Here is a 57,671-nt window from a genome sequence, read left to right on the forward strand (position 1 = left end):
AGACGAATGACTGGCGTCCATAACGCACTCCTCATATGTTTTACGATACGCCGCGGAGCGCGGCCCCCAAAGGACTTATGGCCCATTCCGGCGATTTGTTAACATCGTTAACCGGAAAGGTGAATCCGAATTCGGGGCCACTCTGCACCAGTTTCCGCGACATTTCTATGGCGACCCGTCGTTTTTTCCCGTAGCACCGGTCGGCCAGCCTTCCGGCGACACCTTGTGCGCCAGGTCTTTCGGCAGACGGCGCGGCCGGTTGTCCAGATTGATGCAGACGACTTCGACCATCGCTTCGGCCAGCAGGTGTCCGCCGCATTCCGCGCGCTGGGTCAGCGAGAAGGAGGCCGCCCGGACGGTCGCCGGTTGAGTGACGATGCGGATCAGGTCGTCGATGCGCGCCGGCCGGTGAAAGCGGACATCGACCCGGGCGATGGCGAAGGCCAGTGGCTCCGGCAACACCGCCAGTTCGGTATGGCTTATCCCCGCCATGCGCAGGAAGTCCGAACGCCCTCGCTCGAAATAGCGCAGGTAGTTGGCGTGGTAGACGACCCCCGAAAAATCCGTGTCTTCGTAATAGACGCGGACCCAGCTTTCATGGCCGTCGTCGGCGAACCGGCCGGACAGGGCCGGCGAGACGGCCGAAGGCGAAGCGATTTCACTCATGTCCGTGTCATAGCGGAGCGACACGCCCGACGCAAATCAGGGCGTGTCGCGCAGTTCGCAGACACGCAGGCGCATGGCCGCCTTGGCGACGGCGCCCTCGCGGGTGAATTCGATATAGTTGCCTTCGCGGCCATAGGCCGGCCAGTCCGGCACGCCACGGCCGTTCGGATGGCCGTCCCATGCGAAATTGGCCCAGTAGTCGAGCAACGGCGGCCATTCGGCGGCGGTCTTGCCGCGCGGACGCCCGTTGAAGACGAAGGCCAGTTCCGAGCCATGGTGAACGGTATTGCCCGTGGCGTCGACGTCGAGCTGATAGAGCCAGGCCGACTGCCTGGCTGCATTGACGTGCCACGCCGTCCAGTCCGACGGACAGCGCATCATGAGGTCGGTCGACATCTGCATGGCGACATCGCCCATGACCGGATCGTCCTTGGCCGTCTTCTTGACATCGAGGCCATAGACGCCAAGCGCCCGCAGGAATTTCGAACCGAAGGCCTTCTGCGCCGTCGGATAGACAGCGGCCTTGCCCCCATACAGGCCCAGCTCCTGCGCCGACACGCCGATGATCAGCGGCACCGGCGCCTGGTCGAGGCTGCGGAACACCTCATAGGGTGAACGGGGCAGGACGTGGCCGTCGACCACGGCTTGCAGCCAGATGAAGCTGGCGTCGTCGACGGGCACTTTCAGGCGGTCTGCCGCGGCCTGAAGTTCGGCGGCCGGTGCGCGGCGCAGGTCGGCCAGGGCCCTGGCGCTGTCCGGAGCGGACTTGCTGTACTGGCCGGCCAGATCGACGCCCATGGCTTCGTTTTCGGCAAGCGTGCGCGGCGGCAGGCCGAACTGTGGCGGGCCGCTTTCCTCGATCGCCTTGTGGAACAGGCCGCGCGCCAGCGGCGAGCTCATCAGCAGACCGACATCCTGTGCGCCGGCGCTGTGGCCGAAGAGGGTGACATTGTCGGGATCGCCGCCGAATTTGGCGATATTGTCGCGCACCCATTGCAAGGCAGCAATCTGGTCCATCAGGGCATAGTTGCCCGAAGCATGGTCCGGGCTTTCGGCCGTCAGCGCGGGATGCGACAGGAAGCCGAAGACGCCCAGGCGGTACTGGATCGACACCAGTACGACGTCGCGGGTCACCAGGGCCGACGAAATCGTCCCTGCCCCGCCGCCGGCCCGATTGGCGCCGCCGTGGATGAAAACCATGACGGGCATCTTCGCCGCCGGATCGAGCACGCTGGACCGGATTTCGAGATAGAGACAGTCCTCGGAACTCGACTGCGCCAGGTCGGCATTCCAACCGTAGGAGACCTGAAGGCAGGCCGAAGCGCTTTCGGTCGCATAGCGCACGCCCTTCCACGGCTCCGGTGGCTGCGGCGGCGTCCAGCGCAAGGCGCCGACCGGCGGACGGGCAAACGGGATGCCCTTGAAAGCGTAGGTGTCGTCGTCAAGCGACGTTCCGCCGACCATCCCCCCGGTGACCGCGATGGTCACGTCGGGCTTCGGGCCCGTTGACGGCGGTGGAGGCGTAGGCGGCGGCGTTTGATCCGATGCCGGATAGTCTTCGGCGCGCCAGCTTTTGGGCTTCGACGCAGACAGGGCCGGCTCAACGGGCGCAGGCGCTGCGACAGGTTGCGGCCGTGGGCCATGTCCGGGGAAGGTGCCGTGCACGCGCGTCTGGGCATGGCTCCCCGAGGCGGCCAGCAGCAGAATCAGCGCGGTCAGGAACGGCGTCTTCGTCATGGTGCGCACCATGTCACACGGCGCGCCTTCCATCAATCAGCGGCCCTGCTGCCAGAGCTGGGCCGCGCCGCGTACGCCTGACGAGTCGCCCCACTTGGCCGGGACCAGCGCCGCCTCCCAGGAATCGCTGAAGACGTACGGCTTGATCTTGCCCGGCAGGCGCTCATAGAGCTCGGGCACATTCGACAGGCCGCCGCCGAAGACGAAGGCGTCGGGATCGATCATGTTGACGGCGACGGCCATGCCGCGGCCCAGACGATCGATCAGACGGTCGAAGGCGGCTTCGGCCTCGGCGTCGCCCTTGCGCATCGCTTCGATAATCTCTTCGCCGCGCAGAGGGCGGCCGGTGACCTGTTTGAAATCGCGCGCAAAGCCCGAACCCGACACCCAGGTCTCAAGGCAGCTCTTCTGGCCGCACCAGCAGGTGGGACCGGGATATTCTTCAGGACGCGGCCAAGGCAGCGGAATATGCCCCCACTCGCCGGTGACGCCGTTGGCGCCTTCAACCAGGTGGCCATCGACCACCAGGCCGCCGCCGCAGCCCGTACCGACGATGATGGCGAAGACCGACTTCAGGCCCTTGGCCGCGCCGTCGATGGCTTCGCTCAAGGCGAGACAGTTGGCGTCGTTGGCCAGGCGCACCGGACGTTGCAGGGCGGTTTCGAGGTCTTCGCGGAAGGTCTTGCCGTTCAGCCAGGTCGAGTTGGCGTTGCGCATCACACCGGTGCGCGGGCTGACCGAACCGGGGGCGCCGACACCGATCGTGCCGACGCGGTGAACGAGATTGGGATCCTTGATGCGGGCTTCCGCCTCGACACGGGCGATCAGGTCGCAGACGACCCTGACGGCGTCCTCATAGTTTCCGGGGTTCGGCTCGCGCTGCCGCGACAGGAATTCCCCGTCGTACGACAAGGCCGCTGCCTCGATCTTGGTACCCCCGAAATCAACGCCGACATAAAGCATAGGTTCTGTCCGTCCCGAAAAGTTTGTTACATTCCTCCCGCCACTCCGGGCGGGTTGGTACGCATATAAATTCCCCCGGGGCCGCGTTGCGGCGAACCCCGGGGGATGATGGAAGTCACCGGTTAGTGGCCGGCGGAAACGCCTTCTTCGATGGCATGGGTCGGGGCCTTCTTGGCGGCCTGGGCGAACCACAGGACGTAGAGGTAGCAGACCAGCGGCACACAGAAGGCGAGCGAACGGGCGCCGACCGGGAAGTGGGCCAGGAACTGGTCGACCGCGAAGCCGTAGGCGACCGAGATGAAACCGCCGCCGCAGATGGCCATGCACATCAGGCCCGAGGTGGCCGATGCCGGAGCCGACGAACGTTCCAGCGTCAGCGTGAAGATGGTCGGGAACATGATCGAGTTGAACAGGCCGATCAGGATGGCGGCAAAGCCCGGGATGAAGCCCGTCGTCAGCGGCGCGTTATAGGTGCCGGGGAAGGTCGGGATCGGGAAGGTGCCGTTCAGCGGGTTCGCGTCCATGTGGTAAGTGGCGATGACGATGATGCAGAGGATGGTCGCACCCAGGGCCACGACGGTCAGCATGGTCGTCGCCTTAATGAAGGTCATCAGCCACGAGCCGATGAAGCGGCCGAACATGGCGAACAGCATGAAGACGGGGCCGACAAAGCCGGCGACCTGCGACGGGATGTTCAGGATCTGCTTTTGCTCAAGGAAGAAGATCATGCCCGAGATCACGCAGACTTCGGCGCCGACATACAGGAAGATGCCCAGCGAGCCGAGGTTGGCCCACTTCGACTTGAAGGCCGAGAACGGCGATTCGGCGTGCTCGGCCATCTTCGGCGAGTTGGCCGTGACCGTGTTGCGGACCATGAAGACGGCCAGGGTGAAGACGGCCAGGATGGCGGCGATCGTCAGGTAGACATTGGTCACGAAGCCGAGGCCGGTGGCCTTCATGGCTTCGGTGATGATGACGTCCTTTTCGAACAGCGGGCCGCTGAGCAGGAACTTCGAACCGAACATGCCGCCGAGGAAGGCGCCCATCGAGTTGAAGGCTTGCGACAGGTTCAGGCGGAAGTGCGCGCCCTTCGGGTTACCCATCGAGGCGATCAGCGGGTTGGCCGCGACCTGCAGGAGGGTGATGCCCGAGGCCGCCACGAACAGGCCGAGCAGAACGGTGATGAAGTTATGCGAGAAGGTGGTCGACCAGGCGATCAGGCAGCCGGCGACGATGCCGATGAGGCCGAGGATGATCGACTTGGCGTAGCCGTTCTTGGCCAGGTAGGCGGCCGACGGGATCGACATGATGCCGTAGGCGATGAAGAAGGCGAACTGGTTGAGCTGGGCTTCGGCGTCCGTCAGCGTGTAGATGACCTTCATGCTCTTGACGAGCGGGTCGATCAGATTGGTGACGAAGGCCCAGATGAAAAAGAGGGCGGTGACGTAGACGACGGCCAGTAAGAGGCCACCGCCTCCGGTTTTGGGCGTTGCTGCGGAGTTGGACATGTACCTACCTGTTAACGTTTCTGACGAAGGAGGAAGCCACCTAGCCTTCGACAATTAAATAAATCAAATTGCAGAAAGCCGGGTTTTTACCGGGTTGGCAAGCGAAAAAGTGCGACCCTCCCCACCTGCGAGGCCTCTTTCTACTTGAATTGCCTGACAATTGCCAAGCCCTGCCCCTCATACGGGAGAAGTTCTGTCCAGGGTTCGCCGGACTCGAAAAATGTTAACGCCGTTGCGTTTTTTGCAACGCCATTCGGGTCGCCGTTCTTTTCCGGTTGTCTTATTATTTACGATAAATGTTTATGCTAGGAGCAGCCCGAGCCGTTTGGCAAGAAGATTGTCAGCGCTGTCATTTGTTGCGACGCTTTGGGAAAACGAGTCAGTTTTCTCTTGACCCGACGGCACATGTAGGCTTTGTCCGACGCGAAAAACGCCCCCTATTACGAGAGTTGCGCCCTTGAAAATCCTCCGCCGCCGCAAGACCAAGATCGTCGCCACCCTGGGGCCTGCCAGCTCGAACGCCGAAATGATGGCGCAACTGCTGCATGCCGGGGCCGATGTCTTCCGCCTCAACTTCTCGCACGGCAGCCATGAGGACCATGGCCGCAATATCGAGCTGATCCGCGAACTGGAAGCCAAGACCAAGCATCCGATCGGGATTCTCGCCGACGTCCAGGGGCCGAAACTGCGTGTCGGCCGCTTCATGGGCGGCGCGGTCATCCTCAATCCAGGCCAGACCTTCCGCCTCGATCTCAACCCGACGCCGGGCGATTCGCGCCGCGCCACCCTGCCCCACCCCGAAATCATCGCCGCCGCCCAGATCGGTTCGCATCTGCTGCTCGACGACGGCAAGCTGAAGCTGCGCGTCACCCATGTGCGTGAAGACCACCTGGAAACGATCGTGGTCATCGGCGGCCGCCTGTCGGACCGCAAGGGCGTCAACGTCCCCGACGTCGTCCTGCCGATCCCGGCCCTGACGGAAAAAGACCGCTCGGACATGGAGTTCGCCCTGCAGCGCGGCGTCGAATATATCGGCCTCAGCTTCGTGCAGCGTCCCGAGGACGTGCTGGAAGCCCGCGACCTGATCAAGGGCCGCGCCTGGGTGCTGTCCAAGCTGGAAAAGCCGCAAGCGCTCGACAATCTCGATGAGATCATGCGCCTGTCCGACGCCGTCATGGTCGCCCGCGGCGACCTGGGCGTTGAGCTTCCGCCGGAAGAAGTGCCGCTGGCGCAAAAGCGCATCGTCATGACCGCCCGCCAGATGGGCAAGCCGGTCATCGTCGCGACGCAAATGCTGGAATCGATGATTTCGGCCCCCACCCCGACTCGCGCCGAAGCCTCGGACGTGGCGACCGCCGTGTTCGACGGCGCCGACGCCGTCATGCTGTCGGCCGAAACCGCCGCCGGCCAGTACCCGGTCGAAGCCGTCACCATCATGGACCGCATCGTCGCCCGGGTCGAAAAGGACGACGGCTGGCGCGGCCTGACCGACCGCCGCCGCCCGGATCCGGAAAAGTCGACGTCCGGCGCCATCGCCGCCGCCGCCCGTCAGGTCGCGCAGACGATCGACGCCGTCGCCATCGCCGCGCTGACCAATTCGGCCAGCACGGCGCTGCGCGTCGCGCGCGAACGGCCTACTTCGCCCATCCTCGGCCTGACGCCGAATGTCGAAACCGCGCGCCGCCTGGCACTGACCTGGGGTCTGCACCCGGTCGTCGCGCCGGTCACCCACTCGATGACCGAAACCGTCGCCGTCGCCACCAAGATCGCGCGCAGCGAAGGCATCGCCGAACCGGGCCAGGACATCGTCATCGTCGCCGGCATGCCCTTCGGCAAGTCGGGCTCGACCAATGCCCTGCGCGTCGCCCGCGTCTCGCGCACCAATGCCGAGGAAGTCGAGTTCGTCGAAGATCCGAAATAGGCCGGAAACAGGTCAGGCAATTGACCCGATACAAGAAAGGCTCCGGAGCGATCCGGAGCCTTTCCTTTTTTGCCGTTTGGCGCAAGCTACTCGATATAGTCCGGCGCCACGATGCGCTTGCCGATCAGCATGGCGTCGGCGACGATACGCAGCGGCGAGAAGTCCGCGTCCGAGGTCTTACCGCGCACCAGGTCGTAGAAGTGCGCGTAAAGCCCGGGGTATTCGGCTTCCTTTTCCTTCAGCACCGTCTTGCCGTCGACCTCCATCTCGGTGCCGCCGAGGTGCAGGTTCATCGTCTCACCCGACTCGGCCTCGACATAAATGCTCCAGGTCTGGATGCCGGTCTGCAGGAAGTCGTATTCGGCGCGCACGGGAACGCTGCCGCTGATCATGTCCATTTCGACCTGAATCGGCGCGTCGCAATTGCCCGGAAAGTGCAGGTCGGCCTTCTTGACGAAGACGGCTTCGGGCAGGATGCGCGTCACGATCGACAGCGAATTGATGCCCGGGTCGAACACGCCCATGCCCCCGGCCTCGAAAATCCACTTCTGACCGGGGTGCCACTGGCGCACGTTTTCCTTCCACACGACCTTGACGCTCTTCAGCTTGCGCGCCGCGATCCACTTGCGAGCGGCCTCGACCGCCGGCGCGAAACGCGAGTGCCAGCTGGCCAGCACAGTCACGCCCCTGGCGGCGGCCAGGCGCTTGATTTCATCGGCCTCGCCCAGCGTCCCCGCGGGCGGCTTTTCAAGGAAGACGTGACGGCCGCCGTCGATCACCTGTTTGGCGATGCCGAAGCGGATTTGCGGCGGGGTACAGATGGCGACGGCTTCGATATCGGGATGGCGTTGAAGCATCTCGTCGAGCGTCGGATAAGCGACGATACCCTCTGGGCGGCCGTTCGGCGAAGCGCCGGCCACCAGCTTCAGGTTCTTGTTGGCATTGATCGACGGGATATGCTGATCGACGGCAATCTTGCCCAGGCCAACGAGACCGATCTTGAGGGGTTTACTGAACATCGAGAACATACCTTGTTTTTTCCTCGCCTGTATAATTGTCCGACCATTAATGCGCAAAGCGGCGCATGTGAAGGGGCTTCGGAGCGTATTCAGGCTGTAGCACAGGATTTTATGCCGGCAAATGTATTATAATTTCACGCGAATTAATCCACGACGGTCAAATCCATCCACACCATGTCGGTCGCCCCGGCCTTCAGGCACTTCAGGCCGGAATTGGGCTGGTTGAACGGGTCCGGCATATGGTCGACCGGTTCGGCGCAGAAATAGCTCTGGTCGTGGATGGGCGCGAAGATGTGCAGCCAGTGGCAGTTGGGCGAGGCGCGCAGGATATGCGTCAGCCGGTCGCCTTCGAAAAACTCCGCCTTGCCCTTGAAGCCCGTATAGCAGTTGTCGATGGTCACATCGTGACTGACCACGTCGCCCTCGGTCCAGTGCTTCTTCAGGGCGCCAGCATGCCAGTTGCGCGGCAGGACCTCGTCGTCCGACAGCCAGACGCCGTCCACCGTCGCCTTCAGGCGCGTCTGCGGCGTGCGGTTGAAATAGGGATGGAAACCCAGGCCCGCCGGCATGATGGCCTGCGACAGGTTCTTGACCGAAAGGTAACAGCGCAGGCCGTCGGGGCGCAGTTCATAAACCAGCGTTGCCTCATAGCTCCAAGGCCATTCGTCGGGCTGGTGCGTATAGCTGAGCGCCGCACGCGACGAAGATGACTCCACCACGCGCCAGGGCACCATCCAGCCGTGGCCGTGCAGCGGGTGCGGCGTATCCATGAAATTCGGCGGCAGCTTGACCTTGTGCCCTTCGAAGACGAAGGCGCCGTCGCGCAGGCGGTTGCACCATGGCACGAGCGGAAAGTTGGCGGTCTCCAGCGGATCGGTCTCGCCGTCTTTCGCCGCGCGCATGACCTCACGGCTGCCCTTGGCGTAGCGGCGGATGGCCGCACCGTTGTCGGGGTCGATCTCGAGAACGCTGTCCTGGACGGTGAGACGCAGCATGATCTAAGGCCTTATCGTTTTTAGTCGTTGCGACGTCTGCGCGTCGCTACTTTTTGCAATCTTCCTGCCGTGAGGCTTGCGCATCGGCCGGCAGACATAAAAACGGCGGGGTCTTTAAGAACCCCGCCGTTTCCTGTGTCAAAACACGGATTAGTGCTTCTTCCAGAGGCTTTCGATGGCCTCCAGGGTGCGGCCCTTGGTTTCGGGCACGAACTTCCAGACGAACAGCGCCGCCAGGATCGAGAAGCCGCCGTACATGTAGTAGGCGAAGCCGTGGTTGAACATGGCGTTCAGGTGCGTGTCGCCGTCGATGACGAGGAACGACCAGGTGACGACGAAGTTCGAAATCCACTGCGCGGCGACGGCGATCGACATGGCCGGACCCTTGATCGAGTTCGGGAACAGTTCCGACAGCATGACCCACACGACCGGGCCCCACGACAGGGCGAAGCCGGCGACGTAGAGCATGGCGGCGCCGAGCAGGGCCGTGCCTTCCATCTTGGTCTGGAACATGAAGCCCATGGCGATCATGGCCGCGGCCATGATGAAGCCGCCGAGGATCAGCAGCGGCTTGCGGCCCCAGCTGTCGACGGTAAAGGTCGCGACGAGCGTGAAGACCACGTTGGTCGCCATGATGATGACGGTTTGCAGGAAGGCCGCGTCACGACCCAGGCCGATGTTCTTGAACATCAGGTTCGAGTAGTAGAGCACCGCGTTGATGCCGACGAACTGCTGGAAGACCGACAGCAGGATGCCGACCAGGATGACGCCGACGCCGAACGAGAACAGCTTGCCCGAATGCTGGGTCATCGAACCCTTGATTTCGGCGATCGTCACTTCGGTCGTTTCAACGTCGTTGAGCTTGAGCAGCAGCTCGCGCGCCTTGTCTTCCTTCCCCTTGATCACGTACCAGCGCGGGGTGTCCGGCATCATCAGCGCAGCCAGGAAGAACAGGCCGGCGGGGATACCGCACGAGGCCAGCATGTAGCGCCAGCCGACGCTGTCGACCCAGGTGTCGTTGTTGCCGCCAAGGCGCTGGATGTACAGGTTGACGATCGCGACCAGCAGAATGCCGCCGACGATGGCCAGTTGCTGGAAGGTCACCAGCAGGCCGCGTTGCTTGGCAGGCGCGATTTCGGCGATGTACAGCGGCGAGATCAGCGAGGCCATGCCGATGGCGACGCCGCCGATGAAGCGGTAGACCATGAAGGGCGTGAGCGCGTGGACGCCCAGGCCGCCCAGCGGCGCCAGGCCGGTTTCGGGATAGCCCGACAGGATCGACGAGAAGAAGAACAGGACGGCGGCGATCATCATGCCGCCGCGGCGGCCGAAGGCGGTGGCCGTGAAGCCCGCGACGATCGAGCCGACGACACAGCCGAGCAGCGCCATGCCGGTCGCCCAGCCGAACAGGTTGTTACGTTCCAGCTCGGTGAGCATGGTCCGCGGGTCGATGAAATTGTGCTTGATGGATTCGACGGCGCCGTTGATCACGGCGGTGTCGTAACCGAACAAAAGCCCGCCCAGCGCCGCGCCGATGGCGAGCCCCATGACCAGACCCATGTTCACAGTCTTTGCTGTGGAGGCCATACCTCTTTAACTCCCTTCCTGACGGGCTTTTGCCCGTATCCCTTGCCCGACGAGCTCTTGCCCGTGAGGTTTTGCATCTCGCGACGTGGCATTATGGCTTTTCGCCTGTTTTTAGAGCCGCTTAATGAAGTCTTAATGTCAATACGACTTTCAGGCAAGCTTTTGTCGCCAAAAGAGTCATAAACTGTAAGGGTTTGCGCTGATTTTTCGCCTGATTTCAAAGGCGTTAATGTTAACGCTACCACGAAAAAAGGCGACGATGCAATGCAGCATCGCCGCCCCGAATTCAGTGGTTATGGCGCGGCATGTTTTCGGCGATCTTTGTATATTTCAGCGCCGGTTCCATCACGCCACCCGTGTGCAGTTGCGACACCGTGCTGCGGTAAATCTCCTGCCACGGGGTAGCCGAGGCCGGGATCGGCGGCAAGCCGTCTTTTTTGCGCGATTCGATCGTTTCGTCGTCGACCAGCATGTCGCAACGGCCAGTATTCAGGTCGATGCGGATGACGTCGCCGGTGCGCAGCCAGGCCAGGCCGCCCCCCGCCGCGCTTTCCGGCGAGGCGTTGAGGATCGACGGCGAATCCGACGTGCCCGACTGGCGGCCGTCGCCCAGGGTCGGCAACGAGGTGATGCCTTTTTTCAGAAGCGCGTCGGGCGGCTGCATGTTGACGACCTCGGCCGAACCCGGCCAGCCGATGACGCCCGAACCGCGGATCACCAGGATGGTGTTCTCGTCGATACCCAGCGACGGGTCGTTGAGGCGATTGTGGTAGTCGGTCGAACCGTCGAAGACGACGCACTTGCATTCGAAGACGTTTTCCTGCCCCGGACGCGACAGGTAGCGGGTGCGGAACTCTTCCGAAATGACGCTGGTCTTCATGATGGCGAAGTCGAACAGGTTGCCCTTGAGCACCATGAAGCCCGCGCGCTCCATCAGCGGTGCGGCCACGGTCGTGATCATCTCGCGGTCCCTGGTTTCGCGGCCCTTGATGTTCTCGCCGATCGACTTGCCGGTGACCGTCAGCGCGCCTTCGTGCAGGCGGTTGGCGACGGCCAGTTCGTGCAGGATGGCCGGCACGCCGCCGGCGCGATGGAAGCGCTCGCCCAGATACTTGCCCGACGGCTGCATGTTGAGGATCAGCGGCAGGTCGTGCGCGCCCATCCAGTCGGCGTCGGTGATTTCGACGCCGGCGTGGCGCGCCATGGCGACGATGTGCGGCTGGGCATTGGTCGATCCGCCCATGGCGGCGACGGCCGCGATGGCGTTGAGGAAGCTCTGCTTGGTCAGGATCTTCGACGGCTTCAGGTCGTCATAGGCCATCTCGACGATGCGGCGGCCGGTCTCGTAAGCGATCTGGCCGCGTTCGCGGTACGGCGCCGGGATGGCCGAACAGCCCGGCAGCGACAGGCCCAGTGTCTCAGCGACGGCGTTCATCGTCGAAGCCGTGCCCATGGTGTTGCAGTGGCCGGCCGACGGGGCCGACGAACACGCGGCATCGAAGAACTCTTCCTCGGTGATCTGGCCTGCGGCCAGCGCCCGGCGCGAGCGCCAGATGACCGTGCCGGAGCCGACGAGGTCGCCATTATGATAGCCGTCGAGCATAGGGCCGCCCGACAGGACGATAGCCGGAATATCGACAGCGGTCGCCGCCATGATGCCGGCGGGCGTCGTCTTGTCACAGCCGGTCGTCAGCACGACGGCGTCGATCGGATAGCCATACAGGATCTCGACCAAGGTCATGAAGCTGAGGTTGCGGTCGATCGCAGCCGTGGGGCGGCGGCAGTTTTCGAAGATCGGATGGCAGGGGAATTCCATGCAGATGCCGCCGGCCGCGACGATGCCTTCGCGCGTGCGCTTGGCCAACTCTACGTGGATGCGGTTGCATGGGCTGAGGTCGCTGCCCGTCTGGGCGAAACCGATGATCGGCTTGCCCGAGCGCAGTTCCTGCGGCGTGATGCCGTAGTTCATGAAGCGCTCGAGATAGAGCGCCGCCATGTCGATATGGCCCGGCGCGTCGAACCAGTCCTGCGAGCGGAAGCGGCCATTGGCCGTCGCGGGCTTACGGCCCGAGGTTTTCTCAGAATATTCAGACATGCTCGATCTCGTACTGGGGCTGGCCGGAAATATCGACCTCGAAGCGGAAAAGGCCGCCGGCCAGGGGCTGCTGCTTCAGCTCTTCGGCTGACAGGCCCTTGGCGGCAGTGGTGACGTAGACGGTCTTGAGGTCGTGACCGCCGAACGCGATCTTGGTGACGTTCGACACGGGCAGGGACACCTTGCGCAGCAGCCGGCCGTCCGGCGCATAGCAGTTGACGCCCCAGCCGAAGAAGAGCGAATTCCAGATATTGCCGGCGGAATCGACGACCGGCCCGTCCATATAGCCTTCGCCGTGCGCCTTGCGGTGCTCCAACTCGCCGGCATAGCAGACCGGGCTCGACACGTCGGCTGACGTATCGGCGTCGAGGCGGGCAAAAACGCGCTTGTTCGACAGATGGCCGTCGTCCGACAGGTCGAAGGCGTAGATGATCTTTTTCAGCGTGTCGTTATGATAGAGGGTCTTGCCGTCGGGACTGACCGCCGGGCCGTTGGTGATGACGTAGTCGTCGTCCATGACCTTCAGGCCGCGCGCATCATAGCGGTAAAGCTTGCCCGTCGGCTGCTCCTCGGCGTCGTCCATCGAGCCGAACCACAGGCGGCCGTGGCGGTCGACGAAGCCGTCATTGAGGCGATTGGTCGGCAGGCCGGGCTCGACGTGCGTCAGCAGCGTGAAGGTTTCGGCCTTGGGATCGAAGTCGAAAAGGCCGGTCTTGCAGCCGACGACAAAGCCACCGCGGCGCTTTGGCGCGATAAAGCCGCAGGGGCTGGGGGCATGGAAGGTGCGGTGCGAACCGACCGCCACGTCGTAGCGGTGGACCTTCTGCTGCTTGATATCGACGAACCAGACGGCATGGTCCTTGGCCGACCATACGGGGCCCTCGCCCAGCGTCGCCTTGAGGTCCCAGACGCAGGTGGGCTTGAAAAGCTCTGTCACGCCTTATCTCCCTGATCGCCTCGGTGCGCCCGGTCTATCGCCCTGGTGTCCCAGGACCCGCTCGGGTCGCCAGTTCGGCGCAAATATCCTAGCGCCAGCCGGCGTCGATCCAGTAGCCATGGCCGGTGCACAGGGCCGCGTCGTCCGAGGCCAGGAACATGGCCAGCGAGGCGACGTGCTGCGGCTCGATGCGGCCCTTGAGGCACTGGGCGTCGACGATCTGCTTTTCGCCTTCCGGCGTGTACCACTTCATCTGGCGCGGCGTCTTCACATTGCCGGGAATGATGGTGGTGACACGGATATTGTCGGGGCCCAGTTCGCGGGCCAGGGCGCGGGTAAAGCCTTCGATCGCGGCCTTGGCGGTTTCGTACAGCACCAGGTCCGGCAGGCCGAGGTGCCACGAGATCGAGCCGAAATTGAGGATGGCGCCGCCGCCGGCCGCCTTCATGCCCGGCGCGATGGCGCGCGTGCACATGGCCATGTGCTTCAGGTTCACGGCGATGCTCTTGTCGAAATATTCCGACGTCACTTCCGACAGCGAATGGCGGTCGTCGCGCGCGGCGTTGTTCAACAGGATATGGACCGGGCCGTCGCTGAGGATCGTCGCCAGGGTCTTTTCCAACAGCGGCGTATCGGTCAGGTCGCACTTGTGGAAGGTCGGGGCCACGCCCAGCACGCCGGTATTGAGCGTCGTGGAGACTTCATCGACCAGGTCGATGAAGTGGACGCGCGCACCCTGTTGCACAAAGGCGCTGACCAGGCCGGCGCCGATGCCCGAACCGCCGCCGGTGATCAAGACCTTCTTGCCCTTCAGGCTGGGATAGATCGCAGATGACATATGCTTACTCTTCCTGGGTCTACGCCCTGCAATGCTTTTATTACGACGCGAGCGCCTTTTGCGGCGCGCGGGCGGTCAGCAGGCCACGCTCTGCAAGATTCTGCATGAGATCCGCAATGCCGAAGTTCCAGTGACGCGCGTCCTTCGACGTCGTGACGCGGTTTTCCAGGCAGCCCAGCTTGGGCGTCGACACCTTGACGACGTCGCCGACCTTGTGCGTGAAGCCCCGGCCCGGCACGTCGCGGTCCTGGGTCGGCGCGAACAGCGTGCCGAGCATCAGGACGAAGCCGTCGGGATAATGGTGCTCGCTCATCGCCTGGCGCACGAGCTCCAGCGGGTCGCGGCTGATCTCGCTCATCGTCGAGCGGCCGACCAGTTCATAGCCTTCGGGGCCATCGATCTTGAGGTCGAGCACGGCCGAGCGCACGTCGTCGATGGTGAAGCCGTCGTCGAAGACGCGGATGAAGGGGCCGAGCGCGCACGACGCGTTGTTGTCCTTGGCCTTGCCAAGCAGCAGGGCCGAACGGCCTTCGAAACAGCGCAGGTTGACATCGTTGCCCAGCATGGCGCCGACGGCGCGGCCGTTGGGGTCGACGACCATGACGACTTCGGGTTCGGGATTGTTCCAGGTCGAGTCCGAACGGACGCCGACCTCGTCGCCCCAGCCGACCGACGACAGGACGGGCGACTTGGTGAAGACCTCGGCGTCGGGGCCGATGGCGACTTCGAGATATTGCGACCACAGGCCGTCGGTGATCAGGGCGTCCTTCAGCTTGGCAGCCTCGGCCGAACCGGGCTTCACCGAGCGGATGTCGGAGCCGACGCGTTCAGCCAGGGCGTCGCGGATCGACTGCGCCTTGTCGCTGTCGCCGCGGGCGCGCTCTTCGATGACGCGCTCGACGGCCGACACGGCAAACGTCACGCCCGCCGCCTTGACGCATTGCAGGTCGATCGGGGACAGAAGCTGGTCGCCCTTGCGCTCACCCGTCCAGGTCTTGCCGAACGTGAAGTCTTCCAGCTTGCCAAGCGACCGGCCGCCCGTGGGCGCGCCCTTTTCCGGCCAGGCCGCCATCAGCAGCGAGACGGTCGGCGCCACCGCCGACATGTCGAACACTTCGCCGCCCTTGACCAGGATCGGGGTCGGGCCTTCAGCCGTGGCCAGGCGGCCGACAAGGGTTGCCTCACGCCAGTCGGCGGGAAGAAAATCAGTCATGTCAATCTCCCAGGGCGCGCGCGCCCAAGCTTGAAGTTCGGCCTCAACCCAATCTTTTGTCCCGCATGGACAATAGCCATCCGGTCTTTATGTGTTAGCGCTACCACATCTAGCAGACGCGACCTACTGTCAAGCCGAAAACCGCAGCCCGTGTCAATGACGTTCTTCGGGGACCGTCTTCCAGGGCATTCACGAACCGGTAGTCAGGCCTCGGCGGGAGCGGCTTCGGGTGCTCCGCGCGCCGTGTCCGACGACTGACGCTCGATCAGGGCGAAATCGCGGACCTCGCGCACCGCCTCGAACGGCCGGCCGGCGCGGTGGGCGCGGATCTGGTCGACCAGCAGGCGCACCGACATCGACGCCATGTCCGAAATCGGCTGGCGCACCGTCGTCAGCTCGGGCCACACTGAAGAGGCCATGGCCGTGTCGTCGAAACCGACCACGGTCAACTGCTCCGGCACCTCAAGACCCAGGCGGTGCGCGTTGGCGACAGCGCCGGCGGCCATGTCGTCATTGCTGGCGAAAATGGCGGTCGGCCGGCTCTTTTGTCCCAGCAGGCGCTCGGCTGCGTCGAAACCCGAACGGTAGGTGAAGTAACCCTGAGCCACCAGCTGCGGCTCGACGGTCAGGCCGGCGCGCTCCATGGCGGACTCGAAGCCTTCGTAGCGCAGCTGGCTGGCGTACTGGTTGGGGTGGCCCTTGATGAAGGCGATGGTGCGATGGCCAAGCTCGACCAGACGCCGCGTCATGGCGTAGGCGGCCTTGAAATCGTCGATCGACACGCTGCAGATGTCGGTTGCCGGGCGCGCCGCCGCGACCCCGACAAAGGGCATGCCCATGTCCTTGAGAATCTTGGCGACGCGCGTCGAATCCGACAGGGGCGGCGACAGGATGACGCCGTCGCAGCCCGAAAGCTTGAGGCGCTCAAGCGCGACACTGGCCCCTTCCGGCCCGTCGCAGCTTTCGATCAGCAGCTGGGTGCCGTTCTGCGAGGTCTCTTCCAGGATGCCGAGCAAAAGCTCGCTCAGGAAGGCCACGGACGGATTGGAATACATCAGGCCGATGCGCGCCTGGTCCTGGGTCGCCAGCGATCGCGCCGCCAGGTTCGGCGAATATTTCAACGCTTCGACACTGGCCAGAACCTTGGCGCGCGTTTCCTCGCGCACGTTCTTCTCGCCGTTGATGACCCGCGAAACGGTCATGGGCGAAACGCCGACGTGCCGGGCCACGTCATGAATGGTTACGATATTGCCGCCGCGGCGTCCGACTTTACGCGCCAAAAACGGTTTCCTTCTCCACGAGCCTTATGGTGCCGGACCAAGGGTACGGCGTTATTTTCCAACATCTATAGGCTGACAACCGGCGCTTGGCAAATGCAGGACATTTAGCTCTTGCCAAGGCGCGCGAACTCCGCCGATATCGTCACGTCGCAAAAAATCATACAAGGCGCGACACGGGAGACAATTAAGCCGATTCGCAGTCCTTCGCCCGCGTGGTTTACGCCTGCGTTTCCGAGAAAAATCTTCCGGTCCCGCCGCTTCATCTGGGAAGATCGACATGACCGTTTCTCGCCGTGGACTGCTTGCCGGCACAGGCGCCGGGCTGATCGCCGGCCAGGCAGGCGCCAAATCGAAGAAGGCGCCCGCCAAGCCGCTGTTCGAGGCCAGCTGGGACTCCTTCGAAACCGGTTACAAGACGCCCGACTGGTTCCGCGACGCCAAGCTCGGCATCTGGGGCCACTGGGGTCCGCAATGCGTGCCGGAATACGGCGACTGGTACGGCCGCCAGATGTACCAGCAGGGCAATCCCTATTACGAACACCATGTCGCGACCTACGGCCACCCGTCGGAATTCGGCTTCATGGACTTCCTGCCGCGCTGGAAGGCCGAAAAGTGGGATCCGCAGCACCTGCTCGGCCTCTATAAGAAGGCCGGCGCCAAGTATTTCGTGGCCATGGCCAACCACCACGACAATTTCGACAACTTCAATTCGCGCTATCACACCTGGAATTCGACGAAGATCGGGCCGAAGCGCGACATCGTCGGCGACTGGGCCAAGGCCACACGCGACGCCGGCATCCGCTTCGGCGTGTCGAACCATTCGGCGCACGCCTGGCACTGGTGGCAGACCGCCTACGGCTACGACGCCGAGGGTCCGAAGCAGGGCGTGCGCTACGACGCCTATACGCGTCACAAGGACGCAGGCAAAGGCAAGTGGTGGGAAGGCCTGGACCCCCAGGAACTCTATACCGGCCCGCACGGCGACATGGTGGCGCCCGACGGCATCAAGACCATCAAGGACATGAACGCCTACACCGACAGCCATTCCGGCCAGTGGCTGGAAACGCCGCCGCCCGGCGAGGACTGGTACGCCAAACTTTGGCTCATGCGGCAGAAGGACCTGGTCGAGCAGTACCATCCCGACTTCGTCTACATGGACGACTACGTCATGCCGCTCGGCCAGACGGGCCTCGACGCCGTGGCCCACTTCTACAATGCCAACCGCGCCTGGAACGGCAGCCTGGAAGCCGTCGTCACGACCAATGCGCTGAACGACCAGCAGGCGCGCGGCCTGACCAACAATGTCGAGCGCGGCTTCTCGGATCGCCTGCGCCCCCTGCCCTGGCAGACCTGCACCTGCATCGGCCAGTGGCATTATGACCGCCGCATCTACGAGCAGAACGGCTACAAGACCGCCAAGGAAGTCATCCAACGCCTGATCGACACCGTGTCGAAGAACGGCACCCTGCTGCTGTCCATCCCGGTACGCGGCAATGGCGAGATCGACGACAAGGAAGAAAAGGTGCTGACCGACATGGCGGCCTGGATGGACGTCAATGGCGAGGCCATCTTCGGTACGCGGCCGTGGGATATTTACGGCGAAGGCCCGACGCGCTTTGTCGAAGGGGCGCAGAACGAACAGCTGGCCAAGAATTTCAGCCACGAAGACATCCGCTTCACGACGAAGGCCGGGGCGCTCTACGCCTTGCCGACCGAATGGCCGAACGTGCCATACGTCACGATCACATCGATGGCCGAGGGTTCACCGCAACGCAAAGGTCAGGTCGAGCGCGTCGAACTGCTCGGCCACGGCCAGCCCTTGCGTTTCGAGCTTGGCATGGACGGATTGACGGTTAAACTGCCCGACGCCCGCCCGGCTTTCACGCCGGTTCTCAAAATCATGGGCTCAGGTCTGACGACATAAAACACAGGGGGTTCCCATGCGTCTGGTATTCGCTTCGCTTGCCGTTCTCGCCCTCGCCGCCTGCTCGAAACCGCAGGAGGCCGCCGCTCCGGCCGAAACACCCAAGCCTGCCAGCTATGCCTATGACATCGCGCTCAGCTTCACGCCGGCGGCCGTCGAAAAGGTGACCAAGCGCGGCGATACGGTGACGATCGCCGCCCTCTATTACGGCAACGCCACGGCGGCTTCGGCGTCGCTGGCCGACGCATCGGACCGCACGATCCACCTCAACACCGACCATGTCGATGTCACGCTCAAGGACCAGACCATTCACATGACCGGTGAAGGCGTGAACACGCCGAACTTCGACAAGATCGTGGAGAAGAAGCCGCTGGTGCAGGTGACGGTCATCGCCATGAAGGCCGGCAAGAAGGACCCCGTGATCGCCTGCAGCGTTTTCCAGGACTATGTGACCTCGGCCCAGGCCGCAAGCCCGCTAAAGATCCGCTGCGACGCGGCTTGATCCCACAGGGATCAAGCCTTTTTCAGCTCAAGCGCCTCATGGCTCGGGCAAACGTGCCCCGCGGGCGGTCGCCCTTGCCACGACAACGGCGTCGTTGTCGTTGGAAGATCAATCAGTATTGCTCGAAACGCAGCGGCCAGGCGCGCACGACGATGTCCTGCGCCTTGGCCGCCGCCAGCACGTCGGGACGCTTGCGCAGGGCGGCAATGGCGTTGACATAGTCGCGGTCACGGACCGAGTGCGGCACCTGCGGCTTCACATCCTGCATCAGCAGTATGGCCTGGTCGCGGCTGGCGGGGTCATTGATGCGCGCGATCAATGCGGCGGCGGCGCCATCCATGTCGCCGGCGCACAGATAGGGCTTGATCGCCGCAATGCCGTGCGCATCCGCGCTGGCGCTCAAGGACAAGGCATAACGCGCCGTATCCTTCATATAGGCGAAGGCGCAGGCCTCGGTCGCCGCCAGGGCGCGTTTCTGGCTGGCATTCATCGCCACCAGGGTGATATGCGATTCCAGCGCCAGGGCGTCCTTTTCCTGACCGGTATCGATCAGGGCGTTCATATAGGCGATGACGAAATCGATCGTCCCCGGCCCCCGCATCCGCTCCGTGCCCTCCTTGAAGACCGTGAGCGCCTCGGGCGCCCGCTGCAGGTCCAGCAGCAGCTGCGCCTTGTCGGCGATCAGGCTGGGATAGGCATTGGGCTGTTCGAACTTCTGCAGCCCATTCTGGGCAATCAGGGTCAGGATGCCGCTCAGCTGCACCAGGGCGACTTCGTGGTCGTCGTCGCTGCGTTCGAGGCCAATCAGGTATTCCAGGCCCAGCAGGTCGGTCGGACGGCTGGCGATATAGGCCTTGACCTCGTTGATCTGAGCGCGGACCACCGGCTGGACCGGTGCGGCCGGCACCGAGGCGTCGGTCAGCCGGCCGTCGCCCTCGATCAGCGCGTACATGTAGCCGTCGGGCGCCATATCGGCGCGATAGAGCTCGGCCAGGCCATGGTCGCCGGCGGCGACCGCCGCGCGCAGGCCGTGAAGCCGCAAAGTGTCGATGATCAGCCGTGCCGACGGATCGTGGATTTGCCACCGGACGCGTTCGAGATGGTTGAGCAGGTTATAGCGCGTCGTCTCGTCCTGTACCGCCAGCAGGGTCGCCATGACGGTCATGTCGGCCAGCTTGGACGCCGTGTCCGGGAAGCGCGTCAGGGCCTCCTCGACATTGGCGGCGGCGGCCGGAATCTGCTTGGTCGAGAGCAGCAGGAAGGTATGCAGATCGTAGGACGCAATACTGGCGCCCGCGTGATGTTCGTTCTCGGCCGACAGCGCCATGGCCGCGGCGGCGCCGTTCTGCGTCAGGGTGCACAGGATACGCTCGAAACGGAACTGTTCCGCCGTGTCAGGATCGGCGGCCTGGAATTCCGGGTCGTTCCACAGGGCTTCGAGCGCCGGCAGGGCCTCGTCGCACTTGCCGGCCTGCACCGCAGCCGTCGACTTCATGATGTTGAGCGCGGTGTTGTTCGCAGGCGCATCCGCCATGGCCGCGGATGCCGACAGCGCGGCAATCAGCGCGCCCGCCGCGGCAAACTGCCCCATCCATCCCCGAAACCGCATAAGTCCCCCGCCGCATAACGTTAACAAAGGGGTAACCGAAAGCGGGGCGGCGGGCAAGCTTGAGACCGCTCGACAGCCATCAGGGGCTGAAATGTGATGTATTTTTGTGCGGCTACTTGGTGACCAGTTGCCACCCGACCAGGGTCAGCACCACCGCCAGCACGACCCGCAGCACCTTTTCCGGCATCTTCGGCGCCAGGAAGCTGCCGGCGATGATCCCCGGGATCGAACCGATCAGCAGGGCCACCAGCATGTTGGGATCGACCTTGCCGAGGAAGAAATAACCCATGCCGGCCAGGAAGGTCAGCGGCACGGCGTGGGCGATGTCCGAGCCGACGATGCGCACGGTCGGCAGTTGCGGATAGAGCAGGATCAGGGCGGTAACCCCCAGGGCGCCCGCGCCGACCGACGACAGCGACACCAGGAAGCCCAGCACCAGCCCCGTCAGGATGGTCAGGAAGGCGCGGCGGCCGGTGTGCAGCGGCTTGTGCTCGGCGACGGCCTGCTCGTGGCGCTTTTCGGCCATGCGCTTGATGACCCCGCGCAACAGCAGCATGGTCGCGGTCACGAACAGCGCATAGCCCAGGGCCCGCGTGATCATGTGCGACATTTCCTGCGACTTGCCGAAGGTCTGGATGGCCCACAGTGTCAGAAGCGTCGCGGGAATGGACCCCAGCGCCAGCAGGCCGACGATGCGCCAGTCGACCGTGCGCTTGCCGCCGTGGATGGCGGTCCCCACGCTCTTGGTGATGGCGGCATACAACAGGTCGGTGCCGACGGCCGTCGCCGGGTGGATGCGGAAGACCAGGACCAGGATCGGCGTCATCAGGGATCCGCCGCCTACGCCCGTCAAACCGACCAGAAGACCCACGACGAGGCCCGAGATCGAATAGAGCGGATTGATGTGCAGGCCGCTGATAAAGGCGGCGAGATCGAAATTGGGCATATATGTCCGTTCCGCCCCGCATGGGGTAGGCAAGAAAACCAAGCCTGACATAGAAAATCGCGGCCGTCCCGCCAAACGATTAAAACTGGCAGCGGGCTTTAGGCCGGCTATCCGAGTAAATCACGTGTTCGTGATTGACATTCACGGATGCGTGATTAATCATCGCCGCGTCCCGGAGGTGCCCGATGCGCTACCTATATCTTGCTGTCGCCATACTGATGACGTTCGGTCTGACGGCCTGCCAGAAGCCGGCCGCCGGCTCGGATCCCGTTATCGGCTCCGACCTTGGACATGACTGGCCCTTCGGAACGGCCGGTTTTGTGCGGATAGCGGACAGACCGGACGGCGACGACGCGGTCGTAACCCGCCTCGACATTACACGCAGCGCCCCCGAGGATCATGGTCTTGCGGTCAATATCGTCTCCAATACGACCAAACCTTTCGATGCCGGGGTCAGTTATCTGCGCCTTCGGCCGATCGTAGCGGAGACCAATGCAGACGCCCGCGACTACTGGTTGGTCGGCCTCAACCTCAGCCGTACCAGGGATCGTTCAGTCTACATGTTGCTACGCTATCCGGCCGCCCTTCAGCTGGCGCCCGGCATCGACAGTGATGCCTTCGAATATGCAGTCCTGACCTGCAACGACCTCGACGTGGCGCGGCGGCCGGCCGATTACTACGCGCCCCGCAAGGAAAGCGAACCCGGGCGGCCCGAACCGAAACCCGATCCGGCGCCGGAAGCCGGGCCGTGCGAGTTCAATTCACCGCGCGAAGTCGCCGCCCTGGCGCCGCTGGTGCTCAAGCGTTACGACCAGATCCGGCATTATGAGGATGCGCCAACGCTGCATTGGCTGCCGGCGCACGCTGAAATCCGGTAGGGGCTTTTTCTCTTTCGTCCGCTGCGGCATAGTTCCCGCACGATTACCGCGGAGAATGTCGTGAAGCTCTTGAAATCCGGATCGATCCTTGCCGTCCTGCTGGCGGCCTCCCCTGTCCACGCCCAGGAAACCGTGACGGCGGCCGCCGATGCCGATGCGCTGTTCACCAGTTCGGACCCGAAGCTCAACGTCAACAAGCAGGCGGCCTATCATATCGTCAAGGACCTGCTGGAATGCGGTCACTGGGACGAAGCGGACACGTATCTGACGCCCGCCTATCATCAGCACAATCCGGCGGTGAAATCCGGCCGCGACGCTGTCGTCGGCTTCTTCACCCAGGTCCTGAAGGTCCAGCCCAAGCCCTGTCCGGCGAAGATGCAGACGCCCGTCGTCTCGGTCGTGGCCGAAGGCGACCTGGTCATCGTCGCGTTTCCGCGCGTCATGAAGGACCCGAAGGATCCGTCGAAGACCTACACCACGACCTGGTTCGACATGTGGCGCTTCGTCGACGGCAAAGCCGACGAACACTGGGACGGCGCGACGCTTTAACCGAGGGTGTAGGGCTTTCCCTCCGGCACAGGCAAGGGATAGCCGACGGGCGGTAAGGGAACCGCGCCGTCGAGCCCGGTGCCCGACACATTGCGCGTGGCCAGGAGCGGCCCGGTCAAGCCCGTGACGGTGATGCCGCCCAAGGCCGCACGCCGGATATTGCCGAGCTTCATGCCGGCGGCACACGTTCCGCTGATGTTTTTCAGTGTCAGGCCGTCGAGCGGCTTCGACGGGTGGATATTGACAGCGTCAACCAGCAGCGGCACGTCGTGCACGCGGATGTCTTCGAACACGAAGTCGCTTACCCTCGGAATGCCGTCAAGTCCGGGGACGGGCGCCTCGTCCTGCTTGCCGCTGTCGAGGACGTTCAGCCGCAGGAAACCACCGCCGACGCCCGACACCTCAAGGTCACGCATGACGATGTCCTCGATAAAGGCGCCACGCCCCGGCCGGCTCTTGATATAGATGGCAAACGTCCTGGCCGACAGGCAGACGCAATGTTCCACGCGAACCTTGCGGATGCCGCCCGAGGTCTCGCTGCCGATGCCGATACAGGCCCAGTTCTTGTCGCGGAAGGTGCAGTTCGAAATGCGCACGTCCTCGGTCGGCCGGGCGATCGTATTGCCTTCCATCCCCCTGCCCGACTTCAGCGAAATGCAGTCGTCCGCCGTGTCGAATTGGCAGTTGTCGATGACCACGCGCGTACAGGAATCGACGTCGATGCCGTCGGCGCCGCCATTGACCGTCATGTTTTTGAACGCGATATCATCGCAATAGACCGGGTGGATCGACCACATGTCGTTCTGCTGCGTGAAGACGCCGTCGATGCGGACGCCTTTGCACGCCACGAATTCGAGCAAGGCCGGATGACGCAGGCCCGTCGCCTTGTCGACTCGGCCCCTGATCATCGGGCTGCCGAGAATTTTGCCCTTCCCGGTGATGGCGAAAGTGTCGGCGCCCTGCGCCGACACCAGGCCGATATAGCCTTTGATCCACTTGCCTTCCCAGCGCACCTGAGTCAGCGAATAATCGCCAAGATCGGGCGAGCCCTGCAAGATCGCCTGTGGATCGAGATTGAGCGTCGTGCCCGACCCGATACGGATGGTGCCGATCAGGTAGGTGCCCGCTGGCACGAAGACCTCCCCGCCCCCCAGCATGGCCGTGCGATCAAGGGCTTGCTGGACCGCCAGCGTATCCTTCGTCGCGCCATCGCCGGTCGCGCCGAAATCGCGCACATTCAGCCGCACCGTGGCGGCCCGCGCTGACACCGGTAGCAAAACAGCTCCGGCCGAGGCCAGGAAAAGGCGGCGATCCATGCTTGGCACTCCCTGTTTTTCGCGACTGTGGCACAGCCGCGCGCAAAAAAAAAGGCCCGTCCGAAGACGGGCCTTTTCGAAATCATGTACTGGACACTTACGAGTCCAGGAAGCTTCTCAGCTTGCGCGAACGCGAGGGGTGCTTGAGCTTGCGCAGGGCCTTGGCCTCGATCTGGCGGATACGTTCGCGGGTAACCGAGAACTGCTGGCCGACCTCTTCGAGGGTGTGGTCGGTGTTCATGCCGATACCGAAACGCATGCGCAGCACGCGTTCCTCGCGCGGCGTCAGGGACGCCAGCACGCGGGTCGTGGTTTCGCGCAGGTTCGACTGGATGGCCGCGTCGATCGGCAGGACCGCGTTCTTGTCCTCGATGAAGTCGCCGAGGTGCGAATCCTCTTCGTCGCCGATCGGGGTTTCGAGCGAGATCGGCTCTTTGGCGATTTTCAGGACCTTGCGCACCTTTTCCAGCGGCATGGCCAGCTTTTCGGCCAGCTCTTCCGGCGTCGGCTCGCGGCCGATTTCGTGCAGCATCTGGCGCGACGTGCGGACGATCTTGTTGATCGTCTCGATCATGTGCACCGGGATGCGGATGGTGCGGGCCTGGTCGGCGATCGAGCGCGTGATCGCCTGACGGATCCACCAGGTGGCGTAGGTCGAGAACTTGTAGCCGCGGCGGTACTCGAACTTGTCGACCGCCTTCATCAGGCCGATATTGCCTTCCTGGATCAGGTCCAGGAACTGCAGGCCGCGATTGGTGTACTTCTTGGCGATCGAGATGACGAGGCGCAGGTTGGCTTCGACCATTTCGGTCTTGGCCTGGCGGGCCTCGCGCTCGCCCTTTTGCACCGTCTGGACGATGCGGCGGAAGTCGTCGACCGCCACGCCCATGTCGGTCGCCAGCTGGGTCACATCGCCACGGATGCGCGCGATGGCGCCCGCGTCGTTGTCGACGAACTTCTGCCAGCGCAGGCCCATGTCGCGGACCTTGTCGCTCCATTGCGGATCGAGTTCGCGCGAATAATAGGCGTTGAGGAATTCCGAACGCGAAATCCCGTAGCTGTCCGCCAGGCGCAGCAGGCGGCCTTCCAGCGACATCAGGCGCTTGTTGATTGCGTAGAGCTGTTCGACCAGGGCTTCGATGCGCTGGTTGTTGAGCTTCAGCGTCTTCAGGTGGCGCGTGATGGTCGAGGTGACCTCGTCGTGCGCCGCCTTGTCGGCCGGATCGATCGGCTGGCCTTCCAGCTTGGCCGACAGCATCTTGTCCTGGACGCGGCGATAGGTTTCGAACTCGCCGGCGATGGCGTCGAGCGTCGCCATGACGCCTTCGCGCAGTTCCGATTCCATGGCCGAGACGGACGGACCGGCGCCATCGTCGAAGTCGTCCTCTTCCTCCTCTTCGGTGGTTTCGGGCTTCTTCTCTTCCTCGTCCATCGGGACGTAGTCGTCGTCATCGTCCTCGTCGTCGCCCGACTTGGCCTTTTTCGGCTCGGCCTTCTTGGCCTCGACGACCGGCTCCGGCTTGGGTTCGGGCTTCGGCTCAGGCTTCGGTTCCGGCGCCTTGGCGACAGGCGCCGGGGCGCGCAGGGCGATGACGCCGTCGTCGGCCGCTTCCTCGTCGCCGTCTTCCGAGCCGTCGAGCGCGCCCGGAGGCGGGCCTTCCGACGGGCCGCCGCCGTAAGTGCCTTCCAGGTCGATGATTTCACGCAGCAGGATGCGGCCGGAGCCCAGTTCCTCGCGCCACACCATGATGGCTTCGAAGGTGAGCGCGCTTTCGCACAGGCCGCGGATCATGGTGTCGCGGCCGGCCTCGATGCGCTTGGCGATGGCGATTTCGCCTTCGCGCGACAGCAGCTCGACCGAACCCATTTCGCGCAGGTACATGCGCACGGGGTCGTCGGTGCGATCGTAATTCGACGTCTTGGCGGTTTCGGCCAGGGCGCCGGCTTCCTCGCGCACGGCGACTTCGCCGCCTTCGGTCGCGTCTTCTTCCGACTCGATGACGTTGACGCCCATTTCGGTCAGCATGGCCAGCGTGTCTTCGATCTGCTCGGAGGTAAACTCCTCCGACGGCAGGACCTTGTTGAGCTCGTCCATGGTGACGTAGCCGCGCGCCTTGGCGGCCTTGATGAACTTCTTGACCGCGCTATCGGTCAAATCGAGCAATGGGCCGTCGCTCGGGGCATCCGCTTCGGGTTTTTCGGTCGCCGCGCTCATCGATTGCCACCCATAAGCTTACTTGCTTGCATCTAGCTCTCCGCTAATCGGCCTGCCTCTAGCAAACCGTGGGCCACTGCCCTGCCGTTTATTCCAGGATTTTCCTCAATGAAGCCTTAAGCATAAGCTGCTCACGCCTTCTTTGCTGCATCCTGCCATATCTGTCCGCTTCTCAAGGACCGCCGCAGGGAATCACGCTCCAGCTTGAGCCGCGTAAAAAATTCTGTCCCGACCTGGTCGTAGGCAGAATTCAAGGCGCGGTCCAAGGCCGTCAAACGCGACATCGCGTTGAACGCCTCAATCCAGCGGGCATGGGCATGTGCGAGAGTCGTGTCCGGTGCGAGGAATGGCGCGCCTGATTTCAAGGCCGCCTTTTGGATCTCGCTCAACAATGCGCCAAGTCCTTGTTTGTGCAGATGGCGGGTCAAGGTCTCCCTGTCAAGCCCCTGATGCTGAAAACTTAGCGTCACCAGGAGCCGAGCGATCGGATCGAGCTGAGGATCGCCCAGGCCGTAGGCCTCGACACCCTCGACCTGGTCTTCCATCCATTCCGGGTTGTCGATCAGCCCCTGCGCCAGGGCGGCAGCAATCGGATCGATCGAAGCCGACAGGGCCTGGCTGGCCCGCACACCTTCCGGCGTCGTGATCGGCGGCAGCGGTTTGCCGCGGAAACCACCCCGAAAATCCCGGCGGTACTCGGCCTGGGGTGCGCCCTGCCCGGGCTGGTACTGCGGCTTGTACAGCGTGTCATAACGCTCCAGCAGGTCCTGGCGATAGGATTGCGCCAGGTCCTTGTCCTCGATCTGGTCGGCCAGGGCCCGCAGGCGCTTCTTGAAGCCCGCCTTCTTTTCCGGCGTGTCGAGCGTCTCGACCTCGAACTCACGCTGAAACAGGACGTCGACGAAGGGCCGCGTGTGAGTCAACGCCTCGCGCAGGGCCAGGGCACCCTTTTCGCGCAGGACCTCGTCCGGGTCCTTGCCGCCCTCGATCAGGCAGACCTTGAACGAGCGCCCGGGCTTCAACTTGGGCAGGGCGCGGTCGAGCGCGCGATAGGCGGCGCGCCGGCCGGCATTGTCGCCGTCGAAACACAGGGTCGGCTCCGGATGGCGGCGCCACAGGAGGTCGATCTGCTCCTCGGTCAGCGCGGTCCCCAGCGGCGCCACGGCGGCGATCTTGGCGCGCTGGCACGCGATGGCGTCCATATAGCCTTCGACCACGACCAGTTCGGCATGGGTGTCTTCCGATCCCAGAAGCTTGAGCGCCTTGGGCAGACCGAACAGCATCCGCCCCTTGTGGAACAAGGGCGTTTCGGGGCCGTTGAGATATTTGGCCTTTTCGTCGGGATTGAGCGCACGGCCACCGAAGCTGACGACGTGGCCGCGCTGGTCGTGAATCGGGAACATAAGCCGGTCGCGGAAACGGTCGTAGGGCGCCTTGCCGTCGACCTCGATCAGCAGGCCGCACTCGACCAGTTCCGACACCTTGGCGCCCTTCTGCACCAGCGCATCCTTCAGCGCCGTATGGTCGCGCGGGGAATAGCCGAGGCCAAAGGTCTTTATATCCTCGGCCGAGAGCCCACGCCGCGTCAGGTATTCGCGCGCGTTTTGCGCGGCCGGCGTCTTGTCGTGCAGGCGGTTGACGAACCATTGCGCCGCCAGCTCCATCCAGTCGCCGAGGCCCCTGATCTTCTGTTCGGCGGCAATGGCCTGCGGCGTTACGGCTGGCAAGGCCATCCCAGCCATGCCGGCCAGGCGCTCGACGGCCTCGTTGAAGCTCAGCCGTTCGGTTTCCTGAAGAAAGCTGATGATGTCGCCGTTCTTGCCCGACGAGAAGTCGAAGAACTGGCCCTTCAGGTCGTTGACGTAGAAGGACGGCGTCTTTTCCTTGGTAAAGGGCGACAGCCCGACCCATTCCTTGCCGTTGCGGCGCAGTTTCACGCTCTTGCCTATGACCTCGGACGGCCGCAGGCGAGTCTTCAACTCTTCGAGAAAGCGATCATCGAAACGCACCGCGCATATATAGTCGCGATTCCGCTTTTGGGTAACGCTATTAAGCTTTGTTAACAGCTTCGTTAGCGGATTGTTCCACGGCCGTCACGCTTCATTCGTGCCGCAGCGCCTTGCCGGGTTCGGTGCTGGCGGCGGCAAAGGCCACGCCGGCCACGGTCAGGAGCGCGATCAGCAGCGCCGCGGCGCAGGCTGACGGAAACAGCCACAAAGGCGTGGCGATTGCGTCGTCGAATTGCGCCAGCCAGCGCTGAAGGATAATCCAGGCCAGCGGACAGGCGATCAGGCCGGCCGCGGCGACGGGACGGAGGAACTGCACCAGCAGCAGTGTAACCACCTGCCCGCGCGACGCGCCCAAAACCTTCCGCATGCCGATTTCGCGCACCCGCCGGCCCGTATTGAAGGCAGCCATGCCGTAGAGGCCGATACAGCCAATCAGGGCCCCTATGCCGGTGCCAATGGTGAACAGACGGCTGCGGTCGCGTTCTGGCCGATAATAGGCGTCGAGATTTTCGGATGCGACCACGACGTCAAGCGGCACGTCGGGATTGATCTGCCGCCACAGCGCGGTCAGGGCCTTGCGCATGGCCGCTTCGCTTACGCCTTGATACCTGACCATGCCGGCCGTGTAGGTAGGGTGGGCGTAAAACAGATAGACCGTCGGCTGTATCGCTTCATAGGGACTCTTCAGGCGCATGTCGTCGACGACGCCGATGATGCGGAGCTGGCCATCGAGAAACCTGGCCGTCTGGCCGATCGCGGCCGCGGATGAGGCAAACCCCAGCGCCCTGGCGGCGGTGCGGTTGATGACCGCGCTTATCATACGGCCGCTTTTGGCTTCGTCCGGCCCGCTCCACATCTGGTCCTCGCCGTGTTGCAGGTCGAACAGGCGGCCGGACAGCAGGTGCGCATCCATCATCTGGAAATAGTCCTGGCCGACGAACACGATGCCGAGCGCCGAAGCCGCGTTGGGGGGCTGCCCCGGCCGAAGCACCCGTCCGAAGCCGCCGACGGAATCCATGCCGGGGCCGGGCTCGGTGTTGGCGAAGCTGGCATAGCGAACCCCCGGAACCGTTCGCGCGGCGACGATGAAGGATTCGCGCTGGGCCGGGGTAACGACCGAATTGAGCAATCCGCCGGCGACCATCAGATTGTCGCGCCGGAAGCCGAGATCGGCGGTCTGGATATGGCGGACCTGCAGCATGAAGCCGGCCATCAGGACAAAGGCCACGACCACGGCAATGAACTGCATCATGACAAGCCCGGTGCGCAGCCATCCCGCCGCGCGCCCGCCGCCCGGCGTACGGCTGGACGCCAGGACCTGGGCCGGCTTGAAGGCCGACAGCACGAAGGCCGGATAGAGCGCGGCCACCAGGCCTGCCAGCAGGACGCACCCCAGCAGCGCCAGGACCCAGCCGGCATCGGCCGGATAGAGCACAAGCGACAGGCCACCGGCTGCATTGATCAGCGGCAGGGTCAGCTCGACCGCCGACAGCGCCACCACGAAGGCCAGCAGCAGGGTCAGCACGGCCTCGATGAGGAATTGCAGGCGCAGGGCCGGCGGCGGCGCGCCCAGGGTCTTGCGCACCGCCACTTCGCGCGCCCGCAGTCCCGCGCGCGCCGTTGCCAGGTTAACGTAGTTGATCAGCGCCAGGCCGAGGGCCAGGATGCCGACGACGCCCAGCGAGGCGATCGCGGCCTTCAATTTCGGGCTGAGCAGATGGATATCGGCCAGGGGCACAAGCGACAGGTCGATCAGCTTGTGCGGCACCATACCGGGAGGGACATTGGCTCCGGCCTGGTGGTCGACGAAAGCCGGAAGCTGGGCGGCGAAGTGGGCTGCATCCGCCGGGCTCTTGAATTTCAGGTAGGTCTTCAGGGTCGGAACGGGCAGTGCATGCCATCCGTTCATATACTTGTCGCCAAGATCCGGCGTCAGCCGGCGCAGCATGTCGAACCGCATGTCGCTGTTTTTCGGCAGGTCGGCGATGACGGCGCTGATCGTGTAGGTGTTGATGCCCTCCGCATTGCCGAGCGTCAGAGGACGGCCGATCGCTTCGACCGTACCGAAATATTTGCGCGCGATGGCGGCGCTCACCACGATGTGCGACGGATCGGCCAGGGCTGTCGCGGGGTCGCCGCGCAGGATCGGTACCTTGAAGAAGGTGAGGAAGTTCGGATCGACGAATTCCATATTCTCGGCGATGACATTGGCGCCGCGGTGCACGATGAACCAGTCGGCGAAATCCCGCGTGCCGTCGACCTGCGGCCAGGCGGTTTTGATGTCTTCCAGAAGGCCGCCCGTGGTCTTGAGACCGAGATCGTCCGGTACGCCCGGCACGTGAACGCGCATGCCGATGGCATAGACGTGCGGCCGCTCAGGACTCCAGCGCTCGTAATTGGTCTCGAAATGGTAAAGCAGGCTCAGCGTGATGAAGGCCGCGATGCCGAAGGACAGGCCGAGCAGGTTCAGCAGCGCATACAGCGGATGGCGCGTGAACGAGCGAAAGAAGGCGGCGAAGGCGGAGGTTAGCATTACAGCACCTGTTCGACGGAGGCCACCATTTGGCCGTCCAGGATATCGATGCGGCGCGAGGCCTGATCGGCGTGGCTGGGCGAATGCGTGACCATGACGATGGTGGCGCCGGCGCGGTTGAGCCCATGCAGGATGTCCATGACCTGGGCGCCGTTTTCAGTGTCGAGATTGCCGGTCGGTTCGTCGGCCAGAATCAGGTCCGGATCGCCGACAATGGCGCGGGCGATCGCCGCGCGCTGCTGCTGGCCGCCGGACAGCTGGTGCGGATAGTGGCGCGCCCTGTGGGCGATCCCGACGCGGTCCATGGCCGCCTGGACGGCCTTGCGGCGCGACCCCTTGTAATGTTTGCGGTACAGCAGGCTCAGTTCGATATTCTCGAATATGGTCAGGTCATCGACCAGATTGAAACTCTGGAAGATGAAGCCGAGATGCTGGGCGCGGTGTTGCGACAGCCTGGTTTCGGCCTGCTGCGCCAGATCGGCGCCATCGTACAGGTAGGCGCCCGAGGTCGGGCGGTCGATCGTGCCGAGGATGTTGAGCAGGGTCGACTTGCCGCAGCCCGACGGCCCCATAACGGCGACGAATTCGCCGCGCCGCACGGACAGCGATATGTCGTGCAGCGCCGCCGTCTCGATATCGTCGGCGCGGTAAAGGCGGGTGATGTTGCGCAGTTCGATGAGGGTGTCGGTCATGAGGCTTTGTCTTTTCCGAAGCGGATATGTTGGGCGCGGGTGTAACCGGATAGCGACCCGGTGAGGATGCGATCGCCCGGCCTGAGGCCGCCCAGCACCTCGACATAGTCGGGATTGCGGCGGCCCGTCGAAATGGCGCGGCGGTCGGCGCCGTCGCCACGGGCATTGAGCACGAAGGCATAGGTGCCGTTGCTGTCGGTAAGCCAGGCGCCCGACGGCGCCAGCACGGCCTGGCTGGTCCGGCCCAGCGAAAGGCGCATGTCGATGGCCTCGCCGCGCTTGAGATCCCCCGGCATTCCGCTGTCGAAGGTCATCTCGACCGTGACATGGCCGTCATGCACCTGCGGATAGACCTTGCTGACATGGACGGCGCGGTCCTGCCCGTGCACACTGGCATTGGCCTTGAGACCGGGGTTTAAGCGCGACACATAGAACTCGTCGACCTCGGCCGACAGCTTCCAGGCGTCTTCGGAATCGATCTCACCGAGCGCGTCGCCCGTCCTGATCGCCTGGCCGGGTTTGAGTTCGAAACCCGTCAGCCGCCCGGCCAAAGGCGCGCGCACCGTCAGGCCGTCCAGGCCATGGCGCACCTCGGCCAGCGAACGGCGCAGATCGCCGGCCTGGGCCTCGATCTGCAGCCTCTGGCCGGCGAAGAAGGCCGCGTCATCGGCCTGCTTGCGCTTCAGCGCCGTCACGCGCGCCGTCTGATAGGCGACCTCGTCGGCTCGTGGTTTGACATTGGCGTCGTTGGCCACCCCCTGTTCGCGCAGGCGCTGGTATTTTTGCAGGTCTTCCTGCGCCTTGTGCAGGGCGTATTCGGCATCGGCCAGGGCCTGGTCGTGATCGGCCTCACTGGTCCGCAGCGCCATGAGCTGGGTGTTGGTATCGCCCAACCGCGTCGAGATTTCGGTTTCGTGAGACGCGACCTCGAGCGTCAGGTCGGGATTGTCGAGCCGCGCCAGCGCCTGGCTGGCCAGGACGGAATCGCCGTCCTGGGCCGAGACCTCGGCAACCCGGCCACTGGCCACGGCGGTGATATAGGTGATGTCGAGCGGCACGACGCTCGAGCGCAGGGGCACATAGTCCTGGAACGGTCCCCGCACCACGTCGCCGATCTCCGGCGCACCCGGCGCGGCCGTCATCGTGCCCGGCGGCGGCAGACTGATCCAGGTTATGCCTCCCGCCGCAAGGACGGCAATAACCGAGACCGCAACCAGCCAGCCACGGCCCTGCCACCACGGACGCGCGATCTTGCGGTCCATGCGGCGAAGCTCGGGATTGTTATGGGTAGTATCGGCCATGATGCAAGCCTAACACGGTCATTGCAATAGGCATAAATATCTAAATTCATTTGATTTTTCGGAAAATTCGCGGTTAAATCGGCCTGATCGCGCAAAGACTGATGTCCAAAAATGAACACGCCGGAAACCGACCTCAATCCAGACGACGACGTCCCGCCGGCGGCGGAACGCGCCCTGTTTCTCGACGACGATCCCGACGTCGTGGAAGCCGCCGAAATGATGCTGGCGCGCAACGGCTTCGAGCTTGTCGCGGCGCAAACGCCCGAGGACGCCGCGCGTCTTTTGGCCGAACAGGCTTTCGACATCGTGCTGCTCGATCTCAACTTCCAGCGCGGCGAAACCTCGGGCCAGGCGGGCCTGGCCTTCCTGCGTCAGCACATGCACGACCACCCGCACCTGCCGGTCGTGGTAGTGACAGGCCATTCGGGCATGGCCATCGCCGTCGAGGCCATGCGCATCGGCGCCCAGGACTTCGTCGTCAAGCCGTGGAACAACGACCGCTTCCTGGCCAGCATCCGCGCGGCCATCGACGATCCGCGCCGGCCGCCGCCGCCGCGCGACGTCAACCTGGAACGTTCGGAGCGCGACCTGATCCGAATCGCGCTGGAGCGCCGCCAGTTCAACATCTCGCACGCCGCCAAGGACCTGGGGCTGACGCGGGGGGCGCTGTACCGGCGCATGGAAAAACATGGACTATAGGCGGCTGTTCGTCGTCATCACTGCCCAGGCCGGCGTGTTCGCCATGGGCGCCGTGGCGTGGGTCTCGCTCGGCCATGCGCTCTATGCCACCAGCCTGCTGTGCGGGCTGGCCGCCGGACTTCTGGCCTATGCCTCCGCGACGCAGATTTTCCGTCAGCCGGGCCACGGTGTTCCGCGCCGGCAGACCGATGCCGGCGCCATCTATACGGCTGAACTCAGCCGGCGGCGCCTGCAGGTCCTGCTCGACCAGACGCCCTCGCCGCTGCTTCTGCTGCCGGACGACGGCCAGGTCATCGCCGTCAACCGCGCCGCGCGCAAGCTGTTCAATGTCGCCTATGCCCTGCCGGTCGCGACAAAACGCCGGCTGCTTGGCGACGGCGGGGATTTCGGGCGCACCGGCGGCCAGGTCACCTGGCAGGGCGCGACGTACGCGCTGGAGCATACGACCATCGAAGGCCGCGACGAGGCGTCCCAGCTGGTGGTGATGACCGATATTTCCGCCGAGGTCCGCGCCGCCGAAGCCACTGTCCTGCGCGACCTGCTGCGCGTTCTGAACCATGAGCTGATGAACGCCCTTACGCCTGTGACCTCGATGAGCCGCACGGCGCTCGAGGTCCTGAAGGAGGGGAAACCGCAGGGACCAGCCCGGGCGATCCGGGCACTGGAACGCATCGTGGCGCGCACCGACGGCCTGGCGCAGTTCCTCAACGCCTATCGCACCCTGACACGCCTGCCGCCGCCGGACCTTGCCCCGGTCGGGCTTTCCGCCTGGCTGGACGTCATGCGCGAAAGCTTCGAGGCGCAATGGGATGAAAAAGGAGTGACGCTCGACATCCGCGCGCTCGCCGACCTGCGCGCCGTGATGGATGCGGACCAGATGTGGCTGTGCGTCGGCAACCTGCTTAACAACGCCGCCCAGGCCGCGCTCGCGAAGCCCGAACCCCGCGTGCGGCTTGAGCTCGACGTCATTCAGGGCCGGCCGACCTTTCGCGTGCAGGATTCCGGCCCCGGCATCGCCCCCGATCGCGAAGCCCAGATCTTCCTGCCCTTCTACACCACCAAGGCCAACGGCTCGGGCGTCGGCCTGAGCCTGGCGCGCCAGGTCGTGCAGTCGCACGGCGGCCAGTTGCGGCTGGTGTTCGAACGGACCGCCGACGATCTGGACGGCGCTTGTTTCGCCTTCGATATCGATGCGCCGGCCGAGGCGGGCCTCAGTCCGCAGACGGCTTCCTGAACCAGGTCAGCCAGATCGTTACGCCCGCCAGCCCCAGCGCCATGGAAAACCAGGTGATGGCGTACATCAGGTGGCTGTTGGGGAAATGGATGACGGTCAGCCCGCCCTTCGGCCAGCCGCCGGGATTGGGGGTCGCGTCGGCGTCTATAAAATAGGACGCGACCGGCCCAAGGTGCCGCGCCACCGCGATCGCCGCGATATCGCGCCGGTACCAGCGGTCGCTTGCCGGATCGTTGGCCTGGGAGAACAGCCAGCCCCTGGTTTCGGGGATGCGTAGCAGGCCTGTGACGGTCACCTCGGCGTCCGTATCGCCGGCCGCGCGCGTCTTCGGGTCCTGCTTGTCGATCGGCACAAAACCGCGATTGATAAACACGATGGTGCCGTCGTCGCGCTTCAGGGGCGTCATCACCCAATAGCCGCCGCCATAGTCGCTGACCGTATAGACCTGCGCCTCGGCGGCATTGAGGAAACGGCCGCGCACTGCCACGTGGCGGTATTCGTCTTCCTTTACCGACACAACAGCCGTTGCCGGAGGTGCCGCCACGGCCGGCGCATTCACCCGCGCATTGACGCGCGCGATCAGGTCGGTCTTCCACGCCAGGCGCTGCACCTGCCACAGGCCAAGGCTGATCAGCACCGCGACGCAGACAACCACCACCGTGCCGACAATGATCCGCCGCATGACATTGACTCCTTCGCCGCCGATATGGCGCGCCAGGGGCCGCTTAGCAACCGATTGATTCCTTACGGGCGGCCGCTTAGCTGAAAAGGTTCGGAGGACAGGCATGGCCACGGAGTCGCGAAACGTCATTCTTGCGGCGCTGGCCGGCAACCTGCTGGTGGCGGCGACCAAGTCCGTGGCCGCCGTTTTTACCGGCTCATCGGCCATGCTGTCGGAGGCCGTGCACAGCTTTGTCGACACCGGCAACGAGGTCCTGCTGCTCTACGGCACGCATCGTTCACAGCGCCCGCCGGATGCCGACCATCCGTTCGGCTACGGCCGCGAGCTCTATTTCTGGAGTTTCATCGTTTCGCTGCTGATCTTCGCCGTCGGCGCCGGCGTCGCCGCATACGAAGGCATCCACCACCTGCGGCATCCCGAGCCGATCGACCGGCCCTGGGTCAACTATATCGTGCTTTTCCTGTCGCTGGTCTTCGAAGGCGGCTCGTGGTGGGTCGCCTTCAAGGCGTTGCACAGGACCAAGGGCGACCAGACCTGGTGGCAGGTCGTCGTGCGCAGCAAGGACCCGCCGCAGTTCATGGTGCTGCTGGAAGACACGGCGGCGATCATCGGCCTTTTCGTCGCCTTCCTCGGCACCTGGCTATCGGTGGCCACCGGCGATCCACGCTATGACGGCATGGCGTCGCTGCTGATCGCCGTGGTCCTGGCGATCGTGGCGATGGTCCTGGCGCGCGAAAGCAAGGACCTGCTGATCGGGGAACGCGCCGACCCGGCCCTGCAGAACGCCGTCGTGGCCCTGGCCAGAAAAATGGACGGCATTGCAGGGGTAAACGGCATCCTCACCTCGCAGATGTCGCCGACCAATGTGGTGGTTGCGATAAGCGTCGAATTCGACGACCGTTTGAGCATCGTCGATGTCGAGGACATGGTCAGCCACCTCGAAGCCGAGGTGCGCAAGGCGCATCCGACCGTCAGTGCGCTGTTCGTCAAGCCGCAGACTCCGAAAGCCTTCGAGACCACGCATCGCCTGCGCGTGGGCGAGGACGAGCCCGCTTAATTTGTCCCAATGAACGATTAAGACTTGAACCGGAGGGCCTCTGTCCCTATGTGTGCCGCCGTTTGCCTTCCGCCCCCGTTACAAAGTGAGTCCGCCCATGCCCGATACGTCGAAAACTGAACTCCTGCCCGGTTGCACCGGCGTGCTGGTTCTGGCCGACGGCACGGTCTATCAGGGCCTGGGCTGCGGCGCGGCGGGCGAAGCGCTGGGCGAAGTCTGCTTCAACACGGCGATGACGGGCTATCAGGAAATCCTGACCGACCCGTCCTACATGGAACAGATCATCGCCTTCACCTTCCCCCACGTCGGCAATGTCGGCGTCAATTCCGAAGACGTCGAGCAACTGGGCAACGATCCCACGCGTGCGGCCAAGGGCGCGATCTTCCGCGACCTGCCGACCCCGCCCGCCAACTGGCGCTCGGACATGAGCTTCGACGACTGGCTGAAATCGCGCAACATCGTCGCCATCGCCGGTATCGACACGCGCGCGCTGACCAAGCGCATCCGCGACAAGGGCATGCCGCACGGCATCGTGGCCCATTCGCCATCAGGCACATTCGACCTGCCCGCCCTCATCGAAAAGGCCAAGGCGTGGAGCGGTATCGGCGGCCTCGACCTGGCGCCGGCCGCGACGGTTGCCCATTCCGCCGCCTACACCACCGACCTGTGGCAATGGCCGCAGGGCTTCGAAGACGGAAAAAAACACAATTTCAAGGTCGTGGTCATCGACTACGGCGTCAAGCAGAACATCCTTCGCGCCCTGGTCGATATCGGCGCCGACGTCCAGATCGTGCCCGCCAAGACCTCGGCCGAGGACATTATCGCGCGCAAGCCCGACGGCGTCCTGCTGTCGAACGGCCCCGGCGACCCCGCAGCCACGGGTGAATACGCAGCGCCCGTGATCCGCAAGCTGATCGAGGCCGGTCTGCCGGTCTTCGGCATCTGTCTGGGTCACCAGATGCTGGGCCTGGCGCTCGGCGCCCGCACCATCAAGATGGAACAGGGCCACCACGGCGCCAATCACCCGGTCAAGGACGTCACCACCGGCAAGGTCGAGATCGTGTCGATGAACCACGGCTTCGCCATCGACCGCGACAGCCTGCCGGAGGGCGTCGTCGAAACGCACGTTTCGCTGTTCGACGGCTCGAACTGCGGCATCGCCATGGCGAACAAGCCGGTATTCAGCGTCCAGCACCACCCGGAAGCCTCGCCCGGCCCCGTCGACAGCCTTTATCTCTTCGAACGCTTCGCCGAATATATGCGCGAAAGCCAGACAGTCGAAGCCTAAACCCTTTGGTGTGCGGGCAAACCTGCGCGTGCTTGACCATCGCCGCAAGCCTTCCTAGCGTTCAATGGCAACGCACGGAAACCCATGGCCGACGATTCGCTTAGCCCGACTGAAGTCCTGCCAACAGTCCTGGTAGTCGACGATACCGAAGACATGCGCGAACTGGTCCAGGCCGGGCTGTCGCGCCGCGGTTTCACCGTGCTCATGGCCGATGGCGGCGTGGCCATGGACGCCATCCTCGCCGACACAGCGGTCGACCTGATCGTCCTCGATTCGATGATGCCCGGCGAAAGCGGCCCCAATATCTGCGCCCGCGTCAGTCACGCCGGCGGCCCGCCCATCATCATGCTCAGCGCCAGCGCCGGAGACCAGGCCCGCATCCAGGGCCTGAACCTCGGCGCCGAGGACTACATGGCCAAGCCGTTCAACATGGACGAGCTGGCCGTGCGCATCCGCATCGTGCTGCGCCGTGCGCCCGCGCGGTCGGCCGAAGTCCCGGACACGGTGCGCTTCTTCGGTTGGACGCTCGACAACAAGACGCGCCGCCTGACCAGCCCGGCCGACAAGGTTCTGGCTCTGTCCTCGGCCGAATTCGCCTTGCTGCATGTCTTCCTGAGCCAGCGCGACCGCCCCCTGCGCCGTGAACAGCTGCTGGACCGCATGGCGGACCTGCATGATTTCAGTACCGAACGCTCGCTCGATACCCTGATCTCGCGCTTCCGCAAGAAGCTCGACTATGTCGCGCCGGAAGGCGACCAGCCCCTGATCCAGACTGTCTACGGCGTCGGCTACATGTTCCGGCCGAATTAGCCTTCTGGCTGATTTTTGGTGGCGGCTTTACGCATTGGTCAATTACGACCTCCGCGTAATAATGTTTTCGGTGGGGATTAAGGCTGCTCGCCCATAGTCGTTCATGCCGGCGCAAGATCGGCTGTTCGAAGAATCGGTGATGTCATGTTCGGCAAGTTTGTCTCCCGCGGTCTGAAGATCGCCGTCCTGCCCGCCCTGCTGGTCACGGGGCTGCTCATGACCCTGCCGGTTCACGCACAAACCACTTGCGCCGGCGCTGCCCTGTCTCCGGCTGTCGAAGGCCATGTGGTCGTGGGCTTCGGCGAGACCAATCCGGCCGACTCGACCGGCGCCGGGCTGCACAGCCGCGGCATCGTCTACGCCACCGCCGGCCGCGCTTCCGTTACGGCGCCCGCCGACGGCAAGGTCGAATTCGCCGGTCGGGTTCCCAATCTCGGCCAGGTCGTCATCCTCGATATCGGCGACAATTACCGCGTCGTCCTGACGGGGCTCGATCGCCTGTCGGTCCGCACCGGTCAGCGCGTCGAAGCCGAGGACTATCTGGGCGCCATGCCCGGCATCGGCCACCAAACCGCCCATCTTTACGTCGAGCTGCGCTGTGGCGAGGAGCCGGTCAATCCGGTGCAGACACTGACCGTGGCCATGCGCTGAGGACGACTCAGGCAACGGCATTTGCGCGACGAATTAAGATTCGGTTCAAGAATCTGTTGCGCTGCACATCCATTGCCACTAAAGCACCCGCTTAGCCCAAATATCCTGGCCGGCGGCCCGGCCCTTCACGAAGCGGACAGTGACATCGTCACCGCCCGCTTTTGTCGCACGAATACGAAAGACCAAGATGCCCAAACGCACAGACCTGAAGTCCATCCTGATCATCGGCGCCGGCCCCATCGTCATCGGACAGGCCTGCGAGTTCGACTATTCGGGGGTCCAGGCTTGCAAGGCGTTGCGCCAGGAAGGCTACCGCATCATCCTGGTCAATTCGAACCCGGCGACCATAATGACCGACCCGGACGTGGCCGACGCGACCTATGTCGAGCCGATCACGCCTGAGTTCGTCGAAAAGATCATCGCGAAAGAGCGCCCCGACGCACTTCTGCCGACAATGGGCGGCCAGACGGCGCTCAACACCGCGCTGGCGCTGGAAAATTCGGGCGTGCTGGCCAAGTACAATGTCGAAATGATCGGCGCCAAGGCCGACGTCATCGACAAGGCCGAAGACCGTCAGAAGTTCCGCGACGCCATGGACAAGCTGGGCCTGGAATCGGCCAAGTCCGCCGTCGCCCACACCTGGGACGAAGCGGTCGAGGGCCTGAAGGCGATCGGCGGCCTGCCGGCGGTCATCCGCCCGTCCTTCACCCTGGCCGGCACCGGCGGCGGCATCGCCTTCAACCAGGAAGAATTCAAGGAAATCGTCGAGCGCGGCCTCGATCTTTCGCCGACCACCGAAGTGCTGATCGAAGAGTCGATCCTCGGCTGGAAGGAATACGAAATGGAAGTCGTCCGCGACAAGGCGGACAACTGCATCATCGTCTGCTCGATCGAAAACGTCGATCCCATGGGCGTGCACACGGGTGATTCGATCACGGTCGCCCCGGCACTGACCATGACCGACAAGGAATACCAGCGCATGCGTTCGGCGAGTCTCGCCGTCCTGCGCGAGATCGGCGTCGAAACCGGCGGCTCGAACGTGCAGTTCGCGCTCAACCCCGATGACGGCCGCATGATCGTCATCGAGATGAACCCGCGCGTGTCGCGCTCTTCGGCGCTCGCTTCGAAGGCCACCGGCTTCCCGATCGCCAAGATCGCCGCCAAGCTGGCCGTCGGCTACACGCTCGACGAACTGCAAAACGACATCACCAAGACGACGCCGGCCTCGTTCGAGCCGTCGATCGATTACGTCGTTACCAAGATCCCGCGCTTCGCCTTCGAAAAGTATCCGGGTTCCGAGCCGCTGCTCGGCACGTCGATGAAGTCGGTCGGCGAAGTCATGGCGATCGGCCGGACCTTCGCCGAGTCGGTGCAAAAGGCCCTGCGCGGCCTGGAAACCGGCCTGTCGGGCTTCGACGAGATCGACATCCCGGGCGTCAAGGACGCGGAGCCGCACGCCGTGCGCGAAGCCATCATCCGCCAGCTGGGCGTGCCGACGCCGGACCGCCTGCGCGTCATCGCCCAGGCCTTCCGCCACGGCCTCAGCGTCGAGGACATCAACACCGCGTGCCAGTATGAGCCGTGGTTCCTGCGCCAGATCGAAACAATTGTTTCCGAGGAAGCCAAGATCGGCGCGCTGGGCCTGCCGAAATCGGCGCAAGCCTTCCGCGCGCTCAAGGCGCTCGGCTTCTCGGACAAGCGCCTGTCGCAACTGACCGGTCAGCCGGAAAAGGACGTCCGCGCCGCCCGTCGCGCCCTCGACGTCCGCCCGGTCTTCAAGCGCATCGACACCTGCGCCGCCGAATTCGCATCGTCGACCGCCTACATGTATTCGACCTACGAATCGGGTGCGCTCGGCCAGGTGCCGGAATGCGAAGCCGATCCGTCCGATCGCAAGAAAGCCATCATCCTCGGCGGCGGTCCCAACCGGATCGGCCAGGGGATCGAGTTCGACTACTGCTGCTGCCACGCTGCCTTTGCCTTCAAGGACATCGACATCGAGGCCATCATGGTCAACTGCAACCCCGAGACCGTGTCGACCGACTACGACACCTCGGACCGCCTCTATTTCGAGCCCCTGACCGCCGAAGACGTGCTGGAACTGATCCACGTCGAGCAGAAGAAGGGTGAACTGGCCGGCGTCGTCGTGCAGTTCGGCGGCCAGACGCCACTGAAGCTGGCTCAGGCGCTGGAGGACGAAGGCATTCCGATCCTCGGCACCTCGCCAGACGCCATCGACCTGGCCGAAGACCGCGAGCGCTTCCAGCACCTGCTGCGCGACATCGAGCTGACCCAGCCCATCAACGCCATCGCGCGCACGCCGGAAGAAGCCTTCAAGGCGGCGCACGAGGTCGGCTATCCGATCGTCATCCGCCCGTCCTACGTGCTGGGCGGCCGCGCCATGGAGATCATCCGCGACGACGAGCAACTGACGCGCTACGTCCGCGAAGCCGTGCAGGTTTCGGGCGACTCGCCGGTGCTGATCGACCAGTACCTGTCGGCCGCCATCGAGGTCGACGCCGACGCCCTGGCCGACGGCACGGACGTCTTCGTCGCCGGCATCATGGAACATATCGAAGAGGCCGGCGTGCACTCGGGCGACTCGGCCTGCTCGCTGCCGCCCTTCTCGCTCAAGCCGGAGACGGTCAAGGAACTGGAACGCCAGACGATCGAACTGGCCCGCGCGCTCAAGGTCCGCGGCCTGATGAACGTCCAGTTCGCCATCGAAAATCCGTACACCGATCCCAAGATCTACGTGCTGGAAGTCAATCCGCGCGCCTCGCGCACCGTGCCCTTCGTCGCCAAGACCCTGGGCCAGCCGCTGGCCGGCATCGCCGCCAAGGTCATGGCCGGCAAGACGTTGAAGTCGTTCGACCTCAGCTCGCGTGACTATCGCCATGTCGCCGTCAAGGAAGCCGTCTTCCCGTTTGCCCGCTTCGCCAATGTCGACACGGTCCTGGGACCAGAAATGCGTTCGACCGGCGAGGTCATGGGGCTGGACTGGGTACGCGACGGCGAGGACATGATCGAAGCCTTCTCGCGCGCCTTCGCCAAGTCGCAGCTGGGCAGCGGCACCAAGCTGCCGACCTCGGGCAAGGTCTTCGTCTCGGTCAAGGACCAGGACAAGCCGGTGATCGTCGAATCGGTGCGCCAGTTGCTGGCCATGGGCTTCCAGGTCGTCGCCACAGGCGGCACCTGCGACTACCTGGCCGAACACGGCGTCGCCGTCGAACGCGTCAAGAAGGTGCTGGAAGGCCGTCCGAACATCCTGGACGCCATCAAGAACGGCGAGATCGCCCTGGTCATCAATACGACCGAAGGCAAGCAGTCGCTTTCGGACAGCTTCTCGATCCGCCGCACCACGCTGATGATGAAGATCCCGTACTACACGACGGCCTCCGGCGCCGTGGCCGCCACCCGCGCCATTGCCGCCGAGCGCAAGGGCAGCCTGGATGTCCGGCCGCTGCAGGAATATGCGTGATTACAGGCGAACACGCCGACAATAGGCCTGGAACGCGTCAGGAAAGGCGCGGGCCAGGCCGCGGTCTTCCAATCGCATGCGCAGGACTGACAACACCGCGAAAGCCGGCAGGGTTGTTGCAGCGATCGGCCAGGCTTCAAGCGCCCCGGTAAATCCAGTGACGATCAGACACAGCCCGGTTTCCGCCGGATGACGAAGCCAGGCATAGACGCCACCGGTACACAAGGTGTCGTTTCCGGGCACTGCGGAATTGGTGAACCCCGCACCTAAGCGAAGGATCGCCGCGGCTCGCAAGGCCACGCCCGTCATCAACAGTATCGCCCCTGCCGCTAGCCACACCGAAGCCTGCACAGGATGACATGCGCGCCAACCGCAACAGGCTTCGAAACTGGCCAACAAGGCCAGCCCCTGCAACCAGTTAAGCCAGTCCAGATCGCCTGCGCTTCGGGCAGACACGGATACAGGCACCGGTAGCCCGCAAAAGGTTTCGACCGCGACGGCCAGGCTAAGCCCGGCAATCGCGGTTAAAAGGCCGATGTCCCCAAACGGCGCGTGTCGCAGCAAAACAACCGGCGCCAGCAGAACCAAGGCATTGACGCCGCCCGCCGTTACCGCACCCGTCAGGCGATAGATGAGGTTCACGCCGTCTGAGGGGCCGGGGTCAGAAAGGGCTCAAGGTCCTTGCGGCGGAAACCCAGGGTAACCCCCGCTTCGTCGAAGATTTTCCGCTGCGCCGGTGAGAATTCACCATCGACGCACGCGCGCAGGATTTGCAGAACCAAGGTCTTGCCCTGGTTGCTGAGACTGTGGGCGATGGGTGTCAGAATCGATTTGGCGGTGAGCTTGCGCGCCTGCGCGTCGAGCAGGATTTCTCCAAGGCGATAAGGCTCCACGATGCGGCGCATATGCGTCTCCATAAGCTCCGCAAGATGCCTCAACGCCGTGTCACCGACGTCTCCCCCTGCCGCCAGCAAGACAAGTGCGGTGCGCGCCACGGCGGAATCGAGCTTGGCCTGGAATTCCGCCTGCGCAACGTCCGGATCGTAGTTCTTGACCTGTGTGTCGAAGGTGCCCGCGCAGGCTTTGCACTCGATATAGTGGCCGGCGGCGCCCAGCGGGATCACGGGAATGAAATAGAGTGTGAACCAGCGATTGACCGCGATTTGGTCATAGGGTTTGTCAGGCCCGCAGCGCGGACAATGAAACCGTCCCGCCGATACGACCTTTTTTAGCCCGCGTGAGCCCCAGATAATCATCAGCCACATTCCCCCGAGTATGAATTTCGAAGGATATTGGCTGTGCCATCCGGAAATGACAAGAAAAAATAATCCCTTACACTTCCAAGCTCTACGAAGCACAGGTTCGGGCTCCGCCCCGCGTTTCGCAACACAGTTGAAATAACATGTGTTGCGAACAGGGCGTGTCCTGATGATCACACCCTTGTGAATACTGCAGAATCCGCTATTATTGCGCCGCGGAACGACTGTCCCTTTTTGCCCGTTGCATGAGGTTTGCAGGCGCCCGCCCAGCCGGACCTCCACTTGAGTTTGACGACCATGCGTTTGCCTGCCTGGCAGCTGCCCAGCCAAGCCGTAAACTGGCTTAAGACGACCCCGCCCGCCGTCCGCAACGGTCTGTTCCGGGGCGTGTGCCTGATTACGCCTGTGCTGCTGTTTCTTGCGTTCTTCAATCCTTTCGTGCTCGATCCGACGCGCATAGGCTGGCTGATGGTCGCCGACTGGGGCCAGCACGTCCTGGGCTGGAACGCGTTTCGCCATACGCCGTGGTCGGCGGGCAACCATGAAGCCCTGCTCTACGCGCCGACCGGCCTGTCGGTCATCTATACCGACTCGAATCCGCTGTTCGCCTTTATCTTCAAGCCGTTCCGCGCCTTCCTGCCGCAGAATTTCCAATATATCGGCCCCTGGTTCTTCTTCTGCGTCTGCCTGCACTTCATCTTCGCGTGGAAGCTGGTGCGGCCGCACGCGCCGAACCGCTGGGCGGCGCTGGGCGGCGCCATCGCCCTGTCGGCCCTGCCCTGTCTTTATTACCGCATGCGCCACGACACGCTGATGGCGCAGTGGCTGATCCTGTGGGCCCTGCACCTGGTCGTCAACGTCCAGGCCGGTACACCGACGCTGATCGCCGAAGGCACGTCGCGCCTCAAGGCCGCGCTGACCAGGATCGGCGATTTCTTCGACGCCAAGACGCGCGGCTGGATCGCCCTGCTCGGCCTGACAGGCATGATCCATCCCTATATCCTGTTCATGGTCGTGACCATCTGGGGCGGCGACATGCTGCGCTATTTCTGGCCGGCGGCCCGCACGTTCGACCGCAAGACCCTGGCCGTGGTCGTCTCGCGCGGCATCATCACCTTCGCCGTGCCGCTGATCACCATGGGTCTGGCAGGCGCCTACGCTGCCGGCCAAAGCCCCGGCGCCGGCGGCTGGGCCTATTATTCGGCCGGCATCGACTCGTTCTTCAATCCTGTCGTCCAGGATTTCTCGAACTTCCTCAAGGCCTGGCCGCAAAGCCCGGGTCAGGCGTTCGAGGGCTATCAGTATCTCGGCTTCGGCCTGCTGGTGCTGATCGTTTCGGCGGTCATCCTCTATATCGTCACCCCGGAAGCAAAAGAATCGCGCGCCTTCCTGAAGTCGCTCAAGCCTCTGATCATTCCGTTCGTGATTCTCGCGGCCTTCGCCCTGACCAACCGCGTCCAGATCTTCGGCCAGACCATCCTGTTCTTCGACCTGCCGCCGGCGACGAAGAACGTGCTGGCCATCCTGCGCGCGTCGGGCCGTTTCCTGTGGCCCATCGGCTACTGCATGGTCTTCGCGGCCCTGGTCGTGCTCTACAAGTCGCGCGCCCGCACCGTCGCCGTGCTGCTGCCGGCCATCCTGGTGCTGCAGGCCATCGACCTCAATGGCTTCGCCGTCACCATGCGCGACGCGACGTCGCTGGCCGAAAAGCCCCAGACCTATTACCTGACGCAGTCCCCCCTGTGGGACAAGCTGGTCGCGGATTCGAACGGCGTCGACTTCTATCCGGTCAACGTCCATTTCAACGACAAGCTCTTCTATGAGCTGACCTGGCGCGCCACGTCGCAGGCCAAGCCCGTCAACACCATGTATCCGGCGCGGGAAAACCTGATCCAGATCGCCCATATGCAGGCCGACCAGGATGCCTTCAAGCGCGGCCAGGTGCGCAACGACCGCCTGTTCGTCTTCCTCAAGCAGTGCGACGCGCCGCCGGAGCTGCAATCGCGCCTGCGTATGCTCGACGGCGTATGGATCATTCCGCCCGACGGCGCCAAGGACCTGCCGCTGCAACAGCCGGTGTGGAGCCCGCTGTCGTCCGAAGTCCGCTTCGGCTGGCTGGACCAGGGGACCTGCCTGCTCGACGAAAACTGGTCGCAGCCGGAATATGACGGCACCTGGACCGACGGCCCCAAGGCCGAGGTACAGATTCCGATCAAGCACGTGCAGTTCGACTACGCCAACCCGCGCGCCATCGACCTGCACCTCAAGGCCAAGAGCTTCCGCCCCGTCCTAGTCAAGGTCCTGGTCAACGGCCGCAAGGTTTCGGAACTCGACCTGACGCACAAGACCAGCGAGCACACCATCCAGCTGCCGACCTCGGTCCTGCACAACGACAATCTGAACATCAGCTTCGTCGTCGAGCGTCCGGACGGCGAACCGGTCGAGATCGCCCATGCCGATACGGTGCAAAGCACCGCCACAGGCCGCGGCGCCATCCAGACCAAGCCGGCGGCGGATATGAAGGCCGAAGCGCGCGAACTGGCGATCAAGCTGATGGACCTGCGCCTGGTCGATCGCGATCGTCAGCCAAAGCCGAAAACCGTGGCGATCAACGGGTAAAAACCCCTTATCGCCCCTTTACATAATCGCTATTTCAATTCAGGCCAAATCCAACTATAAGGGCTGCCCTGCCGTTGTTTGCGCCTGCGAAGGCGAAGATGCGGCAGGAGGCCTGCATCGCGCGCCGAACTTCTCCTGGCAGCGCCTCTTGCAAGCCGGCACCCGCAAACCTATCTGACCCGACCGGTCGTATCCCCCTCGACCGGCTGTTGGGTTTTTGTCATTCCTCAGGGGGGCTGAAGACAATAATCGCACATGGAAAAAGTGCCGATGACCGTCCAGGGCTACAAATCTCTGGACGATGAACTGAAGCGTTTGAAGTCCGTCGAACGCCCCGCCGTTATCGCCGCCATCGCCGAAGCCCGTTCGCACGGCGACCTGTCGGAAAACGCGGAATATCATGCCGCCAAGGAACGCCAGGGCTGGATCGAAGGTCAGATCGCCGACATCGAGGACAAGCTGAGCCGTGCCCAGGTCATCGACGTCGCCAAGCTGAGCGGCGGCCAGATCAAGTTCGGCGCCACCGTCACCGTTATCGACGAGGACACCGAGGAAGAAGGCCGCTACCAGGTCGTGGGCGACCACGAAGCCGACGTGAAATCGGGCAAGATTTCGCTGTCGTCACCGCTGTCGCGCGCCATGATCGGCAAGGAAGTCGGCGATGTCGTCGAGGTCGTGACCCCGGGCGGCGTCAAGGCCTACGAAATCACCAAGGTCGAATGGATCTAGTCCACGCCAGTCTGTTCCGGCTGTCGGGCCCGCATCAGATATCGCGGGCCTGATCGCATGGACATGCCCGCCGCCGTGCCAAAGTCTTCACTGTCCAGGCCGCTGACGGTGTGGGCCGTGTCCGATGGCCGGGCCGGGATCGAGAACCAGGCGCTCGGCCTGGCCGAGGCGATTGCCCGCCAGACCCCTGCCGAGATCACCGTCAAGCGCGTGCACTATGCGCCGCTCTTCGACCGCTGGCCCACGGCGTTGAAGGTCTTGCCCGACTCCATGCTGGCGGGCGACAGCGACCGCATCGCTGCCCCTTATCCGGATATCTGGATCGCCGCCGGCCGCGCCAGCCTGCCCTTTTCACTGCGCATGAGAAAACGCAGTCACGGCGACACCTTCGTTGTCCAGCTTCAGGATCCCAAGACCGACCTCAAGACCTTCGACCTGGTCATAGCGCCCGAGCACGACGGGCTGGTGGCGCCCAATGTCCTGCCTTTGCTGGGCTCGACCAACCGCATCACGCGCGACATGCTGGCCGCCGACTACATGAAATGGCGGCAACAGCTGACGCAGCTGAAAGGGCCGCACATAGCGGTTCTGATCGGCGGCAAGTCCCGGGCCTACGACCTGTCGCTCGACCGCGCCGCCGCCCTGGCCTTGCAGGTCAAGCTGGCGGTCGCCGAGGTCAATGGCTCGATGTTGCTGACCCTGTCGCGCCGCACGCCGGAACCTGCCCGCGCGGTCATCAAGGATGTGCTGAAAGACACTCCCGGCATCCTTTATGACGGAGAGGGCGACAATCCCTATTTTGCCTTCCTGCACGCCGCCGACCATATCCTGGTGACGGAAGACTCGGTCAATATGACCACCGAAGCCGCCGCGACCGGCAAGCCCCTGCATATGCTGGCGCTGGATCGGTTGAAGGAAGGCGGCAAGTTCGAGACCTTCCACCGCGCCTTGCGCATGCACGGTATTGCCAAGCCGTTTTCCGGCCATCTCGAACACTGGTCCTATGTGCCGCTGGACGAGACGGCGCGCGCCGCCCGCCACCTGCTCCAGCTTTACGCCGAAAAAAGAGATCCCTTACGCGTTACGGCGTGACAATCGCATGACGGCCCCCTATCTAAAGGGCCGTTAACTTTTGCGATTCCAGAGCCCCGTCATGCCCAAAGCCCCCGCTGCCCCCCGGTCCGTTCGCTGCGCCATCATCGGCACCGGCCCCGCCGGCTGGACCGCCGCCATCTATGCGGCGCGCGGGCTGTTGTCGCCGGTCATCTTCACCGGTCCGCAGGACGGCGGCCAGCTGACCATTACCACCGATGTCGAGAACTATCCTGGCTTTGCCGAAGTCATCCAGGGGCCGTGGCTGATGGACCAGATGCGCGCCCAGGCCGAGCACATGGGCACCGAAATCATCGGTGAGATCGTGACCAGGGCCGACCTGCAACAACGCCCCTACCGCCTGACCACGGAAAGCGGAGCGGAATACCTGGCTGAGACTGTGATCATCGCCACCGGCGCCCAGGCCAAATGGCTGGGCCTCGACTCCGAAAAGACCTATCAGGGCTTCGGCGTGTCGGCCTGTGCGACCTGCGACGGCTTCTTCTACCGCAACAAGGTCGTGGCCGTGGTCGGCGGCGGCAATACCGCCGTCGAAGAGGCGCTGTTCCTCACAAAGTTCGCCGCCAAGGTCTACCTGATCCACCGTCGCGAAGAGCTGCGCGCCGAAAAGATCCTGGTCGAGCGCCTGCTCAACGACCCGAAGATCGAGCCGGTGTGGAACGTGCAGATCGACGAGATTCTCGGCGAAACCAACGAATTCGGCGGCATGGGCGTCATTGGCGTCCGTCTTCAGTCGACGAAAAACGCCGACGACTACCGCGTCATCGACCTCGACGGCGTTTTCATCGCCATCGGCCACGCGCCGGCCTCGCAGATCTTCGAAGGCCAGCTGGAAACCAAGACCGGCGGCTATATCGTCGTCGAGCCGGGCACGCCGAAGACCTCGATCAAGGGCGTCTTCGCCGCCGGCGACGTCACCGACGACACCTATCGCCAGGCCGTAACGGCCGCCGGCATGGGCTGCCAGGCAGCGCTGGAAGCCGTCCGTCTGCTGGCGGAAGAAGACCACCACCACTCGCTGCTGACGGCGAAGGAAATCGACGAGGACTTTGCCAAGCTGACGCCGAAGCAGCGTAAGGTCGCCGCCAAGGCTTAAGATACGGACTCCGGGACGTCGGCGCGGCAGCTTTCGCGGTACGCCGTCGGCGTCATATCCAGCTCGGCCTTGAACGCGCGGTTGAACGGGCCGATCGACCCGAAGCCGCAATCGAGCGCGATCGTCAGTACCGGCAGATCGTCGAGATTCGGGTCGGCCAGCCGTCGCCTGGCCTCTGCGATGCGGAACGAATTGACCATGTGGTTGAAGTTCCGAAAGCCCAGCGCGCCGGTTATGCACTGCGTCACCTTGTATTCGGGCTCGCCGAGGCGCTTCGCCAGATCGGCAACCTTCAGACTGGCAACCGCATAGACGTCGTCGTCGGCCATCAGGCCGGCCACGCGGCTTGCCAGATGTTCCTCCCCGGCCACGGGCTCCCGCCGCTTTCTGGCGGCTACGGCCGGCAAGGGATGATGCCCGCGGTACCAGATCGCGGCGATCATGCAGAGCAGCGCCAGAAAGGCGCACCCGACCTTGATTCCGGTGGCCCACCGCGCCGCCAGACTGCCGGCCGGCGAGCCATTGATCCACACGACCGCCACGGCCAGAAGGACGGCATACGTTCCCGCAAAAATCACGCGGAAGCGCTTTTCTCCCAACGGCGTTTCGGAGGTGAGATTGCGCAGCGGCTCGACCAGCGCCAGCAACAGGACGGTGGAACTGGTGAGCATCTCCATATTGCCCACGATGCGCGACACTGTGCCGTCTGCGTGACCGTACAGCCGCAGAATAGCACCGCTTGCCGCCATCCCCAGAACAACAGCGAGAGGCCAGGAGATCCCGCGCCGCGACGATCGATGAAACAGGGCGCGCACGAGCAGCCAAGACCATCCGCAGGTGGCGTTGCCCGCGATCGCCAGCACGTCGCCGGTCCATCCGCCCAGCCAGCGGCTGCCGCAGAAGGCAAGGATCGAAGCGGCGAACAGTCCGGCGTAGAGCCGGACCTCCACAAGGTCCCCGCCACCCGACGGCACGGGCTGCTGAACGGCAATGTAACGGACTGCGGTCACCATTTTCCCCTGATCGACGGAACATTAGCCGAAACGATCTGAAAATCCCTCAACAAAACATCGCCGATTTCCAAATCGGCGAGACGGAGCCTGCCGATCCCGCAAGTTTGCCGCGACACCCGCTGCAAAAGGATCGCCACATCATGGCCAACCCCGCCCAATCTTCCGCCGCGCCCGGCACCACCCTGCTACGCCGTGCCGGCCTCGTCTGGTACCTGACCGCCGCCGTGGGACAACTGGCCTTCGTGTGGATGATCCTCGCCCATTACGGCCGCAAGACCATCCAGGGAAACTATGCCGGCTGGAACGACAAACCGATCCTCAAGGGCTATGTCGCCGGCGACCTTGCCGGCAACATCATGTTCGGCATGCACGTCCTGCTGGCGGCCTATATCACGCTGGGCGGGCTTATCCAGCTCATCCCCGCCATCCGTGCCCGTGTGCCCGCCTTCCATCGCTGGAACGGCCGGATATTCCTTGTCATCGCCTACCTGATGGCCCTGGGCGGCCTGTGGCTGGTCTGGATACGCCCGACCTATGTGTTCGTCATTTCCGGCGTTGCGATAACGCTCGAAGCCGCCTTGATCATCGTCTTCGCCACCATCGCCTGGCGGTTGGCGGCGACGCGCCGTCTCGACGCACACCGGCCCTGGGCCATGCGCACCTTCATGGTGGTCAACGGCGTCTGGTTCCTGCGCATCTTCATCATGGCGTGGGTGTTGCTTGCCCACGGCGCCGGCATGAACAACACCTTGTCGAGCCCCGTCGATATCGCCCTGCAATTCGCCGCCTTTCTTCTTCCCCTGGCCGTGCTGGAAACCTATCTCCTGGCCCAGCGCAGCCACAGCGCCATAGTCCGGCGCGCCGTCGCAAGCCTCGTCCTCATACTGACAGGCTTGATGGCTGTCGGGACTTTCGGCGCCGTCGCCTTCATGTGGGGGCCTTACATGAAGCTGTAATCGCGAGCTGATGGGACGGCGAAAAAATTTTCATCGCCGTCCTTGAACGCCGGAAAACGGCTCCCAAATCTTAACCCGAAGGCGCCGCTGACGGGCCTTCTGGTTCACGGCACTGCCCAATCGGGAGTGTAGATGATGAACCAAATCAAACCTTTATGGACGATGTACTCCGTCCGTAAGCCTCGCTTTTTGATAAGGAGAGCCCCTATGCGTACCGCTATCGATTTCTCGCCCCTCTACCGTTCCGCCGTCGGTTTTGACCGCCTGGTCAACCTGCTCGACAGCGCCGCCCGCACCGACGCCACGCCGGGCTGGCCGCCGTACAATATCGAGCGCATTGCCGGCGCCGAGGACGCAGGCGACACCTACCGCATCGAAATCGCCGTCGCCGGCTTCCGTCCGGAACAGCTTGCCATTGAGGTCAAGGAAAACGTCCTGACCGTAACCGGCAAGAAGGACGGCGAAGACGCCAGCCGCACCTTCCTGCATCGCGGCCTGGCCGAGCGGAGCTTCGAACGCCGCTTCCAGCTTGCCGACCATATCCGCGTAACCGAAGCCGACCTGGCCAACGGCCTGCTTTCCATCGGCCTCAAGCTCGAAGTGCCGGAGGCCAAGAAGGCGAAGCAGATCGCCATCAAGACGGCCGATGCCTCGGCCCAGGTGCTCCAGGCCGCCGAGTAAGCCTGTACCGACCACCCGGCGCGGCGCTTTTTCCCTGGCGCCCCGCCGGCCTCCTGTTTCTCCCTGCAAACTTGAACAGGCCTCCGAAGTCCCTTTCCGCTTGAGCCGCCCTCCCCCTCGGCTCGCGATGCAAGGGTCATTTCGGAGGCCTTCTTTTAGGGACCTATATACCTAACTAGCCAGAAACCGCAGGGGATTCCAATCTTAGCCGCATAGGCGTATGCTCACCGTCAACGGAGAGTGTTGCGATGGGAAAGATCGTCAAGAGTTTTGAAATTGCCTTGGAGGCTGACCTGTCAGGATTTCAAGGCTCGCCGCAACATCTCCTCCAGATGATTTCGGGCGGCCTCCCCGCTTCGGTCGGAAAGCCAAGCATCGAACTCGCCTCTGGAAATGTCCATCTTGCAGGCGGGGCAGGAATACGGGAACGCTTCATTCCCGTCGTTCTCGATGATCCCTTCATTGCCGCATTTCGGGCAGGCGGCGGTAATCTTGAGTGTTATCTTGTCGCTCATGAGACTTCTCCATCGGCTGATGTTGGTTCGCGTGTGGAAACCTGATCTTACATCGAGTCGATTCGGAGAGAACCCCGTGCCGGGGCGGGCAATCCCCGGCAAACCTACTGACCGACAGCGTTGAATTCCATCATGGTCATCAGCGTGACGCCGGTGACGGTGATTCCGTTCTTGGAGACGGCGCTTACGATGGGGGCGCCTTGGTTTCCGCGCCCCCAAGTCATCGGGCGTCCGGCGGGGACCAAGACGCATCCGTAATCGGTGACGACGGGCTCTGCCATTGGTTTCCCTCTGATCAGCTTGGATCGGCCGCCTGTGGCCTTGTCCTGCATGACGTCTGTGGCGTGCTGCTCATAGCGCCAAGCCATCTCATCGGCCTTGTCGTAGCTGTCGCAGATGATGGCGCCTGGAATAACCAAGCCGTGGAAGGTATCGCCTGTCGCCTTGGCGGTGACCTGGACAGGATCGATGAGCTCGACGTCGACAAGGTCGATACGCTTAGGTGTCCCGGCGCTCGCAGTGGCGGCGCAGACCGCAAGTGTGGCTGCTATAGCCAAGCCCACCGGCCGTGACGATGCGTCACTCCGTTGAAAGAGCATGGTGTTCCCCATATCCCCCGACTGGTGTCGGGCGGTTGAACACGCGCAGATATGGGTATGCACGCCCCACGTATTTCCCGGCCGGTCTCCCCGCTAAGGGCCACCAGCACGCGAAGGGTGTTACATTTCGTGGGCCACCCGACCTACATAGTCGGAACCCCATATCTGAGCGCAGTTGCGCACGCGGATCGGCTGTTCAAGGCCTCGCCACGCGATATTGATATCGCACGAAATGTATTGCGGCGTCTAACTTTTCTTCGGACCGAAGAAGTCCGGGAACATTGAGAGTTGGCCATCCAGCGGGCCAAAGCGCTTTTCATAAAACCTTTTGAACTGTTCGATATCGTCGGACAGCTTGAGCATGGTCAAGACTTCTTGCCGCTGATTTCTCAGTTTTTCGAGACCATAGCCCTCGGTCAAGAACTGGTGAAAACGCTGCTTTCTGGTTCCCTTCGTATCAATCTGAGGGTTAAGCCGCTGGAGCTCTTTTAGAACCTCTCCGTGTTCCAGAGGGCCATAGACATACTTATTTGTGAAATTGGCGAAGTGCTGAGGCTTGTTTATGACCGTTGCGCCTCCGGCTTTTTTCACATGAGTTTCTGACCCATAGACACGGTTGAGCGCGATATAGAAATCGTCCGGAAACTCTTTTTCCCAGTCGCGCTTTTCTTGCTCTATGTACGCCTGGACCAAAAGCCGGAGGGCGTCGGGACTGCGTTCAGTTTGATAACCCGTAGCCTCATCGATCAGCGCAACAATACCGACCTTCGCAAGGGCATGGATGATGGCTTTGGCTTGCTCAACCATCGGCTCCTGAGCCTTGTTGAGCTTTCCCTTGTCATAGGCGCGAACGATGGCTTTGCAAACATCGACCAAAACCTCAGCCTCGTATCCGTGGGCTGGATCCGACCCAAATGTATTGAATACTATGGGATTTTCGATCTTTTTACGCAGATTTTCGCCGATCTCGGATCCAAGGTTTTTGCCGCCCAAAGTCTTCATGAAAGCGTTGCCGCCTTCGGACTTCAAGCTCATGGCCTTGGCCATGCCACGCTTGTGAAATACGCGGCGCCCATCTTCAAGCACATAGCATTCCAACTGGAGGCCACCGATAGGCAGAATCCCTTTGTGAGTCGCCGAAATGCTTGGCTGTTCCGGCGCCTCCTTAGAAGAAGGCTTAACCATCGCTTCGGCCAAAGCGTCAAAAGACGCATCAATAGGATGGACCGTCTTTTCGTCCTTAGGCATTGATCAGTTCCTTGTAGCTGATGTGGCGGCCGATCATGCGTTCAGCGGTAGCGCCCATGAATTGCAGGGTTGAGAATTTAAGCGTGTTCTGGCGGTTGGCAAATTCGCCGACGTAGCGGTTGAGGTGCTTCACGCTCATGTAGTGGTAGACGCCATAATAGCCACGCTTGAGCAGAGACCAGAACGATTCGATGCCGTTCGTATGCGCCATGTTGTTCACGTACTCGCCCGCGCTGTGGCGGACGGTCATGTGATCGTAGTTGGTGAGACCGCGATAGGCAGCATGTTCGTCCGTGCAGACCAGCGATCCCGGCTGGACATGCGCGCTGATGAAGCCGTGCAGCGTGGCCTTGTCGGTGCCTTGGACATGGGCGGCGCGGACTTCACCGGTGCGAGCCTTCACACCCACTACGACGGCCTTGCCGACGGCGCCACGGCCCTTCTTGAGCTTCTTGGAGGCGTGCTTGTTCGTCTCCTTGCCGCCGACGAAGGTTTCGTCAACCTCAACGGTCGGACCCATATCGGCATCGTGGTCGCCAGCCTGTGCAAGCCAGGTTTCGCGGATGCGCTGGCAGAGGAACCACGCGGACTTCTGCGTGATGCCGAGTTCACGCGCTACCTGCGTCGAAGGAATACCCTTGCGGGCCGTGGTCATCATGTAGATGGCCATCAGCCACTTGTGCAGAGGAAGGCGGGAATCGCCGAGAACCGTGCCAGTGCGGACGCTGAAATGCTGGCGGCAATCCCGGCAACGATACGGCATAGGCTTTTGGTTCTTCACCTCGGCAACCGAGACCGAGCCGCAGTGCGGGCAGTGGACGCCATCAGCCCAACGCTTGCCTTCGAAGAACTTGCGAGCGGCTTCCTCATCGGGGAAACGATTAAAGAACTCATAGAGGCTAAGGGTTTCAGGACTGGACACGACTCAATCTCCTGCGGTTGCAGGATTTAACTAGCCAATTTAGCCATGATTGTCAAATCCGACTTGGCTAGTTAGGTATATAGGTCCCTTCTTTTATGCGTCTACAAGGTCGGCCTGCGTCATGACGTGGACCAGGAAGTCGAAATCGACCTTGAGGATTTCGACGAAGCCCAGTCTGAGCTTATAACCCCAGTTCTTGTCGGCGGTGAATTCCAGCCATTCCTTCAACGGCGCGATCGGATGTTCGATAGCCTGCATCCAGTCGATATCGCGGCGCCACGGTTTGAAATCCGGCGTCATCTCGGCCTGATAGGGTCGGCCCTCGCGAACGCGGCCGATGGCGGTGAAGCTCTGGAAGCCGTCCTTTTCCCCCATGATCCGCGACGGTGAATAGCAGACGACGCCATCGCCCGGCGCCATGCGGCGCATCGGCGCGGCCTTGCCGTGGCCGGCCTGAACGAAGTTGCCATTGAGGCCGCGCTGGACATGCTCGGCGCAGGCGACGACCAGCCAGGATTTCACCACAGGTTCCTCCCGTCGATGACTTCGACCGGCACGGCGTCGAGGTCGAAATCCTCGAACAGGCGGGCGTTGAGCGCGATGCGCGGCTTTTCGAAATTGGGCTTGAAGTCTTCCCAGCTCGGCGACTTCGTATAGGTCGTGCAGCCGCAATGCGGACAGAAATTGTGCTCGACAGTCTTGCTTTGCCAGCGATAGACCGCGGTCGTCGACGGCGTTTCGAACCTGACCTCGACCGGAGTGTAATAGGCCCAGAGCGCGCCCTTCTTGCTGCAGATCGAGCAGGTGCAGCGCGTCACGCTTTGCGGCGCGCGCTCCACCGAAAACGTCGTGGCGCCGCAGTGGCAGCTTCCCTTGATGGTCATGACAAAGCCTCCTCTCTTTTCAGCTCAGGCGCCGCATAGCCCGCGCAAACGTGCGCGGCTGGCGGTCCGCCCGCTGCCGACGCTAATCGAGTTTCAGCTCGAATAGCGTTGGTGTCAGGAGACTTATAAACCTGTCAGCTGCCGATTATTGTCAGCAGGTGCGTTGTCAGAATGTACTGGCCAGTTGCCCGCGCAGGCCGACGCAGGTGACGTGCTCGAGCTGCGCCAGGTTCATGCTGGCGTTTTCGAGATTGGCGCGCGACAGGTCGGCGCCGTCGAGCTTGACGTGCTTGAGGTCGGCGGCGGCAAAGTTGACGTTGCGCAGCTTGGCTTCGCGCAGGTCGGCCGGCATCAGCCTGTCGGGACCGATGACCAGCGCGCCCAGATTGGCGCCTTCCAGGTTGGCGCCGTCCAGCCGCACCCTCTGCATGCGCACGCCCCGCAGGTCGGCGCCGCGCAGGTCGCAATTGCGCATGTCGGCCTCTTCGAGATGCGCGCCCTGGAGCTGCACCCCTCGCATGTCGAGCCCGTAGAAAACCGCGCCCTTGGCCGACAGGGCCGTCAGGTTCAGGCCGCGGATCGAACCCAGCGATCGCAGGTCGGCATTGTCGAAGGTCGACGGCTTGCCGGCCTTGCCGAGAGTATCGACCCATTTGGCATGGTCGTGCAGCATTTCGCCGTAGGGCAGCTGTTTGACATCGGTGCCGACCGGCTTGTCGGTCAACACGCCCGAAAGATCGGCCTGATGCGTGCGCCACTGGTCGGTCTTGGCCTTGATCAGCACGGCGTCCTTCAGCGAAGCCCCCGACAGGTCGGCACCCGAAAGGTCCGCCCCGGCCAGGTCGACATTGTTCATGATCGCCTGTTTCAGGTTGGCGCGCACCAGCTTGCACTGCTTCATC

At 63.4% G+C, this 57,671-nt stretch carries 50 protein-coding genes (2 of these 50 only partly in view); 19 read left to right on the forward strand and 31 right to left on the reverse strand.

The features are described 5' to 3' along the window. From AB8717_RS16090 to AB8717_RS16110, 5 genes are all read right to left on the reverse strand, one after another. A protein-coding gene (locus tag AB8717_RS16090; RefSeq protein ID WP_443748330.1) for a MotA/TolQ/ExbB proton channel family protein crosses the window boundary here: on the reverse strand, window positions 1–21 show its 5' end (the start). It extends 684 nt beyond the left edge of the window; 21 of the gene's 705 nt are visible here — the first part of the coding sequence; it begins with the start codon at window positions 19–21; its stop codon lies beyond the left edge, outside the window. Window positions 22–165: 144 nt separating this feature from the next. After that, complete coding sequence (locus tag AB8717_RS16095; RefSeq protein WP_443748331.1) at window positions 166–666, reverse strand: YbgC/FadM family acyl-CoA thioesterase; 501 nt, start codon at window positions 664–666, stop codon at window positions 166–168. A 36-nt stretch (window positions 667–702) separates the two neighbouring features. Beyond that, the gene (locus AB8717_RS16100) at window positions 703–2,403 is read right to left on the reverse strand and encodes a carboxylesterase/lipase family protein (RefSeq protein WP_443748332.1); all 1,701 of its coding nucleotides are present in this window, start codon (window positions 2,401–2,403) and stop codon (window positions 703–705) included. A 36-nt stretch (window positions 2,404–2,439) separates the two neighbouring features. Continuing rightward, on the reverse strand, window positions 2,440–3,366 hold the full coding sequence (locus tag AB8717_RS16105) for an ROK family protein (protein WP_443748333.1): 927 nt from the start codon (window positions 3,364–3,366) through the stop codon (window positions 2,440–2,442). A 122-nt stretch (window positions 3,367–3,488) separates the two neighbouring features. Further along, window positions 3,489–4,874 carry a sugar MFS transporter gene (locus tag AB8717_RS16110; RefSeq protein ID WP_443748334.1) on the reverse strand — a complete coding sequence of 462 codons (1,386 nt, stop codon included), beginning with the start codon at window positions 4,872–4,874 and terminating at the stop codon, window positions 3,489–3,491. A gap of 463 nt (window positions 4,875–5,337) precedes the next feature. On the opposite strand from AB8717_RS16110, the gene pyk reads away from it, so the two are divergent. Further along, window positions 5,338–6,795 carry a pyruvate kinase gene (pyk, locus tag AB8717_RS16115; RefSeq protein ID WP_443750909.1) on the forward strand — a complete coding sequence of 486 codons (1,458 nt, stop codon included), beginning with the start codon at window positions 5,338–5,340 and terminating at the stop codon, window positions 6,793–6,795. A gap of 86 nt (window positions 6,796–6,881) precedes the next feature. On the opposite strand, the gene AB8717_RS16120 is transcribed toward pyk, so the two are convergent. The 8 genes from AB8717_RS16120 to AB8717_RS16155 all read right to left on the reverse strand — a co-directional run bounded on the left by AB8717_RS16120 (window position 6,882) and on the right by AB8717_RS16155 (window position 16,759). After that, the gene (locus tag AB8717_RS16120; protein ID WP_443748335.1) at window positions 6,882–7,814 is read right to left on the reverse strand and encodes a Gfo/Idh/MocA family protein; all 933 of its coding nucleotides are present in this window, start codon (window positions 7,812–7,814) and stop codon (window positions 6,882–6,884) included. 143 nt (window positions 7,815–7,957) lie between these two features. Further along, on the reverse strand, window positions 7,958–8,809 hold the full coding sequence (locus AB8717_RS16125; RefSeq protein ID WP_443748336.1) for an aldose 1-epimerase: 852 nt from the start codon (window positions 8,807–8,809) through the stop codon (window positions 7,958–7,960). Between the two features lie 150 nt (window positions 8,810–8,959). Continuing rightward, complete coding sequence (locus AB8717_RS16130; protein ID WP_443748337.1) at window positions 8,960–10,396, reverse strand: sugar porter family MFS transporter; 1,437 nt, start codon at window positions 10,394–10,396, stop codon at window positions 8,960–8,962. 286 nt (window positions 10,397–10,682) lie between these two features. Beyond that, window positions 10,683–12,491 (reverse strand): IlvD/Edd family dehydratase, encoded by a 1,809-nt coding sequence (locus AB8717_RS16135; RefSeq protein WP_443748338.1) that lies wholly within the window; start codon window positions 12,489–12,491, stop codon window positions 10,683–10,685. After that, window positions 12,484–13,428, reverse strand: a complete 945-nt coding sequence (locus tag AB8717_RS16140) for an SMP-30/gluconolactonase/LRE family protein (protein ID WP_443748339.1) — start codon at window positions 13,426–13,428, stop codon at window positions 12,484–12,486. Before AB8717_RS16140 ends, AB8717_RS16135 begins: the two co-directional genes overlap by 8 nt. An 88-nt stretch (window positions 13,429–13,516) precedes the next feature. Next, entirely contained in the window at window positions 13,517–14,266 is a 750-nt protein-coding gene (locus AB8717_RS16145) for an SDR family NAD(P)-dependent oxidoreductase (RefSeq protein WP_443748340.1), read from the reverse strand. Window positions 14,267–14,306: 40 nt separating this feature from the next. Further along, window positions 14,307–15,485 (reverse strand): fumarylacetoacetate hydrolase family protein, encoded by a 1,179-nt coding sequence (locus tag AB8717_RS16150; RefSeq protein ID WP_443750910.1) that lies wholly within the window; start codon window positions 15,483–15,485, stop codon window positions 14,307–14,309. A gap of 197 nt (window positions 15,486–15,682) precedes the next feature. Beyond that, window positions 15,683–16,759, reverse strand: coding sequence for a LacI family DNA-binding transcriptional regulator (locus AB8717_RS16155; protein WP_443748341.1), 1,077 nt, complete (start codon window positions 16,757–16,759; stop codon window positions 15,683–15,685). Window positions 16,760–17,036: 277 nt separating this feature from the next. Between AB8717_RS16155 and AB8717_RS16160 the strand changes: the two genes are divergently transcribed. Together AB8717_RS16160 and AB8717_RS16165 are read left to right on the forward strand one after the other, a co-directional pair. Then, window positions 17,037–18,683 (forward strand): alpha-L-fucosidase, encoded by a 1,647-nt coding sequence (locus AB8717_RS16160; RefSeq protein WP_443748342.1) that lies wholly within the window; start codon window positions 17,037–17,039, stop codon window positions 18,681–18,683. Window positions 18,684–18,699: 16 nt separating this feature from the next. Beyond that, on the forward strand, window positions 18,700–19,185 hold the full coding sequence (locus AB8717_RS16165; RefSeq protein WP_443748343.1) for a hypothetical protein: 486 nt from the start codon (window positions 18,700–18,702) through the stop codon (window positions 19,183–19,185). A 112-nt stretch (window positions 19,186–19,297) separates the two neighbouring features. Here the strand turns inward: AB8717_RS16165 and AB8717_RS16170 are convergent, their stop codons facing one another. Together AB8717_RS16170 and AB8717_RS16175 are read right to left on the reverse strand one after the other, a co-directional pair. Then, window positions 19,298–20,776 (reverse strand): hypothetical protein, encoded by a 1,479-nt coding sequence (locus tag AB8717_RS16170; protein WP_443748344.1) that lies wholly within the window; start codon window positions 20,774–20,776, stop codon window positions 19,298–19,300. A gap of 130 nt (window positions 20,777–20,906) precedes the next feature. Then, complete coding sequence (locus AB8717_RS16175) at window positions 20,907–21,740, reverse strand: sulfite exporter TauE/SafE family protein (protein WP_443748345.1); 834 nt, start codon at window positions 21,738–21,740, stop codon at window positions 20,907–20,909. 185 nt (window positions 21,741–21,925) lie between these two features. Here AB8717_RS16175 and AB8717_RS16180 point away from each other — a divergent pair, with 185 nt between their 5' ends. Together AB8717_RS16180 and AB8717_RS16185 are read left to right on the forward strand one after the other, a co-directional pair. Further along, window positions 21,926–22,618, forward strand: coding sequence for a hypothetical protein (locus AB8717_RS16180; protein WP_443748346.1), 693 nt, complete (start codon window positions 21,926–21,928; stop codon window positions 22,616–22,618). A gap of 60 nt (window positions 22,619–22,678) precedes the next feature. After that, window positions 22,679–23,167, forward strand: a complete 489-nt coding sequence (locus tag AB8717_RS16185; protein ID WP_443748347.1) for a nuclear transport factor 2 family protein — start codon at window positions 22,679–22,681, stop codon at window positions 23,165–23,167. On the opposite strand, the gene AB8717_RS16190 is transcribed toward AB8717_RS16185, so the two are convergent. The 6 genes from AB8717_RS16190 to AB8717_RS16215 all read right to left on the reverse strand — a co-directional run bounded on the left by AB8717_RS16190 (window position 23,164) and on the right by AB8717_RS16215 (window position 33,233). Beyond that, the gene (locus AB8717_RS16190; protein WP_443748348.1) at window positions 23,164–24,483 is read right to left on the reverse strand and encodes a glycoside hydrolase family 28 protein; all 1,320 of its coding nucleotides are present in this window, start codon (window positions 24,481–24,483) and stop codon (window positions 23,164–23,166) included. The two genes, AB8717_RS16185 and AB8717_RS16190, sit on opposite strands and share 4 nt — an antisense overlap. A 97-nt stretch (window positions 24,484–24,580) precedes the next feature. Further along, complete coding sequence (gene rpoD, locus AB8717_RS16195) at window positions 24,581–26,698, reverse strand: RNA polymerase sigma factor RpoD (RefSeq protein WP_443748349.1); 2,118 nt, start codon at window positions 26,696–26,698, stop codon at window positions 24,581–24,583. Between the two features lie 131 nt (window positions 26,699–26,829). Next, window positions 26,830–28,707: a DNA primase gene (gene dnaG / locus AB8717_RS16200; protein ID WP_443748350.1), complete on the reverse strand. Its 1,878-nt coding sequence runs from the start codon at window positions 28,705–28,707 to the stop codon at window positions 26,830–26,832. A 91-nt stretch (window positions 28,708–28,798) separates the two neighbouring features. Then, entirely contained in the window at window positions 28,799–31,240 is a 2,442-nt protein-coding gene (locus tag AB8717_RS16205; protein ID WP_443748351.1) for an ABC transporter permease, read from the reverse strand. Continuing rightward, window positions 31,240–31,932, reverse strand: a complete 693-nt coding sequence (locus tag AB8717_RS16210; protein ID WP_443748352.1) for an ABC transporter ATP-binding protein — start codon at window positions 31,930–31,932, stop codon at window positions 31,240–31,242. The genes AB8717_RS16205 and AB8717_RS16210 overlap by 1 nt, the downstream gene beginning before the upstream one ends. Further along, the gene (locus AB8717_RS16215) at window positions 31,929–33,233 is read right to left on the reverse strand and encodes an efflux RND transporter periplasmic adaptor subunit (RefSeq protein ID WP_443748353.1); all 1,305 of its coding nucleotides are present in this window, start codon (window positions 33,231–33,233) and stop codon (window positions 31,929–31,931) included. The genes AB8717_RS16210 and AB8717_RS16215 overlap by 4 nt, the downstream gene beginning before the upstream one ends. Before the next feature lie 111 nt (window positions 33,234–33,344). Between AB8717_RS16215 and AB8717_RS16220 the strand changes: the two genes are divergently transcribed. Together AB8717_RS16220 and AB8717_RS16225 are read left to right on the forward strand one after the other, a co-directional pair. Next, entirely contained in the window at window positions 33,345–33,932 is a 588-nt protein-coding gene (locus AB8717_RS16220; protein WP_443748354.1) for a response regulator, read from the forward strand. Further along, window positions 33,922–35,166 carry a sensor histidine kinase gene (locus AB8717_RS16225; RefSeq protein WP_443748355.1) on the forward strand — a complete coding sequence of 415 codons (1,245 nt, stop codon included), beginning with the start codon at window positions 33,922–33,924 and terminating at the stop codon, window positions 35,164–35,166. Before AB8717_RS16220 ends, AB8717_RS16225 begins: the two co-directional genes overlap by 11 nt. On the opposite strand, the gene AB8717_RS16230 is transcribed toward AB8717_RS16225, so the two are convergent. Next, entirely contained in the window at window positions 35,144–35,848 is a 705-nt protein-coding gene (locus AB8717_RS16230; protein ID WP_443748356.1) for an SURF1 family protein, read from the reverse strand. The genes AB8717_RS16225 and AB8717_RS16230 overlap by 23 nt on opposite strands. Before the next feature lie 103 nt (window positions 35,849–35,951). Here AB8717_RS16230 and AB8717_RS16235 point away from each other — a divergent pair, with 103 nt between their 5' ends. The 5 genes from AB8717_RS16235 to carB all read left to right on the forward strand — a co-directional run bounded on the left by AB8717_RS16235 (window position 35,952) and on the right by carB (window position 43,135). After that, window positions 35,952–36,905, forward strand: a complete 954-nt coding sequence (locus AB8717_RS16235; RefSeq protein ID WP_443748357.1) for a cation diffusion facilitator family transporter — start codon at window positions 35,952–35,954, stop codon at window positions 36,903–36,905. Window positions 36,906–37,002: 97 nt separating this feature from the next. Further along, complete coding sequence (gene carA, locus AB8717_RS16240) at window positions 37,003–38,193, forward strand: glutamine-hydrolyzing carbamoyl-phosphate synthase small subunit (RefSeq protein ID WP_443748358.1); 1,191 nt, start codon at window positions 37,003–37,005, stop codon at window positions 38,191–38,193. A gap of 84 nt (window positions 38,194–38,277) precedes the next feature. Continuing rightward, window positions 38,278–39,003: a response regulator gene (locus AB8717_RS16245; protein ID WP_443748359.1), complete on the forward strand. Its 726-nt coding sequence runs from the start codon at window positions 38,278–38,280 to the stop codon at window positions 39,001–39,003. Between the two features lie 144 nt (window positions 39,004–39,147). Then, window positions 39,148–39,654: a murein hydrolase activator EnvC family protein gene (locus AB8717_RS16250; protein ID WP_443748360.1), complete on the forward strand. Its 507-nt coding sequence runs from the start codon at window positions 39,148–39,150 to the stop codon at window positions 39,652–39,654. Window positions 39,655–39,841: 187 nt separating this feature from the next. After that, the gene (gene carB / locus AB8717_RS16255) at window positions 39,842–43,135 is read left to right on the forward strand and encodes a carbamoyl-phosphate synthase large subunit (RefSeq protein ID WP_443748361.1); all 3,294 of its coding nucleotides are present in this window, start codon (window positions 39,842–39,844) and stop codon (window positions 43,133–43,135) included. Here the strand turns inward: carB and AB8717_RS16260 are convergent, their stop codons facing one another. Together AB8717_RS16260 and AB8717_RS16265 are read right to left on the reverse strand one after the other, a co-directional pair. Further along, window positions 43,136–43,777, reverse strand: a complete 642-nt coding sequence (locus tag AB8717_RS16260) for a methyltransferase family protein (protein WP_443748362.1) — start codon at window positions 43,775–43,777, stop codon at window positions 43,136–43,138. After that, the gene (locus AB8717_RS16265) at window positions 43,774–44,391 is read right to left on the reverse strand and encodes a zinc-ribbon domain-containing protein (protein WP_443748363.1); all 618 of its coding nucleotides are present in this window, start codon (window positions 44,389–44,391) and stop codon (window positions 43,774–43,776) included. Before AB8717_RS16265 ends, AB8717_RS16260 begins: the two co-directional genes overlap by 4 nt. 300 nt (window positions 44,392–44,691) lie before the next feature. Here AB8717_RS16265 and AB8717_RS16270 point away from each other — a divergent pair, with 300 nt between their 5' ends. From AB8717_RS16270 to trxB, 4 genes are all read left to right on the forward strand, one after another. Further along, window positions 44,692–47,013 carry a DUF6311 domain-containing protein gene (locus AB8717_RS16270; protein WP_443748364.1) on the forward strand — a complete coding sequence of 774 codons (2,322 nt, stop codon included), beginning with the start codon at window positions 44,692–44,694 and terminating at the stop codon, window positions 47,011–47,013. A 255-nt stretch (window positions 47,014–47,268) separates the two neighbouring features. After that, on the forward strand, window positions 47,269–47,742 hold the full coding sequence (gene greA / locus AB8717_RS16275) for a transcription elongation factor GreA (protein ID WP_443748365.1): 474 nt from the start codon (window positions 47,269–47,271) through the stop codon (window positions 47,740–47,742). Window positions 47,743–47,799: 57 nt separating this feature from the next. Further along, window positions 47,800–48,834: a mitochondrial fission ELM1 family protein gene (locus tag AB8717_RS16280; RefSeq protein WP_443748366.1), complete on the forward strand. Its 1,035-nt coding sequence runs from the start codon at window positions 47,800–47,802 to the stop codon at window positions 48,832–48,834. A gap of 61 nt (window positions 48,835–48,895) precedes the next feature. Beyond that, entirely contained in the window at window positions 48,896–49,951 is a 1,056-nt protein-coding gene (gene trxB / locus AB8717_RS16285; protein ID WP_443748367.1) for a thioredoxin-disulfide reductase, read from the forward strand. Here trxB and AB8717_RS16290 read toward each other — a convergent pair. Next, complete coding sequence (locus AB8717_RS16290) at window positions 49,948–50,964, reverse strand: helix-turn-helix domain-containing protein (RefSeq protein WP_443748368.1); 1,017 nt, start codon at window positions 50,962–50,964, stop codon at window positions 49,948–49,950. The two genes, trxB and AB8717_RS16290, sit on opposite strands and share 4 nt — an antisense overlap. A 140-nt stretch (window positions 50,965–51,104) precedes the next feature. On the opposite strand from AB8717_RS16290, the gene AB8717_RS16295 reads away from it, so the two are divergent. The 3 genes from AB8717_RS16295 to AB8717_RS16305 all read left to right on the forward strand — a co-directional run bounded on the left by AB8717_RS16295 (window position 51,105) and on the right by AB8717_RS16305 (window position 53,161). Next, window positions 51,105–51,920 carry a DUF2306 domain-containing protein gene (locus AB8717_RS16295; RefSeq protein WP_443748369.1) on the forward strand — a complete coding sequence of 272 codons (816 nt, stop codon included), beginning with the start codon at window positions 51,105–51,107 and terminating at the stop codon, window positions 51,918–51,920. 207 nt (window positions 51,921–52,127) lie between these two features. Then, the gene (locus AB8717_RS16300) at window positions 52,128–52,601 is read left to right on the forward strand and encodes an Hsp20 family protein (RefSeq protein ID WP_443748370.1); all 474 of its coding nucleotides are present in this window, start codon (window positions 52,128–52,130) and stop codon (window positions 52,599–52,601) included. Between the two features lie 248 nt (window positions 52,602–52,849). Continuing rightward, window positions 52,850–53,161, forward strand: coding sequence for a hypothetical protein (locus AB8717_RS16305; protein ID WP_443748371.1), 312 nt, complete (start codon window positions 52,850–52,852; stop codon window positions 53,159–53,161). Between the two features lie 59 nt (window positions 53,162–53,220). Here AB8717_RS16305 and AB8717_RS16310 read toward each other — a convergent pair whose 3' ends face one another. The 6 genes from AB8717_RS16310 to AB8717_RS16335 all read right to left on the reverse strand — a co-directional run. Next, window positions 53,221–53,673: a hypothetical protein gene (locus tag AB8717_RS16310; RefSeq protein ID WP_443748372.1), complete on the reverse strand. Its 453-nt coding sequence runs from the start codon at window positions 53,671–53,673 to the stop codon at window positions 53,221–53,223. A gap of 288 nt (window positions 53,674–53,961) precedes the next feature. Next, the gene (locus tag AB8717_RS16315; protein WP_443748373.1) at window positions 53,962–54,963 is read right to left on the reverse strand and encodes a P63C domain-containing protein; all 1,002 of its coding nucleotides are present in this window, start codon (window positions 54,961–54,963) and stop codon (window positions 53,962–53,964) included. Next, window positions 54,956–55,885 carry an IS1595 family transposase gene (locus AB8717_RS16320; protein ID WP_443748374.1) on the reverse strand — a complete coding sequence of 310 codons (930 nt, stop codon included), beginning with the start codon at window positions 55,883–55,885 and terminating at the stop codon, window positions 54,956–54,958. Before AB8717_RS16320 ends, AB8717_RS16315 begins: the two co-directional genes overlap by 8 nt. A 93-nt stretch (window positions 55,886–55,978) precedes the next feature. Then, the gene (locus AB8717_RS16325; protein ID WP_443748375.1) at window positions 55,979–56,410 is read right to left on the reverse strand and encodes an EVE domain-containing protein; all 432 of its coding nucleotides are present in this window, start codon (window positions 56,408–56,410) and stop codon (window positions 55,979–55,981) included. Further along, the gene (locus AB8717_RS16330) at window positions 56,404–56,769 is read right to left on the reverse strand and encodes a GFA family protein (RefSeq protein ID WP_443748376.1); all 366 of its coding nucleotides are present in this window, start codon (window positions 56,767–56,769) and stop codon (window positions 56,404–56,406) included. The genes AB8717_RS16325 and AB8717_RS16330 overlap by 7 nt, the downstream gene beginning before the upstream one ends. 166 nt (window positions 56,770–56,935) lie before the next feature. Next, window positions 56,936–57,671 carry the 3' portion of a pentapeptide repeat-containing protein gene (locus AB8717_RS16335; protein ID WP_443748377.1) on the reverse strand. It continues 524 nt past the right edge of the window, so only the last 736 of its 1,260 coding nucleotides appear in the window; its start codon lies off the right edge, out of view; the stop codon is at window positions 56,936–56,938.

This window comes from Asticcacaulis solisilvae, from assembly GCF_052327315.1.
GTDB lineage: Bacteria > Pseudomonadota > Alphaproteobacteria > Caulobacterales > Caulobacteraceae > Asticcacaulis > Asticcacaulis solisilvae_B.

Bases quoted from the DNA above. Each gene is read 5' to 3' on its own strand.
- AB8717_RS16300 (WP_443748370.1), top strand. From the start codon at position 52,128: ATGCGTACCGCTATCGATTTCTCGCCCCTCTACCGTTCCGCCGTCGGT.
- AB8717_RS16170 (WP_443748344.1), bottom strand. From the start codon at position 20,776: ATGGGGCAGTTTGCCGCGGCGGGCGCGCTGATTGCCGCGCTGTCGGCA.
- AB8717_RS16180 (WP_443748346.1), top strand. From the start codon at position 21,926: ATGCGCTACCTATATCTTGCTGTCGCCATACTGATGACGTTCGGTCTG.
- AB8717_RS16220 (WP_443748354.1), top strand. From the start codon at position 33,345: ATGAACACGCCGGAAACCGACCTCAATCCAGACGACGACGTCCCGCCG.
- AB8717_RS16135 (WP_443748338.1), bottom strand. From the start codon at position 12,491: ATGTCTGAATATTCTGAGAAAACCTCGGGCCGTAAGCCCGCGACGGCC.
- AB8717_RS16130 (WP_443748337.1), bottom strand. From the start codon at position 10,396: ATGGCCTCCACAGCAAAGACTGTGAACATGGGTCTGGTCATGGGGCTC.
- rpoD (WP_443748349.1), bottom strand. From the start codon at position 26,698: ATGAGCGCGGCGACCGAAAAACCCGAAGCGGATGCCCCGAGCGACGGC.
- AB8717_RS16175 (WP_443748345.1), bottom strand. From the start codon at position 21,740: ATGCCCAATTTCGATCTCGCCGCCTTTATCAGCGGCCTGCACATCAAT.
- carA (WP_443748358.1), top strand. From the start codon at position 37,003: ATGCCCGATACGTCGAAAACTGAACTCCTGCCCGGTTGCACCGGCGTG.
- AB8717_RS16205 (WP_443748351.1), bottom strand. From the start codon at position 31,240: ATGCTAACCTCCGCCTTCGCCGCCTTCTTTCGCTCGTTCACGCGCCAT.
- AB8717_RS16230 (WP_443748356.1), bottom strand. From the start codon at position 35,848: ATGCGGCGGATCATTGTCGGCACGGTGGTGGTTGTCTGCGTCGCGGTG.
- AB8717_RS16265 (WP_443748363.1), bottom strand. From the start codon at position 44,391: ATGATTATCTGGGGCTCACGCGGGCTAAAAAAGGTCGTATCGGCGGGA.
- AB8717_RS16225 (WP_443748355.1), top strand. From the start codon at position 33,922: ATGGACTATAGGCGGCTGTTCGTCGTCATCACTGCCCAGGCCGGCGTG.
- AB8717_RS16120 (WP_443748335.1), bottom strand. From the start codon at position 7,814: ATGTTCAGTAAACCCCTCAAGATCGGTCTCGTTGGCCTGGGCAAGATT.
- AB8717_RS16295 (WP_443748369.1), top strand. From the start codon at position 51,105: ATGGCCAACCCCGCCCAATCTTCCGCCGCGCCCGGCACCACCCTGCTA.
- AB8717_RS16190 (WP_443748348.1), bottom strand. From the start codon at position 24,483: ATGGATCGCCGCCTTTTCCTGGCCTCGGCCGGAGCTGTTTTGCTACCG.
- AB8717_RS16245 (WP_443748359.1), top strand. From the start codon at position 38,278: ATGGCCGACGATTCGCTTAGCCCGACTGAAGTCCTGCCAACAGTCCTG.
- AB8717_RS16095 (WP_443748331.1), bottom strand. From the start codon at position 666: ATGAGTGAAATCGCTTCGCCTTCGGCCGTCTCGCCGGCCCTGTCCGGC.
- AB8717_RS16270 (WP_443748364.1), top strand. From the start codon at position 44,692: ATGCGTTTGCCTGCCTGGCAGCTGCCCAGCCAAGCCGTAAACTGGCTT.
- AB8717_RS16280 (WP_443748366.1), top strand. From the start codon at position 47,800: ATGGACATGCCCGCCGCCGTGCCAAAGTCTTCACTGTCCAGGCCGCTG.
- AB8717_RS16145 (WP_443748340.1), bottom strand. From the start codon at position 14,266: ATGTCATCTGCGATCTATCCCAGCCTGAAGGGCAAGAAGGTCTTGATC.
- AB8717_RS16210 (WP_443748352.1), bottom strand. From the start codon at position 31,932: ATGACCGACACCCTCATCGAACTGCGCAACATCACCCGCCTTTACCGC.
- AB8717_RS16250 (WP_443748360.1), top strand. From the start codon at position 39,148: ATGTTCGGCAAGTTTGTCTCCCGCGGTCTGAAGATCGCCGTCCTGCCC.
- AB8717_RS16165 (WP_443748343.1), top strand. From the start codon at position 18,700: ATGCGTCTGGTATTCGCTTCGCTTGCCGTTCTCGCCCTCGCCGCCTGC.
- AB8717_RS16330 (WP_443748376.1), bottom strand. From the start codon at position 56,769: ATGACCATCAAGGGAAGCTGCCACTGCGGCGCCACGACGTTTTCGGTG.
- AB8717_RS16215 (WP_443748353.1), bottom strand. From the start codon at position 33,233: ATGGCCGATACTACCCATAACAATCCCGAGCTTCGCCGCATGGACCGC.
- AB8717_RS16290 (WP_443748368.1), bottom strand. From the start codon at position 50,964: ATGGTGACCGCAGTCCGTTACATTGCCGTTCAGCAGCCCGTGCCGTCG.
- AB8717_RS16305 (WP_443748371.1), top strand. From the start codon at position 52,850: ATGGGAAAGATCGTCAAGAGTTTTGAAATTGCCTTGGAGGCTGACCTG.
- AB8717_RS16160 (WP_443748342.1), top strand. From the start codon at position 17,037: ATGACCGTTTCTCGCCGTGGACTGCTTGCCGGCACAGGCGCCGGGCTG.
- carB (WP_443748361.1), top strand. From the start codon at position 39,842: ATGCCCAAACGCACAGACCTGAAGTCCATCCTGATCATCGGCGCCGGC.
- AB8717_RS16110 (WP_443748334.1), bottom strand. From the start codon at position 4,874: ATGTCCAACTCCGCAGCAACGCCCAAAACCGGAGGCGGTGGCCTCTTA.
- AB8717_RS16125 (WP_443748336.1), bottom strand. From the start codon at position 8,809: ATGCTGCGTCTCACCGTCCAGGACAGCGTTCTCGAGATCGACCCCGAC.
- greA (WP_443748365.1), top strand. From the start codon at position 47,269: ATGGAAAAAGTGCCGATGACCGTCCAGGGCTACAAATCTCTGGACGAT.
- AB8717_RS16105 (WP_443748333.1), bottom strand. From the start codon at position 3,366: ATGCTTTATGTCGGCGTTGATTTCGGGGGTACCAAGATCGAGGCAGCG.
- AB8717_RS16235 (WP_443748357.1), top strand. From the start codon at position 35,952: ATGGCCACGGAGTCGCGAAACGTCATTCTTGCGGCGCTGGCCGGCAAC.
- trxB (WP_443748367.1), top strand. From the start codon at position 48,896: ATGCCCAAAGCCCCCGCTGCCCCCCGGTCCGTTCGCTGCGCCATCATC.
- AB8717_RS16315 (WP_443748373.1), bottom strand. From the start codon at position 54,963: ATGCCTAAGGACGAAAAGACGGTCCATCCTATTGATGCGTCTTTTGAC.
- AB8717_RS16100 (WP_443748332.1), bottom strand. From the start codon at position 2,403: ATGACGAAGACGCCGTTCCTGACCGCGCTGATTCTGCTGCTGGCCGCC.